The organism is Limnohabitans sp. (assembly GCF_040400975.1).
In the GTDB taxonomy this organism is placed as follows: Bacteria; Pseudomonadota; Gammaproteobacteria; order Burkholderiales; family Burkholderiaceae_C; genus Limnohabitans_A.
In genome coordinates this window covers 1-57,671 of the sequence record NZ_JBBAPF010000004.1, presented here as the reverse complement: position 1 = coordinate 57,671, position 57,671 = coordinate 1, and the positions used below count along the sequence as shown (strand labels likewise).

Here is a 57,671-nt window from a genome sequence, read left to right as displayed (position 1 = left end):
GTCGCAGCCACGTCTTGACCTACACAAGCGGCCAACTCGGCCAAATTTGCAAATGTTCTCATGTCGATCACTTTATGGGGCTTTCAGCCGCAAGGGTGTCGATGACGTGACAGGCCAAATTTGTCCCATTTCACAAGCTGTCCTCGGCCTTCACGCGCTGCTTTTGCATTGCTTTCAATTCAGTCCTCAAACGAGACAGCTCAGAACGGTAGTTTTCCGCATCGCCGTAATCGACAAAGCCTTGGTAATGCGGATGGGCCTGCAGGATCCGGTTCGCATGCTTGATGGGACACCAATATTGCTCGGTCAAACCGAAGACTTCTCGACAGTAGGCGATCAAACCATTGCCGTAAGCGCAATAAGCACAATTGATTTTTTCAAGCCCATTCAGATAAGCAAGGTGTGAGCGATCAAACGCCCAAAAGTCTGACCTTTGAACTCTGGGAATTCCGCACAGGGGAAAACACACCCACTGATAAACTGAAACGAATGCATCCAACAGAAGCATCGGCACCAGCACGGGATAAATGAAGGGCACGCACAAGACATGCCGCCACTCTGCCGTCAACACGTACGCCAATAAACCCGCCTTGAAGCGCCTTTGTTGGGCCAACACCTCTTTATCGAAGCGCAGCTTGTGCTCATCAAAATGGGCTTGCCATTGCTGGCTGCGAATCTTGGCTTCTTGCTCAATGCCCCGTTCAATCAGCTCAATACGGTCTAGAAACTCTTGTATCTGTGGTGTCATGGCGACTCCCTGAACGGCCAAAAAGCACCTTCAGCTTAACAGGCGCGTAAAATTAAATCTCAAAAAATTGCCCACCCTTGTCCATCCCTACACCACCTTCTTTGCCCCGGCACATTGCCATCATCATGGATGGCAACCGTCGCTGGGCAAAAAACCGTTTCATGCCAGCGGGGCTTGGCCATGCAGCAGGCGCTCAAAGGGTTCGCGATATCGTCAAGGCATGCGCCGAAATGGGCATCCCGCACTTGAGTCTTTTTGCTTTCAGCACAGAAAACTGGAAGCGCCCCCCCGAAGAGATCACTGGGCTGATGGGCTTGTTCAGGACTTATCTTCAAAGAGAGATTCGGGACATGAACGCCAATGGTGTTCGCCTCAAAGTACTGGGCGATAAGCAGCGATTCTCAGAATCTTTACAAAAATTGATCGCAGATGCAGAGCAGCAAACAGCCCACAACCTGGGCATCACGCTCTATATTTGTGCCAACTATGGCGGTCGCTGGGACATGCTGCAAGCTGTACAAGCTTGGCAAAAAAATAATTCCAATTTGAGTTTGGACTCATTGACTGAGGCCTCGTTGGCCCCTTATCTGTCCACTGCCGATGCACCCGAAGTCGATTTATTGATTCGAACGGGCGGCGAATCTCGGGTCAGTAATTTCCTGTTGTGGCAAGCTGCCTATGCTGAACTATTTTTTTGCGAAGAGCTGTGGCCTGACTTTACCGGCGAAACATTGAATCAGGCGCTGGTTTGGTTTGCAGGCAGAGACCGTCGTTTTGGCTCATCAGCGCCCATCTGATCCAAGCGAGAACATCTTTTGGGGTTTTCATGCATTCAAAGACCTCAAAAAGAAACCCCGTCATCACGGGGTTTCAATTCAGGTTTCAATAAGCAACTGGACAAACCAGTGGGTATATTAAAGTACCATTGTTTGAGTTTAGGCAATAACGAAAGGGGCGCGGTCACGGCCTTCGATCCACTTAGGCGCTTTGCCACGACCAGTCCAGGTTTGTCCGGTTGCGGGATCGCGGTATTTGGCAGCAACCTTGCTGACAGCTTTGCTTGCACCGCCTTTGCTGGCACGACCAGGGAAAATGTCTTGCACCGTGAGTCCAAATTCAGCCACCAATTCACGCACTTTGGCTACGGCCGCAGAAATTTCATTTTGGCGCGCCTGCGAAATAGCCAATTCGAGTGCTTCGCGCTGTTGCAAAAGTTCTTTGTAAGACTGTGTCATGCTGATTTCCCTAAGTAAATAAAAAAACATAATGTAACTCAAAATCGATGGTCATGCAGTACGCGATCATCGATTCATTGATTGCATGTATTTTTATATCCAAAAACAGTCCACTCGATTTCATCCGGAATCAAAACCTCTCCATACTTCTAATACAAGATACAAATGGCCTGTTATTGGATCGGTGATATTCAAGGCTGCGACCAGCCATTCGGACACTTGCTGGAGAAAATTGATTTTTCTCCCAGTCGAGATCAATTGGTCATCTTGGGCGATTTGATCAACCGCGGCCCAGATTCAGTGGCCGTTCTCAGACGTCTGATGGCTTTGGATGGCAGCGTGCACTGCGTGCTGGGCAACCATGATTTGCATGGTTTGGCTGTGGCCAATGGCTTGCGTCAGGCCGGACGTACGGACACCTTGAACGCCTTGCTGCAAGCCCCAGACAAATCCGAATTGATTCAATGGCTTCGGCAGCAAGCCCTGGCCCTGTGGTCTCACGGCGTGCTGTCGGTCCATGCTGGCGTATTGCCCACCTGGACAGTGACGCAAACCCTGTCCTTGGCTGCCGAACTCGAATCGGTTTTGCGAGGGCCGGATTGGCTTGATTTTTTGCGCCTGATGTACGGCAACACCCCTTCGGCCTGGCAAGACAACTTGCAAGGAATTGACCGATGGCGCGTGGTGGTGAACGCCTTGACCCGTTTGCGGTTTTGCACGCCCTCTGGCGAGATGGAGTTCGACACCAAAGAGTCTGCAGGACAGGCACCTGCCGGTCATGTGCCTTGGTTTGAGGTTCCTGGTCGCCGTACAGCGGGCACGACCGTGGCTTTCGGGCATTGGTCGACCCTCTCGCAGCCCCCACGCACCGATGTTTGGGCACTGGACTCAGGCTGTGTGTGGGGAGGCTGCCTCAGTGCCATGCGTCTGAACACCGATGGCAGCCATGAAAGACTGAAAGTACCTTGCCCGCAAGCACAAAAGCCCGGGTAAATCACTGGCGGCGCAAATCCACCACCCGCTTGGCTTTGCCCTGACTGCGCTCAATGCCACCTTCGGATTTGAGCTCTATCCCCACGCTGGTGCCAATGAAAACCTTGATGTCATGTTGCAGCTGCTTGGCGGCGGCTCGCGCCTCTGTGCTGTCGGGTGACACGCCGGGCTTGGTCTCCACCCGCACACTCAAATCGTCCATCGGACCTGAACGGGTGAGCACGCATTGGTAATGCGGGGCCAGTTCGGCGCGCTTCAAGATCAACTCTTCGATCTGGCTGGGGAACACATTCACGCCCCGAATGATCATCATATCGTCGCTGCGCCCTGTGATCTTTTCCATGCGGCGCATGCTCCGCGCCGTGCCCGGCAACAATCGGGTCAGATCGCGGGTGCGGTAGCGGATGATGGGCAAGGCTTCCTTGGTGAGGCTCGTGAACACCAGCTCGCCCATTTCGCCGTCAGCCACCGGCTCACCGGTGTCAGGGTGAATGATCTCAGGGTAGAAATGGTCTTCCCAGATGGTCGGGCCGTCTTTGGTTTCGATGCACTCGCTGGCCACGCCCGGGCCCATCACTTCAGACAGGCCGTAAATGTCGACCGCGTCGATGGCCATGCGTTTTTCGATGGCAGCGCGCATGTCGTTGGTCCAAGGCTCAGCGCCAAAGATGCCGATGCGCAGAGAGCTGCTTTGAGGGTCGATGCCTTGGCGCTCAAACTCATCGGCAATCGCCAGCATGTAGCTGGGCGTGACCATGATGATGTTGGATTGGAAATCCTGAATGAGCTGTACTTGGCGCTCGGTCTGGCCGCCGCCAAAAGGCACCACAGTCAGACCCAATTTTTCTGCCCCATAGTGCGCACCCATGCCGCCGGTGAAGAGGCCGTAACCATAGCTCACGTGCACCATGTCACCCGGTTTGGCACCACCTGCCCGGATGCTGCGGGCCACCACGGTAGACCAGGTATCGATGTCTTTGAGCGTGTAGCCGACCACCGTGGGCTTACCGGTGGTGCCACTCGATGCGTGAATGCGAGCGCATTGTTCACGCGGAACAGCGAACATGCCAAAGGGGTAGCTGTCACGCAGATCTGACTTGGTGGTGAAGGGAAATTTGGCGATGTCAGCCAGTGTTTTGCAATCGTCCGGGTGCACGCCTGCGGCATCGAACTTGGCGCGGTAGACCGGCGAGTTGGCATAAGCGTGCTGCAGCGTTTGCTGCAAGCGTTTGAGCTGCAGACTGCGCAGTTCGTCGATGCTGGCCTTTTCGATGGGTTCGAGGGAGAAGGCTTTTTGGCTCATGAAAACTCCATTGGATCGGCTGGGGGTCAAGGCTCAAATCTGCCCCGATGTTGTTGACTCTGGCACCACGGTGCCCGCAATTTGTGCGCTTTTGCCACGGAACATGGCAACCACTTCGCCATGTTGGTTGGTGACCTTCATGTCGTAGATGCCGTGGCGTCCGCTCAGGGTCTGCTCAATGCCTTCGCAGGTCAGCACATCGCCCAACTTGCCTGGTTTCAAAAATTCAATGCTGCAACCCGCTGCCACAGCATTCTTGTTGTAGCTGTTGCAGGCAAAGGCAAATGTCGAATCGGCCAAAGTGAAGATGAAGCCGCCATGGCAAATTTGATGACCATTCAGGTGCAAGGCTTTGACCGTCATGCGCATCAGGGCTCGGCCCGGCTCGCAAACCAGCAGTTCCATGCCCATGGTGTCTTTGGACGCCACATCGACTGCAAACATGGTGTCGCCCACTTGGCGTGCAATGGTTGTCGGATCGCTCATCATTCGCCTTTGAATTGCGGTACGCGCTTTTGCAGGAAGGCGTTCACCCCTTCCATGTAGTCGTGCGTTTTGCCCAGGGCCGATTGCGTGTCACGCTCCACATTCAGGTGCGCATCCAGCGAGCGGGTGCCCGCGTCGCGCAGCAGGTGGCGTGTAGCGACCAAGGCCTTGGTCGGCATCACAGCCAGCTTGTCGGCCAAAGCCAAGGCGGCGGCCACGCAGTCGTCGGCCACCTCCCAAATCAAGCCCCACTCCTTGGCCTTGTCTGCCATGAGTTTGTCGCCGGTCATGGCCAGTGCCATGGCGCGCGGCAGGCCCAGGCGCTCCACCAGCAGCCAGCTGCCACCCGCATCCGGGATCAAGCCGATTTTGCTGAAGGCCTGCACAAAGCTGGCGGTTGGCGTGGCAATCGCGATGTCGCAAGCCATGGCCACCGAAGCACCTGCGCCAGCAGCCACGCCATTGACCGCACAGATGACGGGCATGCGCAGCGTCTGCAAGCGGCGCGTGGTGGGATTGAAGGCATCCTGGATCACTGGACCGGGGTCTGCCCTCTCCGACAATCCGGGGCCGGGCGTGAAATCGAGTTCTGACAAATCGAGACCGGCACAAAAGCCTCGACCCGCACCGGTCAAAACCAAGGCACGAACAGCAGGGTTGGCCTCGGCCTGATCGAAGGCGCGCCACAAGGATTGATGCATTTCACGGGTAAAACTGTTGAGGGCCTGCGGGCGGTTGAGCGTGACGAGGGCTACAGCGCCTCGCACTTCATAAAGCACCGATGCGGTGATGTCGGTCATGTTGGGTCTCCTGAGTGGTGGAATGTACCATTAACCGACCGCACGGTTGGTGAATGTTTTCCCTATCAAATCATCCACCCAATATGCCACCTGACGGACGCCATGGGATCACCCACGCATGGGCAAGAAAGGCGACAGCCAAGCCTGAACGGGCATGGTTATAGTTGAACCATCACCCACACCCCTTGTTGGAGAATCCCTTGAGCTACGAAAACATCGAAGTCCGCGTCGAAGGCGGCCAAGTTGGCATCATCACCCTGAACCGCCCCAAGGCCCTGAATGCACTGAATGGCGCCTTGATGGACGAGCTGGGACTGGCCCTCAAAGCCTTCGACGCCGATGAGGCCATTGGCTGCATGGTCATCACCGGCAGCGAAAAAGCCTTTGCCGCAGGCGCTGACATCTCGGCCATGGCCAAGTTCAACTTCCATGAGGTCTACAAAAACGACTTCATCACCCGCAACTGGGAAACCATACGCAGCATCCGCAAGCCCGTGATCGCGGCCGTCAGCGGCTTTGCCTTGGGGGGCGGCTGTGAGTTGGCGATGATGTGCGACTTCATCATCGCTGCCGACAACGCCAAGTTCGGCCAACCCGAGATCAAAATCGGCATCATCCCTGGCGCTGGCGGCACGCAGCGGCTGCCGCGCGCCATGGGCAAGTCCAAAGCCATGGACTTGGTCCTCACAGGGCGCATGATGGACGCCGCCGAGGCCGAACGCGGTGGCTTGGTCAGCCGCGTGGTGCCACTGGACAAACTGATGGACGAAACCCTGGGCGCGGCCTTGATGATTTGCGGCTACGGCCAACTGGCGACCATGGCGGCCAAGGAGAGCGTGAACCGCGCCTTTGAAAGTGGCCTCACAGATGGCGTGATGTTCGAGCGCCGGATCTTCCACGGCTTGTTTGCCACCGCCGACCAAAAAGAAGGCATGGACGCGTTTTTGAACAAGCGCGCCCCCAAGTTCATCAACGGTTGATCGGCCCTGTGCTGACCGGCAAACAGCCGCTTGCGGTCAGCCGGGTGTTGTCAACAACTCGGGTTGCCAGACGAGACGCTCGGGCGCGCTGAAGCACAAGAAGCGCTTGTTGGTGGCGCGGCCGATGGCGCACAGGCCCAGGCGCTGGGCCACGTCCAGGCCCATTTGCGTGATGCCGCTGCGCGAGACAACCACGGGCACGCCCATCTGGGCCGACTTGATGACCATCTCGCTGGTCAAGCGACCGGTGGTGTAGAAGACCTTGTCCTGGGCATTCACGTCATGCATCCACATCCAGCCGGCAATGGTGTCCACCGCGTTGTGTCGACCCACGTCTTCGACGAACATGAGCATCTGCTCACCCTGAAACAAGGCGCAGCCATGCACCGAGCCGGATGATTTGTAGGTGGTTTCCTGCAAGCGGATGGCGTTGACCAAACCATAGAGCTGGCTTTGGGTGATTTGCGCGGGGGGCAATTCGATCTCGTCAATGTGGGTCATTAAATCGCCAAACACGCTGCCTTGGCCGCAGCCCGTGGTCACCACGCGCTCGGCACTGCGCTCGATCACCACCTGGGCATTGGCGCGGGTTTTGACAGCGGCCACGCCTGGCTCTCCCACTTCGCCTTCACCAATTGTCCAGTCCACGGTGATCGATTCGATCTGGTCCACCGAGTCGATCAGGCGCTGATTGCGCAAAAAACCCAGCACCAGCCACTCGGGCTCGGCCCCCAGGGTCATCAAAGTCACCAGCTCTTTTTTATCCAGGTAAATCGTCAGCGCTCGCTCAGCTGGGATTTGCGTCTCGGAGATTTCACCGAATTCGTTGGTCACGGGCACGCTGCGGGTCAGGGGTGCACGCGCGCGGGTGATGTGGGGCTTGAGCGGGGCCGATGCGGCCACGGGGGCGTTCAGAACAACAGACATGGCTTGAGCCTAACGTAAAAATCCCCCGCCGTTGCCGACGGGGGATTTTGCAGTGGGGTGCAAAAAGGATCAGCCTTTTTTGGCAGGTGCAGCCGCGGGCTTGGCAGCTGCTGGCGCGGCTGCGGGGGGTGCAGCGGCAGGGGCTGCAGCCGTGGTTTCTGCGGGCTTGTAGGCACCTGGGTCCACACAAGCGGGCGTGGCCGTTGGAGCAGCCTTGCCTTTGCCATTGGTTTTGTAATAGTGCGCTGCCACTTTTTCACGTGATTTGCACAACTGGAAGTCGGCCACTTTGTTGCCGTGTGCGGTCTTGGCCGCAGCTTCGGCCGCTTTGGCCTTGGCTTCATCACTCAGGGGAGGCAATTTGGCTGCAGCGCCGAAGCTGATGGCCAATGCAGACATGACAAGCAGGTATTTTTTCATGAGAGTTCTCCAGACTCAAGCCGAAGCTGTGGAAGTGTTCGAGGCAGCGGAGGTGTTCGAGGTCGCAGAGCGGTGGACAGGAATCTTGCCTGCCTTGACATCGTCGTACCACAACTCATGGTGCTCTTTGGCCCACGTTTCATCCACATAACCCGTGCGCATGGCTTTGTAAGCCCCGCGCATGCCCAATGTGCCCATGTAGATATGCCCAATGAACATCGCCATCATGAACAAGCTGGCCACACCGTGGATCATGTTGGCGATCTGCATGGTGGCCCGCTCATAGATCAGGCCTGGGATGAGCATGTTCAACACCAAGCCAGAGGCCACGACGATGGCACCCAAGAACAAAACACCGGCCCAGAACAGCACTTTTTCACCGGCATTGAACCGGTGTGAAGGCACCTCGGTGCCAGAAAACAAACCGCCGCCTTTGAGGATCCACGCCATGTCGTCTTTGCTGGGCATGTTGTCTTTGACGAAGGTGATGAACACAATCACCAAAGACACCGCGAACAAGGGTCCTGCAAAGTTGTGAACGTTTTTCAAGGCAAAGGAGAGCCAACCGAACAGGGTGTCGCCTATGATCGGCAGCAAGAAATATTTGCCGTAAGCGATGACGATGCCCGAAATGGCCAAAGCACAAAAGGCGATCGCGTTGGCCCAATGCGCGGATCGCTCAAAAGGGGTGAAGCGCTCGATTTTTCGGCCCGTTTCTTGGCCGTGCAATTCGATCGTGCCTTTGCTGAAATAAAACAAAGCCATCGCACCGACCGCGATCAACAACAAGGCAGCCCCATAAGGGATGATGATGTTGTTGCGCACCTGACGCCAGGACTCGCCGGCCGAAGACAAACGGGAACCTGGGTACTGCACGAAGGGCTGGATCAAATTGCCGGCCTCAGGCGCTTGGCTTTTGGGCAAGCTGGTGAAACCCGTCACGCCCTGACCCACTGCACGCCAAACAGGCGCGTTGTTGCCGGGCTGAACCTCCGCCCTTTGGGCATTGGTTTGGTCTTTGTACTTGGGATCGGCATCCGCGCTGGGAGCGATCTGAAAGATATTGGCACTCTTGACACCCAGGCTGTTGGGGGCCGGAGCGGCAGGGCTTGCAGGCGCAGCGGCAGGGACCGGCGTTTGGGCGGAAACACCCCACGCGGCCAAGGCCAGCCCGACAGTCAATAAGAAGCGACGCATGAACTTCTCCTTGTCACTCACTTGGAGGTACGGGAATGGTCGTTTTGGCCGTAATGTGCACGGGCTTTGAGGTGATTGGACCAACCAGCCTGGTCACCGGCTTTCCAACCCGGATCGGTGTAAACCGCCACCCCAGTGCCGGCCACCGCGGGTTTGTCAGAACCAACCCCAGCTTTGTCTTGGCGCGTTTCGCCACAAGCCGCCAGGAAAAACAAGCTGCTCAAAATGATGGCTGCTTTCATGCTCATGCTCCCTTGGCTTGGTTACCGTAAGCCGTTCCCCAGCCCCAGACTTCTGCGCCTTTGCCGCGTTGAACCACACGGCCACGCAAAATGTCGGCCACCACATCACCGTCACCCGCAAGCAGCGCCTTGGTGGAACACATTTCCGCGCAGGCCGGCAATTTGCCTTCAGCCAGACGGTTGCGACCGTATTTGTCGAACTCGGCTTGGCTGCCATGCGCTTCAGGACCACCCGCACAGAATGTGCACTTGTCCATCTTGCCGCGCAGACCAAAGGTGCCACTGGATGGGAACTGGGGCGCACCAAACGGACAAGCATAAGAGCAGTAGCCGCAGCCAATGCAAATGTCCTTGTCATGCAACACAACGCCTTCGTCGGTTTTGTAGAAGCAGTTGACAGGGCACACCGCCATGCAGGGCGCATCTGAGCAGTGCATGCACGCCACCGAGATGGATTTTTCGCCGGGTACACCGTCGTTCAAGGTCACCACACGTCGGCGGTTCACACCCCATGGGACTTCGTGTTCGTTTTTGCAAGCGGTCACGCAACCGTTGCACTCGATGCAACGCTCTGCGTCGCAAATAAATTTCATTCGTGCCATCGTGTTCTCCTGGAGCGCTTAGGCTTTTTCGATGTTGCAGATGGTGGTCTTGGACTCTTGCATCATGGTGACGCTGTCATAACCATAGGTCGTGGCCGTATTGACCGCCTCACCGCGCACAATCGGCGCTGCCCCTTTGGGGTAGTGCGGCAGCATGTCAACACCTTGCCAACGGCCAGAGAAGTGGAAGGGCAAAAACACGGTATCGGGCGCGACACGCTCGGTCACCATGGCTTGCACATTGATGCGCGCACCCGTGGGTGAGGTCACCCATGCACGCTCGCCGTTGCGGATGCCGCGGTCTGCGGCAGATTTGGGGTGGATCTCCACAAACATCTCTTGTTGCAATTCCGCCAACCAAGGGTTGGAGCGGGTTTCTTCGCCACCGCCCTCGTACTCGACCAATCGACCCGAAGTCATGATGAGTGGGAACTTCTCATGCAACTTGTCGGCGATGTTTTTGTCTTGCACCGTCTTGTACAAGGTGGGCAAACGCCAGAAAGCTTTGCGGTCGTCGTGCGTAGGGTACTTGGCCATCAGGTCTGGACGCGTGCCGTACAAAGGCTCGCGGTGCTGCGGAATCGGGTCTGGGAAATTCCAAACCACCGCACGCGCCTTGGCATTGCCGAAAGGATGGCAACCATGGCCTTTCATGAACACGCGGATCATGCCGCCCGATGAATCGGTCTTCCAGTTCTTGCCTTCGGCCTTGGCTTTTTCAGCCTCGGTCAGCTCATCCCACCAACCCAATTTCTTGAGCAAGATGTGGTCGAGTTCAGGGTAACCGGTGGTGATGTCGGCGCCCAAGGAATGGGAGCCGTCTTCGGCCAAAAGGCTCTTGCCGTCGCGCTCAACGCCGAAGTTGGCGCGGAAGTTACCGCCACCGTCCATGACGTGCTTGGAGGTGTCGTACAGATTAGGAGAGCCAGGGTGCTTGAGTTCAGGCGTGCCGTAGCAAGGCCAAGGCAAACCGAAATAGTCGCCGGTGAAGTCGTACCCGGTTTCTTTGTCTTTGCCGCCTTTGGCCTTGAGGGTCTTCACATCGAACACATTCATGTTCTTCATGTGGGCCTTCAAACGCTCGGGGCTTTGACCGGTGTAGCCAATGGTCCACACGCACTTGTTGATTTCGCGCAGGATGTCCTCAGGCACGGGCTCGTCCATGCCGCCGACTTTTTGCATCTTGTAGTTCTTGACCAACTCGGCACCAAAGCCCAGTTTTTGCGCCAATTGGTACATGATCATGTGGTCAGAACGGCTCTCCCACAAAGGCTCAATAACTTTTTCACGCCACTGGATGGAGCGGTTGGACGCGGTGCAAGAACCCGAGGTTTCAAACTGCGTGCAAGCAGGCAGCAGATACACCGCACGGTTGGGGTTCAGGTCTTCGGCCTTGCCGGGCATGGCCGCCATCGACGCAGTGGCCGAGGGGTAGGGGTCCACCACCACCAACAGATCGAGCTTGTCCATGGCACGCTTCATGTCCAAACCGCGGGTTTGCGAGTTGGGGGCATGGCCCCAATAGAACACACCGCGCAGGTTGCTGTCTTGGTCGATCAGCTCGTTGTTCTCCAGCACACCGTCGATCCAGCGCGACACCGTGATGCCGTTTTTGCCCATCATGCCAGGCGCATACTGCTTCTTGATCCACTCGAAATCCACGCCCCAGGCGTTGGCAAAGTGCTTCCAAGAGCCTTCTGACAAACCGTAGTAACCGGGCAAGGAATCGGGGTTGGGGCCCACGTCGGTCGCGCCTTGCACGTTGTCGTGGCCGCGGAAGATGTTGGTGCCGCCGCCGGTCTTGCCCACATTGCCCAAGGCCAGTTGCAAGAGGCAAGAGGCGCGGACGATGGCGTTGCCGATCGTGTGTTGGGTCTGGCCCATACACCAGACAATGGTGCCAGGGTTGTTCTCGTGCAGCATTTTGGCAATCTTGAAGACTTGGTCTTCTTTGACGCCACAAGCTTCTTCGACTTTGTCAGGTGTCCATTTGGCCATGACTTCGGTCTTGATCGCATCCATGCCAAAGACACGGTCGTTGATGTATTTTTTGTCTTCCCAGCCGTTCTTGAAGATGTGGTACATCAATCCGAACAGGAAAGGAATGTCGGTGCCCGAGCGGATGCGCACGTACTCATCGGCCTTGGCTGCTGTGCGTGTGAAACGGGGGTCGACCACAATCATCTTGCAGCCGTTTTCCTTGGCATGCAGCATGTGCAACATGGACACCGGGTGGGCTTCAGCAGCATTCGAGCCAATGTACATGGCGACCTTGCTGTTTTGCATGTCGTTGTACGAATTGGTCATCGCCCCGTAGCCCCAAGTATTGGCCACACCCGCCACCGTGGTCGAATGGCAAATACGCGCTTGGTGGTCACAGTTGTTGGTGCCCCAGAAGCTGACAAACTTGCGCAGCAAATAGGCTTGTTCGTTGTTGCTCTTGGACGAGCCGACCACATAAATGCTGTCCGGGCCACTGGCCTTGCGCAACTCCAGCATCTTGGCGCTGATCTCGGTCAGGGCTGTGTCCCAGCTGATGCGTTCGTACTTGCCCTTCACCAGTTTCATGGGGTAGCGCAAGCGGTACTCACCATGGCCATGCTCGCGCAAAGCGGCACCTTTGGCGCAATGGGCACCCAGATTGATGGGGGAATCAAACACCGGCTCTTGGCGAACCCAAACCCCGTTTTCAACCACTGCATCGACAGCGCAGCCTACGGAGCAGTGGGTGCAAATGGTGCGTTTGACTTCGACCTTGCCGGCACCCACGATGGATGTTCCCTTGCCGGCATGGGCCTTTTGCACCAGCGTGAGCTGCGATGCAGCCAAACCGACACCCACACCCAAGCCCGAGCGGCGCAGAAAACTGCGGCGATCCAGGGTAGGCAAGGCCTGCGACAAACCACGGCGCAGGCTGTGGATGAACGGAGAAGAAACAGCACCCGAGGTGCCAGATTGTTTTTTGGTCAGCAACATGGAGGGCTCCAGTTGGGGATGAACAGGAAAGAGAGACGAAGAATCAGACGCGGGTGGTCTTGTAGTACTGCTGAACGTGCTCGCTCAGGGTGTAACCACCGCCACGGGTGGGCTTGGGGGTGGCAGGCGCCGAAGGCGCCACATGGCTGACCACACCGGGCAAAACGGCGGTGGCTGCGGCCACAGCACCCACGGTGGCTGCGCCCGAGAACAGGGATCGACGTGAAAGGTTTGAAGTTTTGGAAGACATCGAGCACTCCGGAAAATGGAAAAGTCAGGGCAAGCTCAAAAAAGCAATCTCATGCAAATATTTGCATAGGTGAGAATGGTATGGCTCGATGTTCAGGTAATCAAGGTGAAAACCCTTGGGTGCCAGAAAGACATGTCAAGTTGGTGACGCGAATCTCCAGCAAAGCCAGAGTTGCTGTGTGCTGGCACACACAGGAAGCTCAGGCCCTGTAGCGCGATCACTCGGTTTTATCGTCTTTGCCCGAAGACAAATAATCAAACACAGCCAAACCCAAGCCTCCCAACAAGATGAGGGTGATGTCCAACTGGGGCAACTTGTAAATGTAGGGCAGCAGGAATGCTGCAACCAAAGCCAGACCTACGAGGCCGGTGAAGCGTTCAAGCGATTTCATGCCAGATTCCTTTTGACAAATTCAGACACCAGCCAACGCGCAGAGCGCATCAGACGTGCATCGTTTTGGTGAGCACCAACGGCCTGTACACCCAATGGCAAGCCATTGGACAGGTTCATCAGCGGCAAGTTGAGGGTGGGCAGACCGGCAAAACTCCAGGTGGTTTGCATGATCGGGTTGCCCGTCGATTCCAGCCCCACAGGGGCAGTACCCAGCGCGGCCGGGCACAAAATGGCGTCATAAGTGGCGAAGTACTCGTCGAAAGCACTCATGACATGGAACTGGCGGTCTTTGGCCACCAGGTAATCGGTGACCGGGATGGCCATGGCTTTGTCGATGCGCGCTTGCAGGGGCTCGCTCAACTGCGCGCGGCTGTGGAGCCATTCCTTTTGCAGACAAAACGCCAACTCGGACTCATTGATCGTAGCCAGCCAAGGCGCCACATTGCGCACGATGTCGGGCAAGGCCGCGTGTGTCACGCAGTCACCCAAGTGGTCCACAAAAGCTTCATAAGCTTCGCGGGCTTCGGGGTCGACCTGGTCCCACCAAGGTGTTTTGACAAAGCAAAACTTGGGCGGCAGCGGTGGCTCAGAGACCGCCATATCGTACAAACGGCGCGGGGCCTGTCGTGCGGTGGCGGCGTCATGGCCGTCGTCGCCCGTCAGGATCTCGGCCACACAGGCGATGTCGTCGAGGTTGCGGGCGAACACGCCCACTTCGTCGAGCGAGGGCGACTGGTCCAGCACCCCGGTGCGCGGCACCAGCCCGCGTGAGGGCTTGTACGCATAGACCCCGCAATACGAGGCAGGACGGATCACCGAGCCATTGGTTTGGGTACCCAGCGCCACGGGCACCATGCCCGCGGCCACGGCAGCGGCCGAACCACTGGACGAGCCGCCCGGCGTGTGCGCCGTGTTGTGCGGGTTGCAGGTAGGCCCCGCTTGGGTGGTGGCAAATTCCGTGGTCACGGTTTTGCCGAAGATCACGGCCCCCGCGGCGCGCAGGCGCGACACCACCGTGGCATCGCCCACCGAGTAACGGCCCTGGTGGATCGGGCTGCCGTATTCGGTGGGAAAGTCCATGGTGTCGATGATGTCCTTGACCGCCACCGGCACGCCATACAAAGGACCAGGCAAATGGCCGGCCGTGCGGTCGCGAAACAGGTTGTCTGCCTGCAGCGCCACCACCCGGTCATCGCGGTGCGCGAAGGCGTGGATATTGGCATCGGCGGCATCCACAAACTGACCCAATTTGACGGTGAATTCCTCCACCGTCTCCTGGCCGCTGAGCAAATGCTCGCGGATTTGCAGGGCCGTCAGTTCCGATATGTTAAGGGGACTGCCACTCATCACTGCTGCTTGAAGAAATCAGGGTTGACCACCGACTCGTCGTTGGGGTCACGCTCCATCTCCACCGACTGGTCGAAGAACACTTCAGGCAAATAGGTCACCATGGCTGGGAAGACATAGGTCATGGCCAGTGTGAACAAAATGATGTAAACAAAAGGCATGCACCCTTTGAAGATGGTGTTCAATTGCAGCGTCTTGGGTGCAACCCCTTTCAGGTAATAGGCCGACATCGCCATCGGCGGGGTCAAGAAAGCGGTCTGCAGGTTCACGGCGATCAAGATGCCGAACAAGATCGGGTCAATACCATACAAGGGCAGCAATGGCAGGAAGATGGGCACAAAGATGATGATGATCTCGCTCCACTCCAAAGGCCAGCCCAAGATGAAAATCAAAAACTGGGACAGCAGCAAGAACTGCAAAGGCGACAGGTTCAATGCCAGCATGAAGTCCTTGACCAGATTCTCACCGCCCAAGTAACCAAACACTGAGGCGAAAGTGGCCGAACCGACAAACAGGAAACAGACCATGGCCGAGGTGCGGGCCGTGAGGTAAACCGACTCGCGCAACCGCTGCCAAGTGAAGGCGCGGTAGACGATCGCCAAGATGATGCCGCCCAAAACACCCATGGCGGCCGCTTCGCTGGGTGTCGCCAAACCAAACAAAATAGAGCCCAACACCGACATGATCAAGACGGCCAAAGGCACAAAGGCCTTCAACACCATGACAATGCTTTCCCAGACGGAGTAATCGTACACATCTTTGGGCTTGGGACACAAAGAGGGATTCAGCGTGGCACGCACGATGATGTAGATCAGGTACAGAAAAGCCAAAGTGAAGCCAGGGATGATGGCCGCAGCGTACATCTTGACCACCGACACACTGGCTGTGGCCGCATACACAATGAGCAAGATGGAGGGTGGAATCAAGATTCCCAAAGTGCCACCTGCCGTGATCACACCACTGGCCAATTTTTCGTCATAACCGGCTTTGAGCATCGCCGGCAAGGCGATCAGGCCCATCAGGGCCACCACCGCGCCCACAATGCCGGTGGCTGTCGCAAACAGCGTACAAGTGACCAGTGCAGCCACGGCCATAGAGCCAGGAAGTGCACGCAAGCCGACCTGCAAACTCAAAAACAACTTGTCCAGGATGTTGGCGCGCTCAATGATATAACCCATGAACAAAAACAAGGGGATCGATATGAGCACATCATTGTTCATCACACTGAAAGTATTTTGTGTGAACAAGTACAAGATGCGGTTGTCCCAAATCAACTGGTCGGGCGTGAAATAGGCGTAAAAGCCAAAACCCATGCCCATGGCCATCATCGTGAAGGCGATAGGAAAACCGAAAAAGATAAAAACAATGAAGAGCCCCAGCATTAAAAGGGCGACAAACGGATCACTCATGATGATTCTTTCTCAGCGTGTTGTTGGATCAACACTTGTTCAAGTTCTTCGACATCGCTGCCGCGCGACAACCACTCGCCCGTGCGGATGCACACCAGGCAACGCATGACTTCTGCGGCACCCGCAATCAACAGCGTGACACCGGCTACAAAAATGATCGACTTCAGGGGCCAAACCGGCACGCCTGCTGGGCTGTTCACGCTGGACTCCAGGATGCGGGCGCTTTCGTAGGCGTATTGGCCACCCGTGAACACCATGGCAAAAATGCCGGGAAAGAAAAACACGAAATACAAAGCCAAATCCACTTTGGCTTGTGTGCGGTTGGGCCAGTTACGGTAAAAGAAGTCTCCGCGCACATGCGAGTTGCGCGAGAGGGCATAAGCACCTGACATCATGAACATGGCACCGTAGAGCATGTAGCTCATGTCAAACGCCCACACCGTGGGGCTGTTGAGCACATAACGCATGAACACCTCAAAACAGGTGGATGCGGTCAGGATCAGTACACACCAAGAAAAGGCGTGACCTATTGACTTGTTGAGGATGTCAATCCTTCGAATCCAAACTTCCATACGACTTACCTCTAGACAGACAAAAACAAAGGCTGCCGGAAACGATTCCGACAGCCTTCGGGGGGACTCTGTGATCAGACTGGCAGTTTGGTTTTCTGCACGTGTTCGTAAGCCATGCGGTAGTTGGCTTCGTTGGTGAAGTGGTAGAAGCCCACGCGGCGTGACCAGGCCTTGAACGAATCGTTCACTTCCTTGAACATGTCGACTTCTTTCTCCAACTTGGCCGTGACCACGTCCCAAGCCGCCAGCTGGCCCTTGTAGACATCGGCGCTGGTGCGAGAGACCTGAACCTTGTGCTTGACGATCAACTCCTGCAAGTCTTTGGAATAGTTATCGTGCGCCAAAGCGGTCGATGCGGTCGATGCGGCTTCGGCGGCGTACTTCAGCACAGCCTTCAAGTCAGCGGGCAAAGCGTTGTACTTGTCCTTGTTGAAGATGATCTCAAAGAATTCCTGAGCCTGGTGGAAGGAACCCATGGAATAGAACTTGGCCACGTCTTGCGCACCAAAGCGCATGTCGGCGGTGGGGTTGTTGAATTCGAAGGCATCGATCACGCCGCGCTGCATGGCGGGGACGATTTCACCGCCAGGCAACTGAGCCACAGCCATGCCCATTTCTTGAAGCATGTCGGCAGCCAAACCGATGGTACGGTACTTGAAACCTTTCAGGTCAGAAGCTTTCTTGGGTGGGGACTTCTTGAACCAACCCAGTGGCTGCGAAGGCATGGGGAAGGAGAAGAAGCCGACCACGTTCAGGTTCATCTTGGCAACCAGTTTGTCCCACAGCTGCTGACCACCACCGGCCTGAATCCAGCTCAAGCCAATATCGGGGGTGGCGCCGCTCACGGGGCCAGTGCCGAACAAAGAAGCCGATTTGTTTTTGCCGTACCAGTAGCCCGACACGTGGTGGCCACCGTCCAAAACACCTTTGCTCACGGCGTCGATGATTTCGAAAGGCTTGACCACAGCACCTGCGGGCAAATAATCGATTCTCAGGCGGCCGCCAGACATTTCGTTGACGCGGGTGACGTACTGCTGGGCCATCTCGCTGAAAATCTCATTGGTACCCCAAGAGCCTTGCATCTTGAAGACGATGGGGGCTTGGGCCACGGCGATCATGGGCGCGCCTGCCAGAGGCACAGCGGCAGCTGCGGTCGCTGCTTTGGCAAAGAAACGGCGACGGCTGGTTTCGGGCGCGTCGGCAGATTTTGTTGAAATATCTTGTTGAGCTGGGGTCATGGGTGTCTCCTGTTGAACGTGGAAGCGTAAAAAATTACTGCTCAGTAGCGAATTATGGAGGGTGGTCAAAAGTTAAAGCTAAGTGATAACCCTAACAGCCTTGTCATTTTTTTCAGCTGATTTAAGAAAAAAACTCAATCAGGCCACCAAATCAAAACCTTGGGCCTCAACACTCAAAAATCCCTCGGTGAAGTGAGCCAAGCGGGCATAAAACACCGCTTTGGGGTGCGCGATCACCGCTTGGCACATGAGCGATAACCAAGGCTTCACGTGTTGACTGAAGAACGCCATCTGATGGGTGAGATTGGACACCGCCACATCGTCCCCTGCGATCAGGTAGCGCATGACCTCAAAAACATAGGCCGCATGGTCTTCGGTTTCGGACATGTCCTGGCTTCGGCCCAAGCCCAGGGCGGCCAAATCGTCACGCAACCTGACCAGGGGTTTTTCGTTCAAAAAGCCACTCAAATAGTGCGACCCAAACAGGTAGATCTCGGGTTTGCCCACGCCGCCAAACAGTTGGCTGTACTCGGAGGTGATTTGATCCTGGGTCATTGCTCGCGCACTGGCCACCAATTCGCGCCAAGGCTCTTCCAGAAAAGCACCCGCATCGGGGGCTTCGGTCACGGCCACTTGCAGTTGACCCAGCAACTCCTCGCTGGGTGCGGCGTAAAAAAGCTGCGATAACAAGCCGTAGATTTCAGCACGGGCGGTTTCTTCGTCCAGCGCATGGCTGCTGGTAGACAGGTTCAGGTCTTGGCTCATGGCAACAACTTATCGGTTTTTGGGGGGCGATGAGCCATCGGTGATGCGCACCTGGTTCTCGTCGGTGAACATGTCGATGACGCGGCAATCACCGCACATCTTCAGGCGCTCCAGGGCTGGCCCTTGGAACATGCTGTGACCCGTCAGGCGACCCAACATGGTCTCAATCGCCTTGAGTGTGCCAAAAGGTTTGGCACAGCGGATGCAGGCGTAAGGCGGGCTGCTGTGCACCACCCGCGGCTGGGCGCGCTCAGGCATCAAGGACAAGCGCGGCTGCAGCGTGATGGCGGCTTCAGGGCAGGTCTTGGCACACAAGCCACACTGCACACAGTTTTTCTCCACAAAACGCAGCTCGGGCTGCATAGGGTTATCTTGCAAAGCCGAGGAGGGGCAAGCGCCCACGCAGCTCATGCACAGCGTGCACTTGCTGCCATCCACGGTGATGCTGCCCAGGGGCGAACCTGCAGCGGGCAAATCGAGCGCCTTGGGGCGGCTGTTATCGTCCATGGCCATCACAGGCGACTGCGCCATCAGGTGGTCAACGACCAGCTCCAGGTTGCTGCGCTTTTCAGCCTGCACCGCATGGCGAGCGGCCGTGGCCGGACCTGTGGGCAGGCTTGTGGCCTTGAGGCTGCGGGCGCACAGTCGCTGTAAATCGGCGTCCAAAGACGTGGCGGCTTTGGCTTCGATCAACTGGAAATGCACCCCGGTGTAACCCAGACCATGGAGCAGGCTTTGGGCCACGGCCATTTGTTCCATGAGCGCGGCGCGGTATTGCGGCGCTTCTTCGGCGGTGATCAGCACCATGACTTGGCGCGCACCATAGGCCACAGCCGAGAGCCACAGCTCCATGCCCACACTGGCGGTGTGCCACAGCGCCACAGGCATCACGCGGGCTGGCACGCCCTGCATGACGCCGAGCTGAGCACCCCGGCCCAGTTCGTCGATCAAGGCCTGGCCTTTTTCTTGGCTGTGCAGCAGCAGCGCCGCATCGCGCCCACCAGCAGCCTGGTAGGCCGTGAGCAATGCGCGGATCTTGGCACCCTGCTCCGCCGGACGCGGGTAGGCATAGGTGAGTGCCCCTGTGGGGCAAGCGGTGGTGCAGGCGCCGCAGCCCACGCACAGGTTGGGGTTGACCACGATTTGCTGGCGGCTTTTGTCGGAGCGCACGGCTTCGGCAGAGCAAATGTCAATACAGGCGCTGCAGCCGACTTGCTCGTTGCGGCTGTGGGCGCAGAGCTTTTGTTTGTAGGCAAAAAAGCGGGGCTTTTCAAACTCGCCCACCAGTTCGCGCACCTTGAGCAGGGTTTGCAGATCTTGACCGTCCCAGCGGAAGTAACCTTGCGGCAAGGCGTGCGAGGTGAAAGTGGGCGAAGCTTTGTCGCCGCGCAGGTCCAGCACCACATCAAAGCGCTCGGTTTGCGGACGGGCGTCGCGGCTGAAGTCGATGGCGCCAGCGGCCTCGCAGACCTTGACGCAGTCGCGGTGCGACGTGCAGCGCGACAGGTCCACCTGGTAATCGAGGCCAATGGCTTGCTCGGGGCAAGCGGCCACGCAGGCGTTGCAGCGGGTGCACAGGTCCAGGTCAATCGGGTTGCTGGCGTCCCACGACACCTCAAACGCGCCCAGCCAGCCCTTCAGTTCTTGCAAGCGACCAGCCACCACCGGAAAGCGCCGCTCTTGGCTGCCCCCGGCATGGCCCGGGCCGTGGGCAAAAATCGTGACCTGCATGGCATCGGCCAAAAAGCTGGCGGCGCGCTCAGCGGCATCGATCGCGCCGATGATGAGCACTCGGCCCTCGGATTTGTAGGTGACCGTGGGCACAGGCTCGGGTTCGGGCAGCCGGGCTGCGGCCAGCAGTGCGGCCATTTTGGGGGTGGCGTGTTCGGCCTCGCGTCCCCAGCCACCGGTTTCTCGGATGTTGACGAAACGGATCGGCGAAATAGCGCCTTCGGTTTGTTGGCCCAAGTCACTGAACAAACGTTTTTCTTGGGTGCAAGCCACCACCACGGTCTCGCCGGTTTTCACGGCTTTCTGGAATTGCCCAGCCTCGCGGCGGCACAAGCTGGTGTGCAGGCTTAATTCTTCACCCAGTGCTTTGCCCAGGGCTTGGGCTTGCAGGGGCATGGTTTGGTTGCAGTTGCAAATCAGGGTGGTCATGTTCTGGGACTGATCGTGGTGTTTGTGCTGCGCTATCCGGCAGCTCAGGCGAGTCGAAAGATTGCGGCGACTGTGCCACATTGGCTGAGCCTTCCGGCAAGGCGGGACTTTCATCAGGGTTTTCACGGATTGGGGCCGCATCACCCGTCACGCCCACAGCGTTGACAGGTCCCGAAGTGGCATCCTGGCTGGGCGGAAACAGATTCAAAAATTGCGCACCGACCATTTTTTGCAACATGCCTAGGGGCAAAGGGTCTGGCGTGTTGTAGTCACCGATGTAAATGTCCAGCCCGTCCATCACATTGAAATGGGGATCGGTGAAGAGTTTTTTAACCGCTGTGTTGCGCACATCGGCGGACACACCTGGCTGCATGAAGGGCTGAAAATCGGACGATGGAGTCAAAGCGCGCGCATCGTCCATGGACGGCAAAGGCGGACATTCCACTGCGGGATCGTTCGCCTTGGTGTTCGGATCGTTTGCAGCGGGGGGGACGTTGGAATGGGAAGGCAAATTGGCCTGACCGCCGACAACCGGCTCAGCCGGGCTGTTGACCGTCTTGGGCTGCACAGGTTCCGTGGTTTCAAGGCCCTGCTTGCGGCGCGACCAGCGGCTGAAGAAATGATCGCTCATGCTTTGCCCCCAGAACCTTTTCGTTGGCTGTCCGTGCTGACCGATGCCGGCTGACCAAACCGATCGGTCAAGCGCATGAAACTTTGGGGGCGCTGGCGCTTTTTCTCCTCGGGCACAAAGTGCTGGCTGGAAAAGTCTTGCAAGCACCTCACCACTTCGGGGGGTACAGGCACGGTCTCCACCGTCTCTTGGGCATCCATCCACCGACCCGCATCGTGGTAACTCAGGCTCACCGCTTGTGGCTCAGCCACAGGCTCTGAGCCATCTTCTTTGTCCACCATTCGCCACATCACAAAGTAACACGGTGTGGGCGAGGTCGCATTGAGCCAATAGCCCTCGGCATCGTCAGTGAACAATTCCAATCGCCAACCGGGGTAAAGCCACAAAGACTCTTCGTCGGTATGGCGCAAACGGCGGGGTTCTAGACCGAAACTTTCTTCATTGGGGACTACATCCGCCAACAACCAGCGGTGCGATTGCCAGCGTGACATGGCACCTCGCACAGCCTCGCGACGCATCAGCACTGCCATTTCAGACAAAACTTGAACTGACATATGTAAATTTTTACCCCACAAGAGATCGTCCTGTTCACCATGATGGTGAAAGGCAAGGTACCGACCTGGCCGTTCAGAAGGGTCTGATTATGCGGTGACCCCTGCCAGGGCTTCGACTCGGACCGCACAAAACTTGAACTCCGGTATTTTGCCGAACGGGTCCAAGGCAGCATTGGTCAACTCATTGGCCGCCGCTTCAACATAGGCAAAAGGAATGAATACCGCACCAGACGGTGTTCCGTCGTCTTGGCGCAGCAGCATTTCCACCGCACCACGGCGCGACGCTACGCGGATCCGCTGACCGGGTTTGAGGTCCAGGCGGACCATGTCTGCGGCGCACATCGAGGCCGTGGCCGCAGGCTCCAGCGCGTCGAGCACGCTAGCACGGCGCGTCATGCTGCCGGTGTGCCAGTGTTCCAGTTGCCGCCCAGTGATCAGCACCATCGGGTACTCGGCATCGGGCTGCTCGTTGGCCGGGATCAGGTTGGCCGTCATGAGCCGCACCCGACCATCGGCAGTGGGAAAGTGGTCATGAAAAACGATGGGCTGGCCCGGGTCCTCGGCGCTCACACAGGGGTAAGTGACCGAGCCTGCATTCAGGCGAGCCCAGTCGATGCCACCCAGGGTCGGGACCATGGCCTGGCGCATTTCTTCATAGACCTCGGCCACGCCTTCGTGCTCGCCTGCATAGTGCCAGTTCAGGCCCATGCGCTCGGCGATCTGCTGGATGATCCACAAATCGGGTTTCGCATCGCCCGGTGGCAGCACCGCCTGGCGGCCCATTTGTACCGTGCGGTCGGTGTTGCTGACGGTGCCGGTTTTTTCGGGCCAAGCACTGGCGGGCAGCACCACATCGGCCAACCAAGCGGTTTCGGTTAAGAAGATATCCTGCACCACCAGGTGCTGCAAACTGGTCAGCGCTTGCCGAGCGTGGTTCAGGTCCGGGTCGCTCATGGCCGGGTTCTCGCCCATGATGTACATGCCCCTGACCTTGTGCGGATCGCTGTCGTCGGCCAGCGCCTTGTGCATGATCTCGACCACGGTGTAACCAGGTTGGTCGTCCAGTTTCGTGCCCCAAAATTTCTCGAACCAGTCGTGCGCCGACTTGTCACTCACCCTCTGGTAATTGGGGTACATCATCGGGATCAGGCCCGCATCGCTCGCCCCTTGCACGTTGTTCTGGCCTCGCAGCGGGTGCAAGCCAGTGCCGGGGCGGCCAATCTGACCGGTGATGCTGGCCAGCGCGATCAGGCAGCGCACGTTGTCGGTGCCATGCACGTGCTGGCTCACGCCCATGCCCCACAAGATCATGGCGGCTTTGGCTGTGGCATAGGCACGCGCCACTTCGCGGAGGGTATCAGCCGGAATACCGCACACCGCGCTCATGGCTTCGGGTGTGAAGTCCTGCACATGGGCCTTGAGTTCGGCCACGTTGTCGGCACGCTCGCGCAAGAAGGTCTCGTCGCACAGGTTCTCAGTGACGATGACGTGCAGCATCGCATTGAGCAAGGCCACATCGGTGTCGGCTTTGAATTGCAGATTGCGCCAAGCATGGCGACCGATGTCGGTGATGCGCGGATCGGCCAACACGATGCGGGTGCCGCGCTGGGCGGCGTTCTTCATCCAGGTAGCCGCCACGGGGTGGTTGCTGGTGGGGTTGGAGCCGATCACGAGGATCAAGTCGGAATGCTCGACATCGCGCACCGGGTTGCTGACGGCGCCCGAGCCCACGCCTTCCAGCAAAGCCGCCACGCTGGACGCATGGCACAAGCGGGTGCAGTGGTCCACGTTGTTGCTGCCAAAGCCGGTGCGCACCAGCTTCTGGAACAAATACGCTTCTTCGTTGCTGCCTTTGGCCGAGCCAAAACCGGCGAGCGACTTGGGGCCGTGTTGTTGTCGCAACGCGTAGAGAGGCTTCGTCGCCAGATCGAGCGCCTCTTCCCAGGTCGCTTCGCGGAAAACTTCCTGCCAGTGGGTGTGGCCATCGATCAGGCTCAGGTCTTTGGCCACACCCGGCTTGCGGATCAGGGGCTTTGTGATGCGGTCCGGACTGTGGATGTAGTCCATACCGAAACGGCCCTTGACGCACAAGCGGCCTTCGTTGGCCGGACCTTCGCGGCCTTGGACGCTGACGATTTTTTCGTCTCGTACTTGATAAGTCACGAGACAACCCACGCCACAAAATGGACAAACGGAAGCGACTTCGCGGTCCACCTTCTGCGGTCCCATGTGGCTCTTGGGCATGAGCGCCCCCGTCGGGCAGGCCTGTACGCATTCGCCGCAGCCCACACAGCTGCTGCCGCCCATCGGGTCGGCCAGGTCAAACACCACTTGGGTGTGTGCACCGCGAAATGCGAGTCCAATCACGTCGTTGACCTGCAGATCGCGGCAAGCGCGTTGGCAGCGGTTGCACTGGATGCAGGCGTCCAAATTCACGGCCATGGCCGGGTGCGACAAATCGGCAGGCACGGCTTCGCGCTGGAGCGCGGCCAATGACGGGCGCACCTGCACACCGTGGTGCTCGGCCCATTGGCTCAACTCGCCGTGCGGGGCCTGTGCCCGATCGTCCAGCCATTTGTGACCCTGCTCGGGCAGGTCGGCCAGCAGCATCTCGAGCACCATCTTCTGGCTTTTGACGGCGCGCTCGCTGTTCGTCTGCACCTGCATGCCGGGCGTGGCGCTGCGGCAGCAACTCGGGGCCAGGGTGCGCTCGCCTTCCACCTCGACCACGCAGGCGCGGCAGTTGCCGTCGGGTGCCAAGCCTTCCTTGTGGCACAGGTGCGGGATGGCGATGCCCAAGTCTTTGGCGATGTTGAAAAGGCTTTGACCAGCAGGCGCTTCGACCGATTGGCCATTGAGGGTGAATTGAACCGTGCTCATGCTTTCACCTCTGCGCCCACTTCGTGTGGAAAGTAGTCCAACACACAACGGATCGGATTGGGCGCGGCCTGGCCCAGACCACAAATGGATGCGTCACCCATGACCTGCGCCAAATCTTGCAAGGTGTCGGCATCCCACACAGGACTGTCCATCAACAGCGCAGCCTTCTCAGTGCCCACTCGGCAAGGCGTGCACTGGCCGCAGCTTTCGTGCGCAAAAAAGCGCATCACATTCAGGGCCGCTTCGCGGGCGCTGTCGTGTTGGCTGAGCACCATCACGGCAGCCGAGCCGATGAAGCAGCCGTGCGGCTGCAGGGTATCAAAGTCCAAAGGCACATCGGCCAATCGCTCAGGCAAGATGCCGCCGCTGGCACCGCCGGGCAGGTAGGCATAGAGCGTGTGGCCTTCGGCCATGCCGCCGCAGTATTCATCGACCAACTCGCGCAAGGTGATCCCCGCAGGCGCGAGCTTGACGCCGGGGCGCTTGACACGCCCGCTGACACTGAAGCGGCGCAGGCCTTTGCGGCCGTGACGTCCTTGAGATGCGAAACTTTCTGCGCCTTGCTCGATCAGTTCGCGCACCCAAAACAGGGTTTCGAAGTTGTGCTCCAGCGTGGGGCGACCAAACAGGCCCACCTCGGCGATGTAGGGTGGGCGCATCCGCGGCTCGCCCCGTTTGCCTTCGATGCTTTCGATCATGGCCGACTCTTCGCCGCAGATGTAGGCCCCCGCGCCACGGCGCAGTTCGATGCGCGGCAGCGCGCAAGGCGGGTTCAATTTCAGCGCTGCCAATTCCTCCGTCAGCAAAACACGCGCCTCGTGGTATTCGTCTCGCAAATAAAGGTAAACCGCCTCGCAACCCACCACGCTGGCGGCGATCAGTACACCTTCCAGAAAACGATGCGGGTCGGCTTCCAGACAAGTGCGGTCTTTGAAGGTGCCGGGTTCGCCTTCGTCGATGTTCACCGCCATCAGGCGTGGGCCGGGCTGGCTGCGCACAATGCGCCATTTGCGGCCCGCCGGAAAACCCGCACCGCCCAAGCCACGCAGGCCAGAAGACTCCAAACACTGGATGACCGATTCGTGGTCTTTCAGACCGGCGGCCACTTGTAGGGCCAGCTGATAGCCCCCGGCATTCTTGTAATCATCGAAACGCAGTGCCTGGGGCAAGGCCAAGGGCTGCGTGCTGTTTTGTGCTACCAAACGGCTCACATCCTGGGCCGTGGCAAACGCCACAGCCTGCTGGCCCACTTGCGCCGCAGGGGCTTGCTCGCAGCGGCCCAAACAAGGCACAGGCACGACATTCACGTCCAGCAAATCGTTTTGCAATTGGCGCAGCAAACTGTCACTGCCGGCCAGGCTGCAGCTCAGGCTGTCGCAAACGCGCACAGTGATGCGCGGCGCAACTTCGTCGTCTTTCAGGATCTCGAAGTGGTGGTAAAAGGAAGCGACCTCGAACACCTCGACCACGGACAGCCGCATCTCGGCGGCCAGCGCCACGATGTGGCGCTCGAACAACCCGTGGAAATGGTCGTTCAGTTTGTGCAGGTGTTCGATCAGCAGATCACGGCGATGACCATTAGCGGGTGGCATGCCGATCAGGGCCTGCACCTCAGAACGGGCCTCTGGCAAGACCTGCCGGCCTTTGAGCTGGGTTCGGGGCTGGCGCAGTTGCTGGCGAACTTGGTCCAGGCCGATGTGGGTGGTATTCGCCATGCGTGGTCAGTAGGTTTCGAGGTGCAAACGGCCTTCTTTTTTCAGCGCCGCACCCACGGTATCCCAATCGAGTCCAGCGTTCTGTGCGATGTCGCGCAGGGCCATGACCACGCCCTCTTCCATGCTTTTCAAGCCGCACACATAAAAACAGGTGTTCGGGTCTTTGAGTTGGGCTGCGATGTCGGCAGCGCGGTCGCGCATGGCGTCTTGCACGTAACGCTTGGGCTTGCCCACTTCGCGCGAGAACGCGAACTCGGTGTCAATGAAATCTTTGGGCAGGTTGTTCAGCGGGCCAAAGTAAGGCAATTCGGCAGGCGTGCGGGCGCCAAAGAACAGCATGAGTTTTCCGCCCTCGAATTTGCCACTGGCCCGCAGGCGGCGGCGCCATTCGGTCATGGCCCGCATGGGGGCAGAGCCCGTACCCGTGCAGATCATGACGATGTTGCTCTTGGGGTGGTTGGGCATCAGGAAACTCGCGCCAAACGGCCCGATGACCTGCACCTTGTCACCCACATTCAGATCGCACATGAAGTTGGAGCCCACACCGCGCACCGGCTTTCCATCGTGGTCTTCGAGCACGCGCTTGATGGTCAGCGACAGGTTGTTGTGTCCGGGCCGCTCCCCGTTTCGGGGGCTGGCGATCGAGTATTGGCGCGCATGGTGCGGCTTGCCTTTGGCATCCACACCGGGCGGGATGATGCCAATCGACTGGCCTTCGAGCACCGGGAAGGGCAAGTGGCCAAAGTCGAGCACGATGTGGTGCGTGTCGTAGTCTTGTTGGCCGTCTTGCTTGCCGACCTCGGTCACACGCAGATTGCCTGTCACGGTGGCGGTGATGGTCTTGTCTGCCGCCTTGGGGCCATAAAGGTTGATGTAGGCGTGGGCTGCCGACCAAGGGGGAATGGTGGCGCCGAAATGGGCGGAGTTGAAACCCGAGGCGGTGGCAGTTGTGGCCGCCGATGCTGAAGAAGCGGCAGCTTGCACAGCCGCTTGCATTTCTTCTTGGGCTGCACCCGCATCACCGCCCGTACCACCTGTTGCTTCGGCGATTTCTTCTGCACTGAGTTCAGCAGGCAGTTCGTCCCATTTGAGTTGTTCTTCGATGCTGTAGGCCTTGGCCTTGGGCATCATGCGCCAGTTGTCGATCGAGCCGGTGGGGCATGGCGAGATGCAGTCCATGCAACCGTTGCAGATGTCGGCCTTGACCACGTAGTTGAGCGAGTCGTGCGTGATCGCTCCTACCGGGCAGATCGCTTCGCAGGTGTTGCAGCGGATGCAAATTTCCGGGTCAATCAGGTGTTGTTTGATCAGCGTCGCTTCGGTGCTCATGTCTTTGGCTCTCTTGTGTCTTCTTGGTCAGCAGTGTGTCTTTGTGGTCTGCGTGGTCCGCAACGGTATGGCTTGGGTATGCGTGATCCGCAACAGCATGGCTGTGGGCCGGGCGCCTCATACTGGGGTACCAGAAATCGGCGCCCGGCCCACAGCCATACCATCGCTCAGTGCCAGTCTGAACCGTGGCAGTCTACCGGTGTTCAATGCGGTTTGTGCGCACATGTCATTGAACGGGCAAGGGGCGGGTGACGATTTTCGGTACTCCGTCATGAGGAACCCGCCCCTTGCCCTTTCAATGACCGCCTCCACTCAAGGCAGAACATAGAAACAATCAGCCACACAGCCACCAACAGACGCTAAACAAACCCATGCAGTTGACAGGGAAAGGGGCGGGTGACGATTTCTGGTACCCCAGCATGAGAAACCCGCCCCTTTCCCTGTCAACTGCCGCCCCCATCATGAAACAGAGGCAGCAGTCAGATCAGAGATTCAATCAGTTGAACCGGACGTAATCAAAGTCCACCGGCTGACGGTTGATGCCCATGACGGGTGGCGCGATCCAGTTGGCGAACTTGCCTGGCTCGACACATCGACCCATCAGGCTGGCCACGTAAGCGCGGTCTTCGTTGGTCGGCAACCACTCGCCCACTTTGGCCATCCACTCAGCGTCGGTCACCACACGGCCATCGGGCGTGATTTTGGAGCCGGACAAAGAACCGATGTTGCGGTGGAACGCCTTGTGAGGCGCAGTCAAGGTGAAAGGAATACCGGCCTTGGTGATGACGCGGTTCCAACGGTCAATGCCGCCTTTGGAGTCGGTGATGTAGTCGTCGCGCAGCACTTCGTTCAAAGCGTTGAGCATCGGCACTTCTTTTTCAATGAGCTTGCCGTTTTCAACCGACAAGATCTTGTAGCTGTTGCCCTTCAAGACGTGGTCATCACCACGCTTGCCTTCTTCGTAACGGCCCTTGAGGCCAGAGCTGTAGAAGGTGGCGGCGTTGGACGACTCATCGGCACCGAACAGGTCGATGGTCACCGAGAAATGGAAGTTGATGTAGCGCTGGATGGTCGGCAGGTCAATCACACCGGCAGCACGGAGTTTGCCCACGTCGTCGGTTTTGAGCTGGTTCATCACGTCCACCGTGCGCTGGATGGTGCGGCTCACGCCGGACTCGCCCACGAACATGTGGTGCGCTTCTTCGGTCAGCATGAACTTGGTGGTGCGGGCCAGCGGGTCGAACGCCGACTCGGCCAAAGCGCACAACTGGAACTTGCCGTCACGGTCGGTGAAGTAAGTGAACATGAAGAAAGACAGCCAATCAGGGGTCTTCTCGTTGAAGGCTTGCAAGATGCGGGGGTTGTCTTCGTTGCCGCTGTTGCGCTGCAACAAGGCATCGGCTTCTTCGCGGCCGTCTTTGCCGAAGTATTTGTGCAGCAAATACACCATGGCCCACAGGTGGCGACCTTCTTCGACGTTGATTTGGAACAGGTTGCGCAGATCGTACATGCTGGGCGCGGTCAGGCCCAGGTGGCGCTGTTGCTCCACCGATGCAGGCTCGGTGTCCCCTTGTGTCACGATGATGCGGCGCAGGTTGGCGCGGTGTTCGCCAGGCACGTCTTGCCAGGCTTTTTCGCCGATGTGATCGCCGAAGTGGATCTTGCGGTCTTGCTCTCCGGGGTTCATGAAAACGCCCCAACGGTAGTCACGCATCTTGACGTGACCAAACTGGGCCCAGCCTTGTGGGTCCACGCTCACGGCCGTGCGCAAGTACACGTCCATGTCGGTCGAGCCTTCGGGACCCATGTCGTCCCACCAGTTGATGAAGTTGGGCTGCCACTGCTCGAGTGCGCGTTGCAGCGTGCGGTCTTCCGACAAGTTGACGTTGTTGGGAATTTTTTCGCTGTAGTTGATACCGGACATGAGAGTCTCCAGAAATGAAAAAGCAACGGTGGGGTCAAATTTCGGTTGCAGAGCGGACCACCGGGCACCGCACTGCACAACGCAAAAACATCAAACGCGGTTCAGGTCGAAGCTGACTTTTTCGCCTTTGCCGTAAACCTTCAGGGCACCCTTTTCGCCGACGGCGTTGGGACGTTGGAAGATCCAGTTCTGCCAGGCGGTCAGTCGGCCAAAAATGCGGGTGGCCATGTTTTCTTTCTGGGCAAAGCGCAGGTTGGCTTCCAGACCGGTCAGCGCATCAGGCGACATGGACGAGCGCTCTTCCAAGGCAAGGCGAATTTCGTCAGCCCAGTCGATATCGTCAGGTGCAGCCGTGACCAAGCCCAGTGCCAGAGCCGCGTCGGCGTCGAGCGCTTGGCCGATGGCGCCGCGTGCGGCTTCCATGGCGGGCACTTCTTCGTAAAAGCGGCGCTGCAGGCGGGTCTGGTCGTTGACCATGGGGAAGAAGCCGAAGTTCATTTCGCTCAGTTGCAGCTTGGGGGCTTTGTCTGCGTCGTCAGGCAAAGCCAGCATGTAAGCGCGGTCAGCGCAGAACGCCAGTTCGGCCAAGGTGCCTGCAAAGCAGGTGCCTTCTTCGATCAAGGCAAACAGGCTGCGCGAAGACACGTCCAGGCGGGCCAGCGTGCGGCGCAGGTGGCCGATGGTTTCGCGCACCAGCCAGTGGTCTTTTTGGGCCAACAAGGTCGCGTCAGACGCCAGCACGGCAGCTGCGTCGCCCGCTGTTTTGAGCACCCAAGTGCCGATGTCGAGTTCGTTGGTGCGCATGTGCAGGATGGCATCGTCCAGTTCGCGCACCATTTGCAATGGCCACCAGTTCACACCTGCGGCTTCGATGCCGGCGATGTCGGTGGGCTGTGCCGTGGCAGGGGCCTTGACGGTGAAAGTGGCGATGCGCTTGGCGCGGTCGATGTCCACGGTGATGTTGGTGTAAGTCAGGGCATCGGCTGCGATGGTGCGGTTCAAGGGTGTCAGGGTCACGCCTTTGGCACCCACGGGGCGGATGCTGCCAGCGGCCAGTTGTTGGGCACGGGTTTGCACGGCTTGCTTGAACACCGCAGGCTTGGCGATGGCATCGACCAGACGCCAGTCCACAGCTTTTTGACCGCGCACACCTTCGACGCTGGTGCAGAAGATGTCGGCCAGGTCGTGGCGCACATGGCGTTTGTCGGTCACGCGGGTCAGGCCACCGGTGCCGGGCAACACGCCGAGCAAGGGCACTTCGGGCAGCGACACGGCGCTGGAGCGGTCGTCCACCAGCACGATGTCGTCGCAAGCCAAGGCCAGCTCGTAGCCGCCGCCAGCGCAAGCGCCGTTCAGGGCAGCCACAAATTTCAGGCCATCGTGCTTGCTGGAGTCTTCGATGCCATTGCGGGTTTCGTTGGTGAACTTGCAAAAGTTCACTTTCCAGCCGTGGGTCGACACGCCCAGCATGAAGATGTTGGCGCCGGAGCAAAACACACGGTCCTTCAAGCTGGTCACCACCACCGAACGCACTTCGGGGTGCTCAAAACGGATGCGCTGCAGGGCGTCGTGCAATTCGATGTCCACGCCCAGGTCGTAACTGTTGAGCTTGAGCTTGTAGCCGGGGCGGATGCCGGCGTCTTCATTGATGTTGATCGACAAGGTCGCAATCTCGCCATCAAAAGCCAGGTGGATGTGTTTGTATTGCGAGGGGTTGGTTTGGTAGTCAACCTGGAAAGCTTGTGTCATGTGGTGTCTCCGTTGAAAAAGGTGGAACTTGATTTCGGTCAAAAATGCATTTCACTGCATGTTACACGAATTTTATTGCCACTTTATCCTAGGCGCAATATGCATTTTAATGCATTCACCAAGTGTTTACCCTATGAATCATGACGTGCTCGACAAATGCTGGCGAACAGAAGACCTCAAGGCCGCAAAGGCCTGGTCTTCACTGCGCCCACTGGTGTTGATGGCCATGTCCGCCTTGGAATAGAAGGCCGACCGGCCTTCCAGAATGCGCTTGAGGTCTTCCATGGCTTCGCGGCTGCCCGCCATGGGGCGCATGTCACCTTGCGCGGCCACGCGGCCCATGTGGTCAGCGGCATCGGCCTGCAACCACACGGTGGTGCAGTGCGAGAGCAGCACATTGAAGTTGGCCGAATCCGACACCAGTCCGCCCGGCGTGGCAATCACCACTTCGGGGTAAATTTGGATCGCTTCTTCGAGCGCCCGACGCTCGTATCGGCGGTAAGCATTGGCGCCATACAGGTTATGGATCTCGCTGATCTGGCAACCTGCAAACTGCTCGATCTCACGGCTCAGCTCGATGAACGGGTAGCCCAGATCGTCGGCCAGGCGCTGTCCCAGCGCGGTTTTGCCAGCGCCGCGCAATCCGATCAGGGCAATGCGGCCCTTGCGTTCTTGCGCATTTCCGCCTTCGCCAAACATCTCGCTCAGCTGAACGCGGGCACGGCGCAAATCGGCTTCGCTGCGCTTGCCCAGCAACTCGCGGATCAGCAGCCACTCGGGCGAGGTGGTGGTGACGTCGCCCAGCAACTCGGCCAGCGAACACTGCAGCGCCTGCGCCACCTGCAAGAGCACCAGCACCGACACATTGCCCGTGCCGTATTCCAAGTTGGCCAGATGCCGCTCGGACACGTCTGCGGCCAGCGCCACAGCGCGGCGTGTCATGCCCTTGCGTGAGCGCAGCGTGCGCACCCGCTCGCCCAGCGATTCCAAAAACGGGCTGCGCTTGCTGTCTGCCTCTGACTCGTTTGTCTCCACCTGCATGGATTCTTGTTCTGATGTCATGCTCAACTTTCATCCAAAACCTAGGGAAAACCCTTTATTTTCAACAAACCCAAAACATGCATTTTATTGCATACTCACCAACACGCAAAATAATGCATCAACCCGTGTTTATACCGCCAACTGAACCCTTGGAACAGTTTTTTGTTGCCTATCAGGGCATGTCACTGCCTACACAACGTCTCAATGCGCACCCAGAAAGAACTTTCACATGAGCACCTCCCTACTCCCCAACTTCTTCGCAGGCCGCTGGCAAACCGGCACCGGCGCAGGCACTCCCCTGTTTGACCCGGTCTTGGGCAACGAGCTGGCACGCGTGTCGAGCAGCGGCATCGACCTGGCCGAAGGCTTTGACTTTGCCCGCGAGCAAGGCGGCGCGGCCCTGCGCGCGCTGAGCTATGCCAAACGCGCAGCCCTTTTGACAAAAATCACCGAAGTGCTGCAAGCCAACCGCGATGCCTACTATGAGATCGCCACCGCCAACAGCGGCACCGTGGCCAAGGACTCGGGCGTGGACATTGATGGCGCCATCTTCACGCTGGGCTACTACGCCAAGCAGGGCGCGGCCTTGGGCGATGCCCAACTGCTGCTGGACGGCCAACGCATTCGCATGGCCAAGGACCCGGCCTTTCAGACCCAGCACATCCAGGTGCCCACTCGCGGCCTGGCGCTGTTCATCAATGCCTTCAACTTCCCAAGCTGGGGCCTGTGGGAAAAAGCCGCCCCAGCCTTGCTGTCGGGTGTGCCGGTCATCATCAAGCCAGCGACAGCCACCGCCTGGCTGACCCAGTGCATGGTCAAAGACGTGGTCGACGCGGGCGTGCTGCCTGTGGGAGCTTTGTCAGTCATCTGCGGCTCGTCCGCAGGCCTGATGGACCAGCTGCAGGCCTTTGACGTGGTCAGCTTCACCGGCTCGGCCGAAACGGGCCAAATCATCCGCAGCCACCACGCCGTGACCGAGCTGTCGGTGCGCTGCAACATCGAAGCCGACAGCCTCAATTCCGCCCTGCTCTCGCCCGCTGCCACCGCGGACAGCGAAGCCTTCAAGCTGCTGGTGGCCGAAGTCGCCCGCGAGATGACCGTCAAATCGGGTCAAAAGTGCACCGCCATTCGCCGCGTTTTTGTGCCGCGCGCGCTTTACCAAGCTGCGGCCGAAGCCATTGGCGCGCGGCTGGCCAAAACCACCGTGGGCAACCCGAGAAGCGAATCCGTGCGCATGGGCGCGCTGGTGAGCCAAGAGCAAAAGGCCAGTGTGCTGGCGGGCCTAGCCCAGCTCAAAACCGAAGCCACTGTGCTGTTTGACGGCAGCGCCGCTGGTCTGGTGGACGCCGATGCATCGAGCGCTTGCGTAGCCCCGGTATTGCTGGGCACAGAGACCCCCATGACGGCCCAAGTGCTGCATGCGGTCGAGGTGTTCGGCCCCGTGTCCACCCTGATGCCTTACGACAGCATCGACGAGGCCTACGCCATGATCCGCCGAGGCGAAGGCTCACTGGTGTGCTCGGTTTACAGCGAAGACCCCGTCTTCACGGCACAAGCCTCGGTCGAGCTGGCCAGCAGCCATGGCCGGGTGCACGCCATTTCGCCCGACGTGGCCGCCCTGCACAGCGGCCACGGCAACGTGATGCCCATGAGCCTGCACGGCGGGCCGGGCCGCGCCGGTGGCGGCGAAGAACTGGGCGGCCTGCGGGCGCTCAACTTCTACCACCGCCGCACTGCAGTGCAAGGCAGCTCGCTGGCACTGGACCAGCTGGCCGCGCAAGGCACCGCCTTGTCCTTGTAAACCCCCTTCCCAAGCCACCCACATTCCAACAACATCAGAGACATCCGAGGAGACCCACATGACACGCCCCGTGACCGCCCCCAGCACCGATTTCAACTTTGCCCAACACCTGATTGCGACCAATGCTGGGCGCGCCGCCAAAACCGCGTTGATCGACGATGTGGGCACTCTGAGCTACGGCGAGCTGACCGAGCAGATCCGACGCTTTGCAGGCGGTCTGCAGGCCATGGGCCTCAAACGCGAAGAGCGTGTGCTCTTGCTCATGCAAGACAGCAGCGACTGGGTGGTGGCCTTTTTGGGCGCGCTGTATGCGGGCGTGGTGCCGGTGGCTGTGAACACCTTGCTCACGGCCGAAGACTATGCCTTCATGCTGCACAACAGCCGCGCCCAAGCGGCACTGGTATCGGGTACTTTGTTGCCCACCTTGCAAGCGGCCATGGGCTTGGTCAAAACCGAAGTGCATCAGGTGGTGGTCTCTCGCCCTCACGCAGTCCTCGCCCAAGGCCAGTTCAACATGGCAGATTTGCTGACTCACAACCAGCCGGTTCTGCCTGCGCAGACGCTGGCCGATGAACCAGCTTTTTGGCTTTATTCATCCGGCTCCACCGGCAAACCCAAGGGCACCGTGCACAGTCAAGGTAACCTTTACTGGACGGCTGAGCTGTACGGCAAGGGTGTGCTGAACCTGCAAGAAAGCGACACCGTGTTTTCAGCCGCCAAACTCTTCTTTGCCTACGGACTGGGCAACGCGCTCACCTTCCCATTGAGCGTGGGTGCCAGCGTCGTGCTGATGGCCGAGCGCCCCACGCCACAAGCCACCTTCAAACGGCTGGTTCAACATCAGCCCACTGTGTTTTACGGCGCACCCACCGGCTATGGCGGCATGCTGGCCAACCCCGATCTGCCCGCCAAAAGCCAAGTCGCACTGCGCCTGTGCTCTTCGGCGGGTGAGGCCTTGCCGCGAGACATCGCCGAACGCTGGTCAGCGCACTTTGGCTGCGACATCATTGACGGCATTGGCTCCACCGAAATGTTGCACGTGTTTTTGTCCAACCGCCCTGGCGACGTGCGCTATGGCACAACCGGCAAAGCCGTGCCCGGCTACGAAGTGCAGTTGCGCCATGAAGACGGCAGCGTGGTCACCGGCCACGACGAAATTGGAGACCTGTACATCCAAGGGCCCAGCAGCGCCCTCATGTACTGGAACAACCGCGAGAAAACCCGTGACACCTTCCAGGGCATGTGGACCAAGAGCGGCGACAAGTACACACGCGACCCCGATGGCTACTACACCTATGCGGGCCGCAACGACGACATGCTCAAGGTCAGCGGCATCTATGTCTCGCCTTTTGAGGTCGAGTCCACCCTGGTGCAACACCCCGCTATTCTTGAAGCGGCCGTGATCGGCAAAGAAGACACCGACGGTCTGACCAAGACCAAGGCCTTCATCGTCCTCAAACCGGGGCTAAGCCTGACGCAGGATGAAGTCAAAGCCTTCGTGAAGGAACGCCTGGCACCTTACAAGTACCCACGATTCATCGACTTTGTGAGCGAGCTGCCTAAAACTGCCACCGGCAAAATTCAACGGTTTCGGCTGCGAGACCTGGAAAACACCTTGAGCTCAAACAAGACTTGAGCCCTCCCTTTGCGGCCGCATCAAAAGTCTTCGGCCTGTCGCCGCATCACGCGCTCAATTTCTTTTTGCAAAGCCTGCTGCGACATCGGTTTGGACACATAGCCGTCTGCGCCTTCAGCCATGAACCGTTCTTTGTCACCGGTCATGGCATGCGCGGTCACCATGAGCACTGGGGTGCGCGCTCGACCAGAAGCTTCAAGCGCTCTCAAGCGGCGCAAAGCGGTGATGCCATCCATCACGGGCATCATCACATCCATCAGGACGACGTCAAAACGCTCTTCTGCCAGCCGGTCCAAGGCCTGTTGACCGTCATTGGCCAGAACATAGGTACAACCCATCCGCTGCAGCATGATTTCCGCCAGCTTGCGGTTGATTTCATGGTCTTCGACCAGCAAAACAGACCATGCTTGTGGTCCTGAATCACCCACCACGCCATGGCCTGACCGTTGGGGCGCTGCCGACATCCCGGCTGTGGTCACCGACAACGGTGCTTTGCGCACAGGCAAGGTCACGACAAAGCTGGCACCCACACCAGGTCGTCCCTCGGCCGTGACAGTGCCTCCCATCAGCTGGACCAAGCTGCGTGTGATGGCCAAGCCCAAGCCGGTGCCACCAAAGGAGCGTGTGACCGAACCATCGGCTTGGGTGAAGGGGCTGAATAGGGCCTCTTGGCGGGCAGGATCAAAGCCTATGCCCGTGTCCACAATGCCGATGCGCAAAAGTCCTTGCTGGCTGTCCTGGCCTGGCAACCATTGGGTGGTGACCGTGACAGAGCCTTTGGAGGTGAATTTGATGGCGTTGCCGATCAAATTCGTCAAAACCTGTCTCATGCGCACGGGATCCAACCACAACACGTCGGGCAAATCGGCCGCAGACTGAACGATCAAGTCCAGCCCTTTGCCCCGTGCCAATTGCTCCAATGACCGGGCCGTATGGCGAACCAACTGCCCGGGGCAGACCTCCAACAACTCCAGCTCCAAGGCTTTCGCTTCTATCTTTGAAAAATCCAAAATCTCATTGATGATTTGCAACAAGTGATTGGCCGAATCACGGGCAAGTACCAAGTACTCCTTTTGCCGATCCGGGTCCGTGGTGTCCAGCGCCAGCTCGGTCATACCGACAATGCCGTTCATGGGTGTCCTAATTTCATGGCTCATGTTGGCCAAAAACTCACCCCGCATGCGGTTGGCTTGCTCGGCCTTTTCCTTGGCCTCGACCAGCAAATCCTGTGCGCTTTGGATGGCGGTGAAATCCTGCATCACGCCAATGAAAAAATGTTCTTGGTCTAAACGGGTTTCACTGATCGTGACGCGAACAGGAAACAAGCTCCCATCACGCCTGCGCCCGTCCAGCACACGCGGCTGGTTCATCAGCTTTTTCTCGCCGGTCTCCAGGTAGTTCAGCATGGTGCGGTCGTGGTGTTGGCGGTCTGTGTCCGCCATCAGCAAGTTGACGCGCTGCCCCACCAACTCTTCCATCGGATAAGAAAAAATGAGCGCCATGGCCTCGTTGCACTGCACCATTTTTCCATCGGCATCGGTCACCACAATGCCCTCCGGCACCGATCGAAAAATACTCTGCAGTTTGCTCTCGCTCAAACGCAAGTTTTTTTCGACCAGTTCTCGCTCCAAGATTTCCTCGCTCAATTGACGAATGGCAGCTTGTCTCTCTTCGGAAAGCAATCGGGATGTCAGCAGCGCAGAGCGGATACGGCGCAAGGACAACCAAACAAGAGAAAAGCCCAGAAACAGCAAGACCAAAAGAACGGCAAAAGTGCGGTTCAACACCCCGGTGCTGGCCAGTTGCCATTCCGATACGGGCAGCACCACTTCCAAAGCACCCCGGACATCTCCTTCTCGCCATTGGGTACTGGGTGATCCGGGGTAACTGTTGTGGCAAGCCACACAACTGGCCAACATCCTGTCGGCCTGTGCATAGCGCAGCACCCGGGTGCCATGCATGATTTCTTCGCGAACAAAGGGCTGATCGGGGTGCGTTTTCAGGTGCTGCAAAGCTTGGGTCTGAAAATCATCCAATTCACGCTCGGCCACACGCCATGGAAAAGGCTGATCGCTGAACAAGTGCACCTGTGTTCCGCCATCCACTTTGGACAGGTAATGCCCCAGGTCGATGGTCAAACTGGCGGGCAATGGCAAAGCGTTGTCACGCAGTTTGTAGTCGTGGGTAATTTCGACCCCAGCCTTGACCGCCCTGGGCACCAATTCCTGGGTGTAAAAGTTGCGAAACTGTGTGACCGACACCGCATGCGTTTGAGCACTTTCAGCGGCATATTGTTTGACCATGGCCTCGCTGGACTGGTAGGTATAAAACACCACCCAGAGCCCCACGACGATCAACAAACCACCCAAGCACTCCATGGGCCAGCGCCACAATACCCGCCGGACTGCGATGACAAGCCAATGGAAAGCATTCACTTTGTACTCCGTTATACAAAGCAAATGATAACAATGAATACCTACTTTCTAGGCCAAAAGAATGTCTTTAAAAAGACATTCGCCCCGGAGCCAAGCGGTCAGCCTGTTGTTCAAGTGTCCTTGCTCACCTTGATGGTGGGGAACTTGCTCGAAAAGTCCTTGGCCTTGGCCGCGATCTTCACCGCAACCTGACGGGCCACGGCCTTGTAGATCTGGGCCACTTCGCCATCTGGGTCGTACACCACAGTGGGTTTGCCGCTGTCGGCTTGCAAACGAATCTGCATGTCCAATGGCAGCGCGCCCAGGTAGTCCATGCCGTACTCGGTGGCCATCTTCTTGCCGCCGTCGGCGCCAAAGATGTGCTCGACGTGACCACAGTTGGTGCACACGTGCACCGCCATGTTCTCGACCAGACCCAAAATCGGCACGCCGACTTTTTCGAACATCTTCACGCCTTTTTTGGCATCCAACAGGGCGATGTCCTGCGGCGTGGTCACAATCACCGCCCCCGTCATGGGCACGCGCTGGCTCAAAGTGAGCTGAATGTCGCCCGTGCCGGGTGGCATGTCGACGATCAAATAATCCAACTCTTTCCAGTTGGTCTGGCGCAGCAGTTGCTCCAGCGCTTGGGTGGCCATGGGGCCGCGCCAAATCATGGCCTCGTCAGGATTCACCAAGAAACCGATCGACATGACCTGCACGCCGTAGTTCTCCATGGGCTCCATGGTCTGGCCGTCTTCGCTCTCAGGGCGGCCTTCGATGCCCATCATCATGGGTTGGCTGGGGCCGTAAATATCGGCGTCCAGCAAGCCCACTTTGGCGCCTTCGGCGGCCAGGGCCAGCGCCAGGTTGACGGCGGTGGTGCTCTTGCCCACACCGCCCTTGCCCGAAGCCACTGCCACAATGTTTTTGACCTGCGGCAGCAAGGCCACACCGCGCTGGGCCGCGTGCGCCATGATTTTGCTGGTCACGTTGGCCGACACATTGGACACGCCCGCCACACCCTTGGCCGCAGCAATCAGCGCCTGGCGAATGCCAGGGATCTGGCTTTTGGCGGGGTAACCCAGTTCCACGTCAAAAGACACATCGGCGCCTTCGACTTGCAGGTTCTTCAGGGTTTTGGTGGAAACGAAATCTTTGCCCGTGTTCGGGTCAATGACGGTTTGCAGTGCTTGCAGAAGTTGTTCGGTGGTCGCCATGGTCACTTTCTAGAATGGGCCGGAGTTTACCGACAAGCTGAGCCATACACCCTAAAATCGCCGATTCCCCTACAAGTAGCCCCACCATGTCTGCCCCCACCGCGCCCCGTCAGCTTTTCGTCACCACGGCTCTGCCCTACGCCAACGGCAACTTCCACATCGGCCACATCATGGAGTACATCCAGGCCGACATCTGGGTGCGGTACCAAAGAATGCAGGGCCACCAGGTCAACTTTGTGGGTGCCGATGACACCCACGGCGCGCCCATCATGATCGCCGCCGAAAAAGCCGGCAAAACGCCCCAGCAGTTCGTGGCCGACATCGCGGCGGGCCGCAAGCCCTATTTGGACGGCTTTCATATTCAGTTTGACAACTGGCACAGCACCGACGCCCCCGAGAACCACGAGCTGGCCCGGCAGATTTACCGTGACCTGCGCGACATATCGGCTGCCGAAGGCGGCTCGCTGATCGAGGTGCGCTCGGTCGAGCAGTTCTTCGACCCGCAAAAGAACATGTTCTTGCCCGACCGCTTCATCAAAGGCGAGTGCCCCAAGTGCCACGCCAAAGACCAGTACGGCGACAACTGTGAAAGCTGCGGCGCGGTGTACGCCCCCACCGACCTGATCAACCCGTTCTCGGCCCTGTCGGGTGCCAAGCCCGAGCTCAAGACTTCGGAGCACTTCTTTTTCAAGCTGTCTGACCCGCGCTGCGTCGAGTTTTTGAGCCAGTGGACACAAGACGGCAAGCTGCAACCCGAGGTGGCCAACAAGGTCAAAGAGTGGTTCAGCGTGCGCACCAACCCCGACGGCACGACCAGCGAAGGCCTGGGCGACTGGGACATCTCGCGCGACGCACCCTACTTCGGCATCGAAATTCCGGATGCACCAGGCAAGTACTTTTATGTGTGGCTGGACGCGCCCGTGGGCTACCTGGCGTCGCTCAAAAACCTGCTGGACAAGCGCGGTGAGGATTACAACGCCTACATGGCCAACCCGGCGCTGGAGCAGTACCACTTCATCGGCAAGGACATCGTCACCTTCCACACCCTGTTTTGGCCTGCCATGTTGCATTTTTCGGGTCACAACACACCCAACAGTGTGTTCGTTCACGGCTTCCTCACCGTGAACAACGGTGAAAAGATGAGCAAAAGCCGCGGCACGGGTCTGGACCCGCTCAAGTACCTGAGCCTGGGCATGAACCCCGAGTGGCTGCGCTACTACCTGGCAGCCAAACTCTCGGCCCGCAACGAAGACATCGACTTCAATGCCGAGGATTTCATGGCGCGGGTCAACTCCGACCTGATCGGCAAATTTGTGAACATCGCCTCACGCTCGGCAGGCTTCATCGCCAAGCGGTTTGGCGGCCAACTCGGCCCCGTGAGCGCCGACGGCCAAGCCTTGCTCTCGGCCTTGCAAGCCGCTGCACCCTTGGTAGCGAGCTGCTATGAGCAGCGCGAATACGCCAAAGCCCTGCGCGAAGTCATGCTGCTGACCGACAAGGTCAACAGCTATGTGGACCAAAACAAGCCCTGGGACTTGGCCAAACAAGAAGGCCAAGACACCCGCTTGCACGACGTCTGCACCACCTGCATCGAAGCCTTCCGCTTGCTCAGCCTGCAGCTCAAACCCGTGTTGCCTGCCTTGGCCGCTCAGGTTGAGGCCTTTTTGAACGTCGTGCCCTTCACCTTTACCCAAGCGCAACAGCTGCTGGGCGCGGGCCACAGCATCAACGCCTACCAACACCTGATGCAGCGCGTCACGCCCGAGCAGCTCGATGCCTTGTTCGAGCCACCGCCTGTGGTGGAAGAAAAAGTCATCCCCGGCGGCGAAGAAATCGCCCCCACCATCTCCATCGACGACTTCGCCAAAGTGGACTTGCGTATCGCGGAAATCGTGAACTGCGAAGCGGTCGAAGGCTCGGTCAAGCTGCTGCGCCTGACGCTGGATGTGGGCGAGGGCCCGGACTCACAAGGACGTCCCATCCTGCGCAACGTATTCAGTGGCATTGCCAGCATGTACAAGCCCGAAGACCTGATCGGCAAATTGACCGTCATGGTCGCCAACCTGGCTCCGCGCAAGATGAAATTTGGCATCAGTGAAGGCATGGTGCTGGCCGCCAGCCACGCCGACGACAAGACAGACGCGGGCATTTACGTGCTACACCCCTGGCCCGGTGCCAAGCCCGGCATGCGCATCCACTGAGACACAAGCACGACAAAAACCTGAACAGCCGGGGAGTAACATCTCCGACATGTTTCCCGGTTTACCGCCACTGGCGCCCTTTCGCCCCCGCCTCCTGCAAGACCTGCGGGGCTACACCCGGCAAAAGTTTGCCCTCGACGCGGGGGCAGGCGTCACGGTGGGCATTGTGGCCTTGCCCTTGGCCATGGCCTTTGCGATCGCCAGCGGGCTCAAGCCCGAGGCCGGTTTGTGGACGGCCATCATCGCGGGCTTTTTGATCTCAGCCTTGGGCGGCACCTCGGTGCAAATCGGTGGCCCGGCAGGTGCCTTCATCGTCATCGTTTACGGCATCGTCGAGCGCTACGGCTTGGCCAACCTGTTGATCTCGACCGTGAGCGCGGGTGTGCTGCTCTTTCTGCTCGGCTGGTTGCGCTTGGGCAGTTGGGTGCGCTTTGTCCCGGTGAGCGTGGTGATTGGTTTTACCAACGGCATTGCGGTGCTCATTGGTTTATCGCAACTGCGCGATGCCATGGGCCTGCAGGTGGAGAAAATGCCAGCCGACTTCTTCAGCCAAATCGGCACCTTATCCGGCGCCATCGGCAGCTTCAACCCCTACGCTTTTGGCTTGGCCATGCTGAGTGTGCTGGGCTTATTTTTTTGGCCGCGCTTGTGGGCCGTTGACTCGCAGTTTCGCCGCCAGATCGACGGCATCCAAGGCATCAGTGCACTCCAAGCCACCTCGCGGGTGCCCGCGCCCGTCATCGCTTTGGTGAGTTTGACACTTTTGGCTTGGGCATTGAGCCTTCCGGTCGACACCATCGGCTCCCGTTTTGGCGGGATCCCCCAAGGCTTGCCGGTGTTGGTGTGGCCCGCCTTTTCTTGGGAAACCGCCAAGCTCTTGGTGGTCCCTACCTTGACCATTGCGCTGCTGGGTGCGATCGAATCGCTTTTATGCGCGCGCGTGGCCGATCAGTTGAGTGACACACCCAAACACGACCCCAACCAAGAGCTCATGGCCCAAGGCATTGCCAACACCGTGGTGCCGTTTTTTGGTGGCATGCCCGCTACCGGCACCATCGCCCGCACGGTGACCAACATCCGATCTGGCGCGGTATCGCCCATCGCGGGCATCGTCCACGCCGCAACCCTGGCCGCCGTGGTCTTGCTGGCCGCGCCCTTGGCCATGCACATCCCATTGGCGGTGTTGGCGGGTGTTTTGCTGTTCGTGGCTTGGAACATGGGGGAATGGCGAGAGTTTGCCCGCCTCAAGCAGTTCAGCAACCACTACCGCCTGATGATGGTTTCGACCTTTGTCATGACCATTGTGTTTGACCTGACGGTGGCCCTGGAGTTGGGTTTGGCGATGGCTTTTGTGCTGTTTGTGCGCCGCCAAAGCCAATTGTTCAGCGCGGACATCGACTCGCACACCGAAACAAGCGTGGAGGCGCGTCTGTTCGGCGCCCTGTTTTTTGGCGCGGTGGCCAAACTCGACCCGTTGCAACGCTTGGCCGACACCGCTGCAACGGGCTTGGTGATGCGCTTGGATGTGCGCCAGATGATTTCATTGGACACCACGGGCTTGGATGCGCTCGAACAACTCCAGCGCAGCCTGAGCAAACGCCAAGGTCGCTTGGTGCTGCTCGGACTCAACGCCCAGCCACGCTCTTTGCTCGAGCGCTCAGGCTTTTCCCAGCACATCAACTTGGAAGATCCGAGACCTGACTGAGCTCGTAAAATAGGCGTTTTCTCCAACAGGCCAGACATGTTTCCCTTTGCCCGCCCCCACTACACCTCTGACACCACCCAGTTTCTGGCCCAACTCAAAGTCGAGCACCCAGAACTGGAAGCCCAGCAACGCCAAGGCCGCGCTTTGTTGTGGGACACCGGCATGGACGCTCAGTTCCAAGCACAAGCCCAAGCGGCACGCGTCGCCCAACAGCCTTACGTTTACCAAACCAAGGCTTGATCCAGCCCCACTCCGGCATGAGCACGGCATTACCCGATCTCGAATCAGCCCCTGAGGGCGTGGACTCGGCCTTGCCCTTGGTGGTAGACAACGTGGCGGTGGCCCGTCTGTATGGAGAGCCCTTGTTCTCCATGCCGCGGGATTTGTACATCCCGCCGGACGCATTGGAAGTTTTTCTAGAGGCCTTTGAAGGGCCACTGGATTTATTGCTCTATTTGATTCGCAAGCAAAACTTCAACATCCTGGACATTCCCATGGCGGGTGTGACGCGCCAGTACCTGAGTTATGTGGACGAGATCCGCCAACGCAACCTCGAGCTGGCTGCCGAGTACCTGTTGATGGCGGCGATGCTGATCGAGATCAAATCCCGCATGCTCTTGCCGCCCAAGCGTGCAGCAGAGGGCGAAGAAGCCGAAGACCCCCGCGCAGAATTGGTCCGTCGCCTGCTCGAATACGAGCAAATGAAACTGGCTTCCATGCAGCTGAATGCGATCCCGCAATATGGCCGTGATTTTTTAAACACCCAGGTTCACATCGAACAAAGCCTGCAACCTCGCTTTCCCGATGTGAGCATGGACGAGCTGCAATCGGCTTGGCGCGACATTCTGAAACGTGCCAACCTGGTGCAACACCACAAAATCAGCCGCGAAGAACTCAGCGTCCGCGAACACATGAGCATCGTGCTCAGGCACCTGCAGGGCCGCAAGTTTGTCGAATTTGAAAATCTGTTTGACCCCAGCTTGGGAACCCCTGTTTTGGTGGTCACCTTCATTGCCCTGTTGGAATTGGCCAAAGAGACCTTGATCGAGATCACCCAAGCCGAAGCTTTTGCCCCCATTTACGTCCGCCTGGCCTACACGCCCCAGTGAACGTGTCACACCCGTGGCTCCGAAAGCACCCTTCATGACTTCCTCCACCGCCACCCCCTACGGCACACTCCCCCCCGCCTCGCCTGTGGCCACGCGCAAACCTGTCAGTCTGCCGCGCCTGAACGAGATGCGCGAACGCGTTGAAAAAATCACCATGCTCACCGCCTACGACGCCACCTTTGCAGCGGTCGCTGACGCTGCAGGTGTGGACTGTATTTTGGTGGGAGACTCCTTGGGCATGGCTGCTTATGTGCGCGCCGTCAAAGACGGCAGCTTTCCTGACAACGCATTGCACGCCTGGTAAGGTCTATTTCTCTCATGCTCATCGCCCGATCGATTGCCGAACTGCGCCAACACCTGGTCACCAGCCAATGCCCCGCCTTTGTGCCCACCATGGGCAACTTGCATGCCGGCCACATCAAGCTCATCGAGCGGGCACGTCCGCAAGGCGACCTGACTGTCGCCAGCATCTTTGTCAACCGTCTACAATTTTTGCCGCACGAAGACTTTGACAGTTACCCCCGCACCTGGGAGGCCGACTGCGCCAAGCTCGAAGCGGCGGGCTGCGACCTGGTGTTCGCGCCGCGAGAAACGGACTTGTACCCGCAACCACAGACGGTCAAGGTGCAGGCCGATCCAGCCTTGGGTGACATCTTGGAAGGCGAATTCAGACCCGGATTTTTCACCGGTGTGTCCACCGTCGTCATGAAACTGTTCTCCAGCGTGTTTGCGGGCAAAGCCCAAGGCGTGGCAGTTTTTGGCAAGAAGGATTACCAACAACTCATGGTGATCCGCCAAATGGTGGCCCAATTCGCCCTGCCCATCGAGGTGATCGGGGTGGACACTTGCCGTGCCGAGGACGGTTTGGCCTTGAGTTCACGCAATGGCTACTTGAGTGAGAGCGAACGCGCCGAAGCGCTGCAACTGTCACTGGCCCTGCGCGCACTGGGCCGCGACGCCCTGGCCGCTGCCGATGCACTGGTCCAGCATTTGCCCGCGCTGGAGGACAGGGCCATGCAAGGTCTGCGTCAACGCGGCTGGCAACCTGACTACCTGACGGTGCGCCGCCGACACGACCTGCAAGCGCCGCAAGCAGGTGATCCCTTGGTGGTCTTAGGTGCTGCCAAATTGGGCAACACCCGGCTGATCGACAACTTCGAGATCTGATCCCTCTCGCCAATGGCTTCAGTGGCTGCGGCCGCTTCTGAACATGCCGTGGGTTTTGCGGCTGAGCACGCCCTGCGCAGCCAACTTGTTCATGGACGGGCTGGCGTGGGCATGGGTGATGGCCATGCCCAAGGCATCTGCCGCGTCTTGCCGTGGCACCACGGGCAACTGCAACAAGCGCTTCACCATCTCCTGGATTTGTGATTTGGCAGCACGGCCGTGACCGGTGACGGACTGCTTCATTTGCAAGGCGGTGTACTCGGCCACAGGCAGGCCACAGGACACCAGTGCCGTGACACAACAACCACGGGCCTGCCCCAGCAGCAAAGTCGCTTGCGGGTTGATGTTGACGAACACGATCTCGACCGAGGCTACATCGGGTTGGTAGCGTTCGCTGATTTCTCGGATGCCGTCATAAATGACCTTGAGTCGCGCGGGCAGGTTCCCCATTTCCTCGCGGGTGGTCTCTATCACGCCACTGGCCACATAGCTCAAGCGCGAGCCGGTGATGTCGATCACGCCAAAGCCCGTGGTTTGCAAGCCAGGATCGATGCCCAAAATGCGCAGGGTTGGGGGCGCTGTGGTGGTCAAACTCATGGCAAGACCACGCTGTTCATGCGGGCCACAATGGTCTCGGCGCGTTGCGCCAAATAAGGCGACTGCGGCAACTTTTCAAAGTAGCGCGGACGCGGCAACATGACCGCCAAACGCGCGGACTCCCAAGCGCTCAATTGAGCCGCGCTTTTGCGAAAGTAATGTTGGGCGGCGGCTTCGATGCCAAAGACGCCCTCGCCCCATTCCACTTGGTTCAAGTAAATTTCCAGAATGCGGCTTTTGCTTAAAAAGGCCTCAAGTGTCAGCGTAATGAGGGCCTCCTGTGCCTTGCGTACCAAGGTGCGCTCGCCAGATAAAAAAAGGTTTTTGGCCAATTGTTGGGTGATGGTCGATCCGCCAACGATCTTCACGGTGACGGGCTTTTCGGGTTGCCGCTGGGCGCGTTTTTCGGCTTGGGCTTTGGCCTTGGCATTTTTCTCCCACGCGCTTTCCAGAGATTGCCACCAAATGCCTTGGTGTTGGGTGAATGCGGCATCTTCTGAGGCCAGCACAGCCCGCTGCATTTTGGTGCTCACAGCACTCAGACTCACCAGCTCTTGACGCCAGGGAAGTTGACCGTCTCGCATGAAGATTTGCCACGCTTGGGAACGTTGAAAAGCCGTGGATTCGGGCATGACCCATGGCATGCTCAACACGCGCAGCACAAAAAAGAGCTGAAGGCCCACAAAGGCCAAGAGCAAGAGCAACAACCACCGTCCGAATGCGCGCATGGCTCAGGCTCTTTCGCTGGGCTTAGGCAGGCAAATCCTGCGGACTGTCGCTCAAATCCACCGCGATGGTCACAGGGCCTGCGGGCAAATTATCTTCGTCGTCTGCTTCATCGCTCTCGGCTGCAAGCCCGTCCAGGGCAACATCTGCGTCCAAATGAGCCAACACCGTGCCTCGCACATCCAAGGCCATGAGATCGACCTCGGCCAGCTTGACCCGCACCCGCGCGCCTCTGGGCAAAGATTGAGCGCCCATGACGCTGAACATCAACGGCAAGGTGTCGGCGCGCACCAGCCAAGAGCCGCCACCCATTTCCTTGACCAGGCTGGCGTCCAGCTCTTCGATGCCGTGCTGCTGCACATGGCGCAGCGTCCAGTAACGCTCCATGCTGGACTGCACGCTGTTGTAGGCGCTGTAGGCGGCATCGAAGCCGCTGATGATGGAAAACAACTCGGCATCTTTGGGCTTGAAGGGCGCGGCCAGTGCAGCGGTGGCGCCATGCTTGGCGCAAGCGATGATTTGCCACTGGTTGACCAAGTCGGTGTAGCGGCGCAGCGGTGAGGTGCTCCAGGCGTAGCTGGGCACGCCAATGCCGGCGTGCGGCAGCGCCTTGGTGCCCATGCGCACCTTGACGCCTGGCGCCAGACTGGCCTGGCTGCGGTAAATGCCGGGCACACCCAGCTGGGCCATCCACTGACCCCAGGTGCTGTTGGCCAAAATCATGGCCTCTGCCACCATCAAGTCGAGCGGCGCACCGCGTTTGCGGGTGCCGATCAGGACCGTCTCGTTGCCCGTCGGCGGCAAGTCATTGCTCTCACGCTCGAGCTTGAAGCTGTAGTCCGGGCGGTTGAAGTTTTCAGGCTTGCCGCGCACCACTTCGCGCCGCGCTTTCAGGGTTTGCGCCAGACGCCAGTAAAACGCCAGGGTGTCGCGGCTCACCGGCACATCGGCGTGGTCGCTCTGGTCTTCGCCCTCCAGCCATTCGCGGGTGATGCGGTCATCCAGCTGGTCATGGCGCAGGTTGACCAAGATCGGCACGCGCTCTAGACGTGTCTGGGCGCTTTGCACCTCCAGCGTGTCTTCGCTGAAGGTGACGTACAGCGACACCGCTGGGCAGTCGCGCCCCTCGATCAGGGTGTAGGCCTGCACCACGCTGTCGGGGAGCATGGTGATTTTGTAGCCGGGCATGTAGACGGTGGACAGGCGGGCGCGGCCCAGCTGATCGATGGCGCTGCCGGGGCTCAAGGCCAGGCCGGGTGCGGCGATATGGATGCCCACGGTGACCGTGCCCGTGCCCAGACCTTGCAGCGACAGGGCATCGTCGATCTCGGTGGTGTGCGAGTCGTCAATCGAAAACGCCTGCACAGGGGCCAGCGGCAAATCGTCGGTGATGGCCGGTGCTTGCAAGGGGGGAAAGCCCGTGCCCTTGGGGAACAGGTCAAACAAGAAACGCTGCCAATGGAAATCCCAAGGCGAGGCGATGGCCCCCGCGTTTTGCAGCAAGTCCAAAGGCGCGGTCTGGCTGCCTTTGCTGGCCTCGACCACGGCCTTGTATTCGGGCGTGTTCTTGTCGGGGCGAAACAGAATTTTGTAAAGCTGCTCGCGGATGGGCTGAGGGCAAGTGCCGGCCACCAGATCGGCCGACCAGGCCTCGATCTGGGCTTGGACCTGCTTTTTCTTTTCGATGGCCAGCAAGGCCTGCTGCACGATTTCGGCCGGGGCTTTGCGAAAGCGCCCCTTGGCACCGCCCCGGCGGAAGTAATGCGGGGCTTCGTGCAAGCGCAGCAAGGCCGCCACCTGCTCGGTGGTGCTGGCGTTGGCGCTGAAATAGTCTTTGGCCAAGTCGCCAAAGCCGAACTCTTCGTCCGGAGCACACTCGTAGGCCAGCTCCAACTCGATGGTTTGGCCCAAGGCGGCGGCATCACTCAGCAAAGCGGCGGGGGCCGGTTTGTCGAACTTCAGCATCATGTGGGCCGTTTTGACCTTGACCCGTTTGCCGGAGTCGAGTTCGACCTGCGCAGAGGCCTCGGCTTCGGACATGATCCGACCGGCCATGAATTTGCCGGCATCTTCAAATAATACGTACATGGCGGGATTTTCCCATGCCACCTGTCCAATCCTGGGCAAGGACTCAGGCCAAGCGCAAAAATTCAAGGATTTGCGGCAAGTGGTCTTCAAAATCACTCAGGGCGTGATCGCCGCCCTCGATCAGGCGCACCTGCCCGGCCTGGTGGCGGGCCAGCATTTCGCGCCAGTCCAGCACCTCGTCGCCCTTGGCGATCAAGGCCAACGTAGCGGGCCGGGTTGGTGAGGGCTGACTTTCGAGTACTTTGAGCTCTTGCACATAAGCCGGCTCGAAGAAGATGGTTTGCGAAGGGTCTTGCCAGACCGGGTGCTCGCCAATGTAACGCGCCAGATCGCGAGAGGGGTGCACGGCCGGATTGATCAGCACCGCGGGGATAGCCAGGTGCACCGAGAGCCAAGCCGCGTAAAAGCCGCCGAGCGAAGATCCCATGACCGCCATCTGCCCACGCGGCCAGGTGGCAATGCCCTCCAGCAACAGGTCCATGGCTTGGGCGGGCGAAGCGGGCAACTGCGGGCACCACCAGGTCACACCGGGGTGCAGGGTCTGCACCCGCTTGGCCATGATTTGGGCCTTGGCCGACTGCGGCGAAGACCTGAAGCCGTGCAAGTAGAGCAAATGGGTGGTGCGCAAGGGGCTTCAGATTTCGATTTTGGAGCCCAGCTCGACCACCGCATTGGTGGGCAGGTTCAAAAACGCGGCCGCGCCGCTGGCGTTGTGGTGCATTTGGGCAAACAGCTTTTCACGCCAAGTGGACATACCGCCACCGATGGTCGGAATCACAATGTCGCGCGACAAGAAATAACTGGTCATCATCGGGTCCAAGCGGTCACCGCTGTCACCGATGTTGGCCAATGCCGACGGCAGATCCGGGTTGTCCTTGAAGCCATAGTTGACGATGACTTGCCAACAGTCACTGCCAAGGTCGGTGACTTCCAGACGTTGAGCCACGGGCATACGGGGAATTTCAAGGTTTTGCACCGTCACAAACAGGTTGCGCTGGTGCAAGACTTTGTTGTGCTTGAGGTTGTGGAGCAAGGCATTGGGCACCGTGCCCACTTCTGCGGTCAAGAACACAGCAGTGCCCGTTACACGGGTTGGAGGTGCCACGAAAACAGCCTCCAGAAAGTCTGTCAACTTCAGGGCATCGGAGCGCAAAGAGGCGTTGAGCAATCGGCGTCCATCGTGCCAAGTCAACATGAAAGTGAAAATCACGGCCCCCAGCATCAAGGGGAACCAGCCGCCATCCAACAACTTGAACATGTTCGAGGCCCAAAAGGCCAGATCAACCAGCAAGAAAAAACCGGTGGCTCCAATGCACAGGACCAAGGGCAGCTTCCAGGCGTGGCGAATCACAAAGAAAGTGAGCACAGTGGTGATCAGCATGTCGGTGCACACGGCAATGCCGTAGGCCGCGGCCAGGTTGCTCGACGACTTGAACATCAAGACCGCCAACACAATCGCCGCAAACAAGCTCCAGTTGACAAAGGGCATGTAAATTTGGCCCGTGTCGGTCTCGCTGGTGTGCAAGACCTGCAGGCGTGGCAAGTAACCCAGCTGAATCACCTGCTTGGTGACGCTGAAAGCCCCCGAGATCAAGGCCTGAGAAGCGATCACTGTCGCCATCGTCGCCAAGCCCACCATGGGCAACAAGGCCCAGTCAGGGGTCATCATGTAAAAGGGGTTTTTGACCGCTTCAGGTTCTGCCAACAGCAGCGCACCTTGGCCGAAATAATTGAGCGTCAAACAGGGCATGACCACCGAAAACCAGGCCAAGCGGATCGGTTTTTTGCCAAAGTGGCCCATGTCGGCATACAGGGCTTCCGCGCCGGTCACGCACAAAACCACCGCACCCAAGATGATGAAGGTGGTGCCCGGGTTGTGCCAGATGAAGCTCAGCGCGTAGTGCGGGCTGATCGCCAACAAAATTTCGGGGCGTTGAACAATGTGCAGCAGGCCCAAAGCGGCAATGGCCAAAAACCACACCAAGGTGATCGGCCCAAAAAAACGACCAATGCCCGCCGTACCGCGTTTTTGAACCCAAAACAGCACGAACAAAATGATCAGGGTCAGGGGAATGACCGATTTTTTGAAGGTCGGCGAGATGATCTCCAAACCTTCAACCGCGGACAACACCGAAATGGCCGGTGTGATCACGCCATCGCCATAAAACAGACAAGTGCCAAAGATGCCCACCATCAAGAGCACTTTGCGCAACTGCGGCTGGTCTTTGACCGACTGCGAGGCCAAAGCCAACATGGCCACCAAGCCGCCTTCACCGTGGTTGTCGGCTCGGAGCACCAGAACCACATACTTCAAGGACACGATGGTGGTCAGTGTCCAGAAAAAAATGGAGAGGATGCCGTAGACGTTGTCTGGCGTGAAGGGCACATGGCCAGAACCGAAAACCTCTTTCATGGCGTACAGCACGCTGGTGCCGATGTCGCCATAAACCACACCAATGGCCCCCAGTGTCAGGGCGGTGAGGGAGGACTTTGTAGAAGACATAAATAAGCCCGATAAATCGGGCTGAGACTCAGGTGGGCGCTATTTTGCTCTCAATCACTGGGGGCTGTCTCGGGCAGAATAAAAAATGTTGCAGTGCAGCAACTCTTCAGCTTCAGCCGAGACGCTGACCACCCCAAACTTCAGTCGTAAACCTCGGCCTCGGGGTCTGTGGCTTCCAGCTCGTAGCTGGCCGCCAGCATGGCCAAACGGCCGATCACGCCATACATGTAAAAACGGTTGGGCACACTGGCCCCGGGTTTCACGCCCGGTTGGGGCAAGTGTGGGGTGTCTGCAAATGCCAAGGGCACGAAGCTCGCACCCGGGGCGTTGAGGTTCTCGTCCACACCGCGTTCGGCATGCACCCGGTAAAAACCGCCCACCACGTAGCGGTCCATCATGTAGACCACCGGCTCGGCCACGGCGTCATTGATGCGCTCATTGGTCAAAACGCCTTCTTGAATGATGACGTCGTTCACCGTCTGCCCGTCCTTGATGACGTTCATCTTGTTGCGGGTCTTGCGGTTCAAGGCGTCCAAATCGGCCACATCGCGCACCGTCATGATGCCCATGCCATACGTGCCGTTGTCGGCCTTGACGACCACAAACGGCTTTTCGTTGATGCCGTATTCCTTGTATTTGCGTTTGATTTTGGTCAAGAGCGCATCGACATTGCTGCGCAGACAGTCCATGCCGGTGCCTTCGGCAAAGTTCACATCGCCGCACTGGCTGAACATCGGGTTGATGAGCCAAGGGTCAATGCCCAGCAGCTTGCCAAATCGCTTGGCCACTTCTTCGTAGCTTTGGAAGTGCTTGGTCTTGCGCCGTACGCTCCAGCCCGCGTGCAAAGGTGGCAGCAAGAACTGCTCGTGCAGCTCTTCCAAAATGCCCGGTGCACCCGCCGACAAGTCGTTGTTGAGCAAGATGGTGCAGGGGTCAAAGTCTTTCAGACCCAAGCGGTGTTGGCTGCGCACCACCGGCTCCAGGGTCACGCTCTCGCCGTTGGGCAGCTCGATGGTGGTGCTTTCCTTGATCTCGGGGTTGATCGAGCCCAGGCGCACATTCAGGCCTGCCATGTGGAAGATGCGCTGCAGCTGGACCACGTTGGCCAAGTAAAAGGTGTTGCGGGTGTGGTTTTCGGGAATGATCAAGAGGTTTTTGGCCTCGGGGCAGATCTTCTCGATGGCCGCTTGCGCCGCCTGCACCGCCAACGGGAGCATTTCGGGCGTCAGGTTGTTCCAGCCGCCGGGGTAGAGGTTGGTGTCCACCGGGGCCAGCTTGAAGCCCGCGTTGCGGATATCGACCGAGGTGTAAAACGGGGGCGTGTGCTCCATCCACTCCAGGCGAAACCAGCGCTCGATGGCAGGCATCGAGTCGAGGATGCGCTGTTCCAGCTCATTGATGGGGCCAGTCAAGGCGGTGACGAGGTGGGGGACCATGGGCGACCTTTAAGGGGCTTGGTTAACAAAAACAAAATTCATATGAGGCCAAAGCCTGGCTTTGCAAGCATCAGGCACGCACTTCACCTTCGCCCAGCACCACGTACTTGAGCGAGGTCAGGCCTTCGATGCCCACCGGGCCTCGGGCGTGGAACTTGTCAGTGCTGATGCCGATCTCAGCGCCCAGTCCATATTCGAAACCATCGGCAAAACGGGTGCTGGCATTGACCATGACGCTGGCGGAGTCGACCTCACGCAAAAAGCGCTGAGCGTGCATGTGGTCGCGGGTCAGGATGGCGTCGGTGTGGTGGCTGCTGTAGTGGTTGATGTGGGCAATGGCTTCGTCCAAGCCTGCGACCACCTTGACGCTGATGATGGGGGCGAGGTATTCCTCGAACCAATCTTGCTCGGTGGCATCTTTCAAATGGGCCCCGATCACCTGGCTCAAAATGGCCTTGGATTCAGGGCAGCAACGCATCTCCACGCCTTTGGCAGCGTACACCGCGCCGATTTTGGGCAAGAAATCGGCTGCCACACCCCGAGCCACCAACAAGCTCTCACTGGCGTTGCAGGGGCTGTACTTGTGGGTTTTGGCGTTGTCAGCCACCCTCACAGCCATGTCACTGTCGCACGGATCGTCCACATAGGTGTGGCAATTGCCATCCAGATGCTTGATGACGGGCACCTTGGCCTCGGCGCTGATGCGCTCGATCAGCCCCTTGCCACCGCGCGGAATGACCACATCCACAAATTGCGGCATGGTGATGAGCCGCCCTACAGCGGCGCGGTCGGTGGTTTGCACCAATTGAACCGCTTCGACAGGCAAGCCGCTGTCGGTCAGGGCTTGCTGCACCAGCTCGGCCAGGGCTTTGTTCGACTCAATGGCCTCGGAGCCGCCACGCAAAATACAGGCGTTACCGCTCTTGATGGACAGGCTGGCCGCTTCGATGGTCACGTTGGGGCGGCTTTCATAAATCATCCCAAATACGCCAATTGGCACCCGCATCTGGCCCACGCGGATGCCGCTGGGCACCTGCTTCATGCCGATGATCTCGCCAATCACGTCGGGCATGGCCGCCAATTGCTCGCAGCCTTGGGCACAGGTCTCCAAGACCTTGGGAGTGAGTTTCAGGCGGTCCACCATGGGCTCAGCCAGCCCGGCAGCGCGGGCGCGCTCCAGGTCTTTGGCGTTGTCCATTTGCAGGACATCGGTGTTCTCGCGCAACAAAGCAGCCAAACGGCGCAAAGCCGCATTCTTGGTGGCTGCGGAGGCCTTGGCCATCAGAGCCGACGCTTTTTTGGCTTGCTGGCCCAAGGCCTGCATGTGTGAAGCGGTGTTCAATTCGGTCATGGGCACATTTTCGCAGATGCAGATACGGATGGAGGTGGGTCTCAACGCACCATGCAAAAACGCGAAAAACGCAGGGCCAAGCGCTGCAATGCTTGCCAAGGATCGGTAGGCCAATCGGGCACTTTCAATCCTTTGACGATGCCATCGACCTGGTGGGCTGCCAATAGCAAGCCCGTCAAACGCGCCTCGGTCATGCGGGGCAACACGCGCTCGAACAGACGTTCCCGTCCCCCCCAAACACGCTGTTCGCGCAGCGCCATGGGCAGGGGCTTGCCCGCCACCATGGCGTCCTTCACACGTTTCAAAGCGCGAATGTCCTCGGCGATGGTGTAGTGCACCAACACGGCCGCCTCACCCTCTGCCTGCAAACCATCGAGCATGCGCTGCACCCGGGCGACTTGGCCGGACAGCACCGACTCGGACAACTTGAAGACATCGTAACGGGCCACATTGACCACCGCCGCCTCAACTTGAGATTGGCTGATGTCGCCCCGTGGGTAAAGCAGCCCCAATTTTTGAATTTCCTGAAAGGCGGCCAACAAATTGCCTTCGACCCGATCTGCAAAAAACTGCAGGGTCCGTTGCCCCTCTTCACCCGCTGCCACGTTTTGACCCTGCATTTGCAGGCGCTGTGCGATCCATTGGGGCAAGGCGCTGCGCTCAATCGGATCGATCTGAACAGAAACACCAAAATTCTCAAGGGCGCCAAACCAAGCCCCTTTGCGGGTAGCGGCATCGAGGCGAGGCAGGCTGATCAAGGTGAGCGTGCTGTCATTGCCTTGTGTGGATGCGGCCAACTGCTGCAAAGCGGCACTGCCATCCTTGCCCGGTTTGCCGGAAGGGATGCGCACTTCCACGATTTGTTTGTCGGCAAACAAGCTGAGCGACCCCCCTGCAGCCAAGACCTCACTCCAATCAAAATGCGCACCGGAGACGGTGTGCACGCTGCGCTCGGTATAGCCCTGAAGCCGGGCCGCCGCCCGGATGGTATCGGCGGCTTCTTGCTGCAGCAAAGGTTCATCGCCGTGCAGCACATACAGGCTGCGCAAAGCTTTTTGCACCTGTGCCGACAGCTGGGAGGATGCCAGTTGCATAAGGGTCAGGGCTTGTGCGCAGACTCAGCGACCGGCTTGGACGGCAGCTTGACCATCGCCAAACGCCGCATGATCTGCTGCACGATGTCGGTTTGCATGTCACGGTACATCAAGCCTTGCTCGATTTCTTTGGACAAAGCGGCCGTTTCCGTGAAGCTCAAATCTCGCTGCTGCGCCAATTCCACCACATCGATCAAATTCACACCATCGGGGGTGCGCAAGCCAAACCTGACACGCAAACGCAGTTGCAATTCACGCACCTGGCCCAGGGCATTGATGCCCACCACCACCTGCTGACGCTCTTCACCCAAGATGTCCAAAATGGCATCGGCTTTGAGCATTTGCGCGGGCTCGCTCCACACCTCGATGCGGCCAGTGCCCAGCAAATTGCGGCGCAACTCCACACCCAAAGGTGAACTGATGGAAAAATTGGCGAACAAGGTCTTGAACGGGTAATTCCCCACACTGCGCAGCTGAAAACCACATGCCGACAGTCCTGCGGTCAGAGGCACGGCCCATAAGCCTTGCAAAAAATAGCGGCGCGGGGTGATCATGGACAAACCGATTCAAACCACCATATTGACCAAGCGACCAGGCACCACGATGACCTTCTTGGGCGCTGCACCTGCAGCTTGTTTGACGAAAGCTTCATGGCCCAAGGCAGCGGCCTCGATCTGTGCTTTGTCTGCCGATGCAGGCACCAGAATGGACCCGCGCAGCTTGCCGTTGATCTGCAGCATCAGCTCGATCTGGTCTCGCTCCAAGGCCGACTCGTCCACGGTGGGCCAGGGTGCATCGAGCAACTCGCCGACAGCCTTGGCGTAGCCCAGTTGCTGCCAGATTTCGTCGGTGATGTGCGGGCAAGCGGGGTAGAGCATGCGCATCAAGAGGGAGACGCCTTCGCACAGGGCGGCGGTGTCGCCCTCTTTGAAAGGCCCACTGCCTTCGGGCTTGAAATCTTCCAGCGCGTTGAGCAGCTTCATGCAACCGGACACCACCGTGTTGTATTGCATGCGCTCATAGTCGTACCCCACTTGCTTGAGCACCAGGTGCATCTCGCGGCGCAAGGCCTTGGCCGAATCGCCCAAAGCGGCCCGGCTCAGGTCCTGGCCCGTGGCCAAGCGCAGCAGTGCGTGGTGCTTGAATGCGAAATTCCAGACCCGGCGCAAAAAGCGGTAGCTGCCTTCCACGGCCGAGTCGTTCCACTCCAGCGTCACTTCAGGTGGCGCAGTGAACATGGTGTACAGACGGGCCGTGTCAGCACCGTATTTTTCAATCAGGTCTTGCGGGTCCACGCCGTTGTTCTTGGACTTGGACATGGTGCCCACGCCTTCGTAATCGATGTGGGTGCCCACAGGCAGGCGACCATCACCGCTTTCGGCTTCGTTTTTCAGCTTGGCACCAATGACCTTGCCCGATTCGTCGAGCACGTGCTCAACATCGTGCGGCCAGAAATAGTCCTTGCCGCCCTTGGCGGTGCGGCGCGAATAAATCTGGTTGAGCACCATGCCTTGAGTGAGCAATTTGGTGAAAGGCTCATCGACCTTGACCAAACCCAGATCGCGCATGACCTTGGTCCAAAAGCGGGCGTACAAGAGGTGCAGGATGGCATGTTCGATGCCGCCGATGTATTGGTCCATGCCGCTGCCGCCCGTGGCTTTGTTCTGATCCCGCATCCAGTAATCGGTGCCATCCGCCACCATCTTCTCGGTGTTGGTCGGGTCGCAATAGCGCATGAAATACCAGGACGAATCCAC

At 58.7% G+C, this 57,671-nt stretch carries 50 protein-coding genes and 1 pseudogene (1 of these 51 running past the window's edge); 11 read left to right on the top strand and 40 right to left on the bottom strand.

The window, feature by feature from the left end:
* A protein-coding gene (locus ABWQ00_RS04475) for a MaoC family dehydratase (RefSeq protein WP_353237476.1) crosses the window boundary here: on the bottom strand, positions 1-62 show its start. 394 nt of this gene lie to the left of the window's left edge; the window shows 62 of its 456 coding nt (coding positions 1-62); the start codon lies at positions 60-62; its stop codon lies off the left edge, out of view.
* Between the two features lie 68 nt (positions 63-130).
* Positions 131-769, bottom strand: a complete 639-nt coding sequence (locus ABWQ00_RS04470; RefSeq protein ID WP_353237475.1) for a hypothetical protein — start codon at positions 767-769, stop codon at positions 131-133.
* Positions 770-825: 56 nt separating this feature from the next.
* Here ABWQ00_RS04470 and uppS point away from each other — a divergent pair, with 56 nt between their 5' ends.
* Positions 826-1,545, top strand: coding sequence for a polyprenyl diphosphate synthase (uppS, locus tag ABWQ00_RS04465; RefSeq protein ID WP_353237474.1), 720 nt, complete (start codon positions 826-828; stop codon positions 1,543-1,545).
* 138 nt (positions 1,546-1,683) lie between these two features.
* Here uppS and ABWQ00_RS04460 read toward each other — a convergent pair whose 3' ends face one another.
* Positions 1,684-1,983, bottom strand: coding sequence for an H-NS histone family protein (locus ABWQ00_RS04460; protein WP_353237545.1), 300 nt, complete (start codon positions 1,981-1,983; stop codon positions 1,684-1,686).
* A 165-nt stretch (positions 1,984-2,148) separates the two neighbouring features.
* Here ABWQ00_RS04460 and ABWQ00_RS04455 point away from each other — a divergent pair, with 165 nt between their 5' ends.
* Positions 2,149-2,976 (top strand): symmetrical bis(5'-nucleosyl)-tetraphosphatase, encoded by an 828-nt coding sequence (locus tag ABWQ00_RS04455; protein WP_353237473.1) that lies wholly within the window; start codon positions 2,149-2,151, stop codon positions 2,974-2,976.
* A 1-nt stretch (position 2,977) separates the two neighbouring features.
* On the opposite strand, the gene paaK is transcribed toward ABWQ00_RS04455, so the two are convergent.
* The 3 genes from paaK to ABWQ00_RS04440 are packed head-to-tail and all read right to left on the bottom strand — an operon-like array spanning position 2,978 to position 5,565.
* Positions 2,978-4,279: a phenylacetate--CoA ligase PaaK gene (paaK, locus tag ABWQ00_RS04450; protein WP_353237472.1), complete on the bottom strand. Its 1,302-nt coding sequence runs from the start codon at positions 4,277-4,279 to the stop codon at positions 2,978-2,980.
* A gap of 33 nt (positions 4,280-4,312) precedes the next feature.
* Entirely contained in the window at positions 4,313-4,765 is a 453-nt protein-coding gene (paaI, locus tag ABWQ00_RS04445) for a hydroxyphenylacetyl-CoA thioesterase PaaI (protein ID WP_502908069.1), read from the bottom strand.
* Positions 4,765-5,565: an enoyl-CoA hydratase-related protein gene (locus tag ABWQ00_RS04440; RefSeq protein WP_353237470.1), complete on the bottom strand. Its 801-nt coding sequence runs from the start codon at positions 5,563-5,565 to the stop codon at positions 4,765-4,767. The genes paaI and ABWQ00_RS04440 overlap by 1 nt, the downstream gene beginning before the upstream one ends.
* Before the next feature lie 200 nt (positions 5,566-5,765).
* On the opposite strand from ABWQ00_RS04440, the gene ABWQ00_RS04435 reads away from it, so the two are divergent.
* Positions 5,766-6,545, top strand: coding sequence for an enoyl-CoA hydratase (locus tag ABWQ00_RS04435; RefSeq protein ID WP_353237469.1), 780 nt, complete (start codon positions 5,766-5,768; stop codon positions 6,543-6,545).
* Between the two features lie 36 nt (positions 6,546-6,581).
* Here the strand turns inward: ABWQ00_RS04435 and ABWQ00_RS04430 are convergent, their stop codons facing one another.
* From ABWQ00_RS04430 to ABWQ00_RS04325, 22 genes are all read right to left on the bottom strand, one after another.
* Complete coding sequence (locus tag ABWQ00_RS04430; protein ID WP_353237468.1) at positions 6,582-7,472, bottom strand: formate dehydrogenase accessory sulfurtransferase FdhD; 891 nt, start codon at positions 7,470-7,472, stop codon at positions 6,582-6,584.
* A 69-nt stretch (positions 7,473-7,541) separates the two neighbouring features.
* Positions 7,542-7,892 carry a hypothetical protein gene (locus ABWQ00_RS04425; RefSeq protein ID WP_353237467.1) on the bottom strand — a complete coding sequence of 117 codons (351 nt, stop codon included), beginning with the start codon at positions 7,890-7,892 and terminating at the stop codon, positions 7,542-7,544.
* A gap of 15 nt (positions 7,893-7,907) precedes the next feature.
* Positions 7,908-9,089: a formate dehydrogenase subunit gamma gene (locus ABWQ00_RS04420; RefSeq protein WP_353237466.1), complete on the bottom strand. Its 1,182-nt coding sequence runs from the start codon at positions 9,087-9,089 to the stop codon at positions 7,908-7,910.
* Between the two features lie 17 nt (positions 9,090-9,106).
* Positions 9,107-9,331, bottom strand: coding sequence for a hypothetical protein (locus ABWQ00_RS04415; protein WP_353237465.1), 225 nt, complete (start codon positions 9,329-9,331; stop codon positions 9,107-9,109).
* Between the two features lie 2 nt (positions 9,332-9,333).
* A complete protein-coding gene (fdh3B, locus tag ABWQ00_RS04410; protein ID WP_353237464.1) occupies positions 9,334-9,933 on the bottom strand; it encodes a formate dehydrogenase FDH3 subunit beta in 600 nt (199 codons plus the stop codon).
* A gap of 18 nt (positions 9,934-9,951) precedes the next feature.
* On the bottom strand, positions 9,952-12,909 hold the full coding sequence (locus tag ABWQ00_RS04405; RefSeq protein WP_353237463.1) for a formate dehydrogenase subunit alpha: 2,958 nt from the start codon (positions 12,907-12,909) through the stop codon (positions 9,952-9,954).
* 43 nt (positions 12,910-12,952) lie between these two features.
* Positions 12,953-13,159 (bottom strand): formate dehydrogenase, encoded by a 207-nt coding sequence (locus tag ABWQ00_RS04400; RefSeq protein ID WP_353237462.1) that lies wholly within the window; start codon positions 13,157-13,159, stop codon positions 12,953-12,955.
* A 217-nt stretch (positions 13,160-13,376) separates the two neighbouring features.
* Positions 13,377-13,550 carry a hypothetical protein gene (locus ABWQ00_RS04395; protein WP_353237461.1) on the bottom strand — a complete coding sequence of 58 codons (174 nt, stop codon included), beginning with the start codon at positions 13,548-13,550 and terminating at the stop codon, positions 13,377-13,379.
* Positions 13,547-14,899, bottom strand: coding sequence for an amidase (locus ABWQ00_RS04390; protein ID WP_353237460.1), 1,353 nt, complete (start codon positions 14,897-14,899; stop codon positions 13,547-13,549). Before ABWQ00_RS04390 ends, ABWQ00_RS04395 begins: the two co-directional genes overlap by 4 nt.
* The gene (locus ABWQ00_RS04385) at positions 14,899-16,308 is read right to left on the bottom strand and encodes a TRAP transporter large permease (protein ID WP_353237459.1); all 1,410 of its coding nucleotides are present in this window, start codon (positions 16,306-16,308) and stop codon (positions 14,899-14,901) included. The genes ABWQ00_RS04390 and ABWQ00_RS04385 overlap by 1 nt, the downstream gene beginning before the upstream one ends.
* Positions 16,305-16,880, bottom strand: coding sequence for a TRAP transporter small permease subunit (locus ABWQ00_RS04380; protein WP_353237458.1), 576 nt, complete (start codon positions 16,878-16,880; stop codon positions 16,305-16,307). Before ABWQ00_RS04380 ends, ABWQ00_RS04385 begins: the two co-directional genes overlap by 4 nt.
* 74 nt (positions 16,881-16,954) lie before the next feature.
* Positions 16,955-18,118 carry a TRAP transporter substrate-binding protein gene (locus ABWQ00_RS04375; RefSeq protein WP_353237457.1) on the bottom strand — a complete coding sequence of 388 codons (1,164 nt, stop codon included), beginning with the start codon at positions 18,116-18,118 and terminating at the stop codon, positions 16,955-16,957.
* 138 nt (positions 18,119-18,256) lie between these two features.
* Positions 18,257-18,883 carry a TorD/DmsD family molecular chaperone gene (locus tag ABWQ00_RS04370; protein ID WP_353237456.1) on the bottom strand — a complete coding sequence of 209 codons (627 nt, stop codon included), beginning with the start codon at positions 18,881-18,883 and terminating at the stop codon, positions 18,257-18,259.
* A gap of 9 nt (positions 18,884-18,892) precedes the next feature.
* Complete coding sequence (locus ABWQ00_RS04365; protein WP_353237544.1) at positions 18,893-21,010, bottom strand: 4Fe-4S binding protein; 2,118 nt, start codon at positions 21,008-21,010, stop codon at positions 18,893-18,895.
* Positions 20,970-21,674 (bottom strand): DUF3306 domain-containing protein, encoded by a 705-nt coding sequence (locus ABWQ00_RS04360; RefSeq protein WP_353237455.1) that lies wholly within the window; start codon positions 21,672-21,674, stop codon positions 20,970-20,972. Before ABWQ00_RS04360 ends, ABWQ00_RS04365 begins: the two co-directional genes overlap by 41 nt.
* Entirely contained in the window at positions 21,671-22,228 is a 558-nt protein-coding gene (locus tag ABWQ00_RS04355) for a DUF3305 domain-containing protein (protein ID WP_353237454.1), read from the bottom strand. The genes ABWQ00_RS04360 and ABWQ00_RS04355 overlap by 4 nt, the downstream gene beginning before the upstream one ends.
* Positions 22,229-22,315: 87 nt before the next feature.
* The gene (gene fdhF, locus ABWQ00_RS04350) at positions 22,316-25,108 is read right to left on the bottom strand and encodes a formate dehydrogenase subunit alpha (protein WP_353237453.1); all 2,793 of its coding nucleotides are present in this window, start codon (positions 25,106-25,108) and stop codon (positions 22,316-22,318) included.
* On the bottom strand, positions 25,105-26,823 hold the full coding sequence (locus ABWQ00_RS04345) for an NADH-ubiquinone oxidoreductase-F iron-sulfur binding region domain-containing protein (RefSeq protein ID WP_353237452.1): 1,719 nt from the start codon (positions 26,821-26,823) through the stop codon (positions 25,105-25,107). The genes fdhF and ABWQ00_RS04345 overlap by 4 nt, the downstream gene beginning before the upstream one ends.
* Before the next feature lie 6 nt (positions 26,824-26,829).
* On the bottom strand, positions 26,830-28,152 hold the full coding sequence (gene boxA / locus ABWQ00_RS04340; RefSeq protein ID WP_353237451.1) for a benzoyl-CoA 2,3-epoxidase subunit BoxA: 1,323 nt from the start codon (positions 28,150-28,152) through the stop codon (positions 26,830-26,832).
* Positions 28,153-28,648: 496 nt separating this feature from the next.
* Positions 28,649-30,076, bottom strand: a complete 1,428-nt coding sequence (gene boxB / locus ABWQ00_RS04335; protein WP_353237450.1) for a benzoyl-CoA 2,3-epoxidase subunit BoxB — start codon at positions 30,074-30,076, stop codon at positions 28,649-28,651.
* Positions 30,077-30,166: 90 nt separating this feature from the next.
* Complete coding sequence (gene boxC, locus ABWQ00_RS04330; RefSeq protein WP_353237449.1) at positions 30,167-31,825, bottom strand: 2,3-epoxybenzoyl-CoA dihydrolase; 1,659 nt, start codon at positions 31,823-31,825, stop codon at positions 30,167-30,169.
* A gap of 138 nt (positions 31,826-31,963) precedes the next feature.
* Positions 31,964-32,887: a helix-turn-helix transcriptional regulator gene (locus ABWQ00_RS04325; RefSeq protein ID WP_353237448.1), complete on the bottom strand. Its 924-nt coding sequence runs from the start codon at positions 32,885-32,887 to the stop codon at positions 31,964-31,966.
* A 208-nt stretch (positions 32,888-33,095) separates the two neighbouring features.
* Here ABWQ00_RS04325 and ABWQ00_RS04320 point away from each other — a divergent pair, with 208 nt between their 5' ends.
* Positions 33,096-34,667 carry a 3,4-dehydroadipyl-CoA semialdehyde dehydrogenase gene (locus tag ABWQ00_RS04320; protein ID WP_353237447.1) on the top strand — a complete coding sequence of 524 codons (1,572 nt, stop codon included), beginning with the start codon at positions 33,096-33,098 and terminating at the stop codon, positions 34,665-34,667.
* A 58-nt stretch (positions 34,668-34,725) separates the two neighbouring features.
* Entirely contained in the window at positions 34,726-36,303 is a 1,578-nt protein-coding gene (locus tag ABWQ00_RS04315) for a benzoate-CoA ligase family protein (RefSeq protein WP_353237446.1), read from the top strand.
* Between the two features lie 20 nt (positions 36,304-36,323).
* Here ABWQ00_RS04315 and ABWQ00_RS04310 read toward each other — a convergent pair whose 3' ends face one another.
* Both ABWQ00_RS04310 and apbC read right to left on the bottom strand, forming a co-directional pair.
* The gene (locus tag ABWQ00_RS04310) at positions 36,324-38,738 is read right to left on the bottom strand and encodes a response regulator (RefSeq protein ID WP_353237445.1); all 2,415 of its coding nucleotides are present in this window, start codon (positions 38,736-38,738) and stop codon (positions 36,324-36,326) included.
* 110 nt (positions 38,739-38,848) lie between these two features.
* On the bottom strand, positions 38,849-39,937 hold the full coding sequence (gene apbC / locus ABWQ00_RS04305) for an iron-sulfur cluster carrier protein ApbC (protein ID WP_353237444.1): 1,089 nt from the start codon (positions 39,935-39,937) through the stop codon (positions 38,849-38,851).
* Positions 39,938-40,023: 86 nt separating this feature from the next.
* Between apbC and metG the strand changes: the two genes are divergently transcribed.
* The 6 genes and pseudogenes from metG to panC all read left to right on the top strand — a co-directional run bounded on the left by metG (position 40,024) and on the right by panC (position 46,119).
* Entirely contained in the window at positions 40,024-42,138 is a 2,115-nt protein-coding gene (metG, locus tag ABWQ00_RS04300) for a methionine--tRNA ligase (protein WP_353237443.1), read from the top strand.
* A gap of 49 nt (positions 42,139-42,187) precedes the next feature.
* Positions 42,188-43,843: a SulP family inorganic anion transporter gene (locus ABWQ00_RS04295; protein WP_353237442.1), complete on the top strand. Its 1,656-nt coding sequence runs from the start codon at positions 42,188-42,190 to the stop codon at positions 43,841-43,843.
* Between the two features lie 36 nt (positions 43,844-43,879).
* Positions 43,880-44,083 carry a DUF3460 family protein gene (locus ABWQ00_RS04290; protein ID WP_353237441.1) on the top strand — a complete coding sequence of 68 codons (204 nt, stop codon included), beginning with the start codon at positions 43,880-43,882 and terminating at the stop codon, positions 44,081-44,083.
* Between the two features lie 17 nt (positions 44,084-44,100).
* Positions 44,101-44,952 carry a segregation and condensation protein A gene (locus tag ABWQ00_RS04285; RefSeq protein WP_353237440.1) on the top strand — a complete coding sequence of 284 codons (852 nt, stop codon included), beginning with the start codon at positions 44,101-44,103 and terminating at the stop codon, positions 44,950-44,952.
* 34 nt (positions 44,953-44,986) lie between these two features.
* Positions 44,987-45,193 (top strand): annotated as a pseudogene (locus tag ABWQ00_RS04280) (3-methyl-2-oxobutanoate hydroxymethyltransferase); the annotation flags it as partial.
* Positions 45,194-45,270: 77 nt separating this feature from the next.
* Positions 45,271-46,119 (top strand): pantoate--beta-alanine ligase, encoded by an 849-nt coding sequence (panC, locus tag ABWQ00_RS04275; protein ID WP_353237439.1) that lies wholly within the window; start codon positions 45,271-45,273, stop codon positions 46,117-46,119.
* Between the two features lie 18 nt (positions 46,120-46,137).
* Here the strand turns inward: panC and ruvC are convergent, their stop codons facing one another.
* The 10 genes from ruvC to ABWQ00_RS04225 all read right to left on the bottom strand — a co-directional run.
* Positions 46,138-46,686 (bottom strand): crossover junction endodeoxyribonuclease RuvC, encoded by a 549-nt coding sequence (gene ruvC, locus ABWQ00_RS04270; protein WP_353237543.1) that lies wholly within the window; start codon positions 46,684-46,686, stop codon positions 46,138-46,140.
* Positions 46,687-46,712: 26 nt separating this feature from the next.
* Positions 46,713-47,444: a monofunctional biosynthetic peptidoglycan transglycosylase gene (gene mtgA / locus ABWQ00_RS04265; RefSeq protein WP_353237438.1), complete on the bottom strand. Its 732-nt coding sequence runs from the start codon at positions 47,442-47,444 to the stop codon at positions 46,713-46,715.
* A 22-nt stretch (positions 47,445-47,466) separates the two neighbouring features.
* Positions 47,467-49,530: an RNB domain-containing ribonuclease gene (locus tag ABWQ00_RS04260; protein WP_353237437.1), complete on the bottom strand. Its 2,064-nt coding sequence runs from the start codon at positions 49,528-49,530 to the stop codon at positions 47,467-47,469.
* Positions 49,531-49,573: 43 nt separating this feature from the next.
* Positions 49,574-50,158 carry a YqiA/YcfP family alpha/beta fold hydrolase gene (locus ABWQ00_RS04255; RefSeq protein WP_353237436.1) on the bottom strand — a complete coding sequence of 195 codons (585 nt, stop codon included), beginning with the start codon at positions 50,156-50,158 and terminating at the stop codon, positions 49,574-49,576.
* Between the two features lie 6 nt (positions 50,159-50,164).
* Positions 50,165-52,033 carry a potassium transporter Kup gene (locus ABWQ00_RS04250; RefSeq protein WP_353237435.1) on the bottom strand — a complete coding sequence of 623 codons (1,869 nt, stop codon included), beginning with the start codon at positions 52,031-52,033 and terminating at the stop codon, positions 50,165-50,167.
* Positions 52,034-52,173: 140 nt separating this feature from the next.
* A complete protein-coding gene (gene gshA / locus ABWQ00_RS04245) occupies positions 52,174-53,469 on the bottom strand; it encodes a glutamate--cysteine ligase (RefSeq protein ID WP_353237434.1) in 1,296 nt (431 codons plus the stop codon).
* A 70-nt stretch (positions 53,470-53,539) separates the two neighbouring features.
* Positions 53,540-54,820: a glutamate-5-semialdehyde dehydrogenase gene (locus tag ABWQ00_RS04240; RefSeq protein WP_353237433.1), complete on the bottom strand. Its 1,281-nt coding sequence runs from the start codon at positions 54,818-54,820 to the stop codon at positions 53,540-53,542.
* Positions 54,821-54,861: 41 nt separating this feature from the next.
* The gene (gene holA, locus ABWQ00_RS04235; protein WP_353237432.1) at positions 54,862-55,914 is read right to left on the bottom strand and encodes a DNA polymerase III subunit delta; all 1,053 of its coding nucleotides are present in this window, start codon (positions 55,912-55,914) and stop codon (positions 54,862-54,864) included.
* Between the two features lie 5 nt (positions 55,915-55,919).
* Entirely contained in the window at positions 55,920-56,468 is a 549-nt protein-coding gene (locus tag ABWQ00_RS04230; protein WP_353237431.1) for an LPS-assembly lipoprotein LptE, read from the bottom strand.
* 12 nt (positions 56,469-56,480) lie between these two features.
* On the bottom strand, positions 56,481-57,671 hold a 1,191-nt coding region (locus ABWQ00_RS04225), incomplete at its 5' end, for a class I tRNA ligase family protein (protein WP_353237430.1).

Bases quoted from the DNA above. Each gene is read 5' to 3' on its own strand.
- boxB (WP_353237450.1), bottom strand. From the start codon at position 30,076: ATGTCCGGTATCAACTACAGCGAAAAAATTCCCAACAACGTCAACTTG.
- ABWQ00_RS04405 (WP_353237463.1), bottom strand. From the start codon at position 12,909: ATGTTGCTGACCAAAAAACAATCTGGCACCTCGGGTGCTGTTTCTTCT.
- ABWQ00_RS04455 (WP_353237473.1), top strand. From the start codon at position 2,149: ATGGCCTGTTATTGGATCGGTGATATTCAAGGCTGCGACCAGCCATTC.
- fdh3B (WP_353237464.1), bottom strand. From the start codon at position 9,933: ATGGCACGAATGAAATTTATTTGCGACGCAGAGCGTTGCATCGAGTGC.
- ABWQ00_RS04380 (WP_353237458.1), bottom strand. From the start codon at position 16,880: ATGGAAGTTTGGATTCGAAGGATTGACATCCTCAACAAGTCAATAGGT.
- mtgA (WP_353237438.1), bottom strand. From the start codon at position 47,444: ATGCGCGCATTCGGACGGTGGTTGTTGCTCTTGCTCTTGGCCTTTGTG.
- apbC (WP_353237444.1), bottom strand. From the start codon at position 39,937: ATGGCGACCACCGAACAACTTCTGCAAGCACTGCAAACCGTCATTGAC.
- gshA (WP_353237434.1), bottom strand. From the start codon at position 53,469: ATGGTCCCCCACCTCGTCACCGCCTTGACTGGCCCCATCAATGAGCTG.
- ABWQ00_RS04250 (WP_353237435.1), bottom strand. From the start codon at position 52,033: ATGTCTTCTACAAAGTCCTCCCTCACCGCCCTGACACTGGGGGCCATT.
- ABWQ00_RS04390 (WP_353237460.1), bottom strand. From the start codon at position 14,899: ATGAGTGGCAGTCCCCTTAACATATCGGAACTGACGGCCCTGCAAATC.
- paaI (WP_502908069.1), bottom strand. From the start codon at position 4,765: ATGAGCGATCCGACAACCATTGCACGCCAAGTGGGCGACACCATGTTT.
- boxA (WP_353237451.1), bottom strand. From the start codon at position 28,152: ATGAGCACCGAAGCGACGCTGATCAAACAACACCTGATTGACCCGGAA.
- ABWQ00_RS04420 (WP_353237466.1), bottom strand. From the start codon at position 9,089: ATGCGTCGCTTCTTATTGACTGTCGGGCTGGCCTTGGCCGCGTGGGGT.
- ABWQ00_RS04320 (WP_353237447.1), top strand. From the start codon at position 33,096: ATGAGCACCTCCCTACTCCCCAACTTCTTCGCAGGCCGCTGGCAAACC.
- ABWQ00_RS04365 (WP_353237544.1), bottom strand. From the start codon at position 21,010: ATGCCCCTGCAAGCCCAAGCCCTGGGCAAAGCACTGGGTGAAGAATTA.
- ABWQ00_RS04430 (WP_353237468.1), bottom strand. From the start codon at position 7,472: ATGTCTGTTGTTCTGAACGCCCCCGTGGCCGCATCGGCCCCGCTCAAG.
- holA (WP_353237432.1), bottom strand. From the start codon at position 55,914: ATGCAACTGGCATCCTCCCAGCTGTCGGCACAGGTGCAAAAAGCTTTG.
- metG (WP_353237443.1), top strand. From the start codon at position 40,024: ATGTCTGCCCCCACCGCGCCCCGTCAGCTTTTCGTCACCACGGCTCTG.
- ABWQ00_RS04230 (WP_353237431.1), bottom strand. From the start codon at position 56,468: ATGATCACCCCGCGCCGCTATTTTTTGCAAGGCTTATGGGCCGTGCCT.
- ABWQ00_RS04355 (WP_353237454.1), bottom strand. From the start codon at position 22,228: ATGTCAGTTCAAGTTTTGTCTGAAATGGCAGTGCTGATGCGTCGCGAG.
- ABWQ00_RS04415 (WP_353237465.1), bottom strand. From the start codon at position 9,331: ATGAAAGCAGCCATCATTTTGAGCAGCTTGTTTTTCCTGGCGGCTTGT.
- ABWQ00_RS04400 (WP_353237462.1), bottom strand. From the start codon at position 13,159: ATGTCTTCCAAAACTTCAAACCTTTCACGTCGATCCCTGTTCTCGGGC.
- ABWQ00_RS04345 (WP_353237452.1), bottom strand. From the start codon at position 26,823: ATGGCGAATACCACCCACATCGGCCTGGACCAAGTTCGCCAGCAACTG.
- ABWQ00_RS04395 (WP_353237461.1), bottom strand. From the start codon at position 13,550: ATGAAATCGCTTGAACGCTTCACCGGCCTCGTAGGTCTGGCTTTGGTT.
- ABWQ00_RS04325 (WP_353237448.1), bottom strand. From the start codon at position 32,887: ATGACATCAGAACAAGAATCCATGCAGGTGGAGACAAACGAGTCAGAG.
- ABWQ00_RS04460 (WP_353237545.1), bottom strand. From the start codon at position 1,983: ATGACACAGTCTTACAAAGAACTTTTGCAACAGCGCGAAGCACTCGAA.
- ABWQ00_RS04360 (WP_353237455.1), bottom strand. From the start codon at position 21,674: ATGAGCGATCATTTCTTCAGCCGCTGGTCGCGCCGCAAGCAGGGCCTT.
- paaK (WP_353237472.1), bottom strand. From the start codon at position 4,279: ATGAGCCAAAAAGCCTTCTCCCTCGAACCCATCGAAAAGGCCAGCATC.
- ABWQ00_RS04240 (WP_353237433.1), bottom strand. From the start codon at position 54,820: ATGACCGAATTGAACACCGCTTCACACATGCAGGCCTTGGGCCAGCAA.
- ABWQ00_RS04375 (WP_353237457.1), bottom strand. From the start codon at position 18,118: ATGACCCCAGCTCAACAAGATATTTCAACAAAATCTGCCGACGCGCCC.
- fdhF (WP_353237453.1), bottom strand. From the start codon at position 25,108: ATGAGCACGGTTCAATTCACCCTCAATGGCCAATCGGTCGAAGCGCCT.
- ABWQ00_RS04315 (WP_353237446.1), top strand. From the start codon at position 34,726: ATGACACGCCCCGTGACCGCCCCCAGCACCGATTTCAACTTTGCCCAA.
- boxC (WP_353237449.1), bottom strand. From the start codon at position 31,825: ATGACACAAGCTTTCCAGGTTGACTACCAAACCAACCCCTCGCAATAC.
- ABWQ00_RS04290 (WP_353237441.1), top strand. From the start codon at position 43,880: ATGTTTCCCTTTGCCCGCCCCCACTACACCTCTGACACCACCCAGTTT.
- ABWQ00_RS04425 (WP_353237467.1), bottom strand. From the start codon at position 7,892: ATGAAAAAATACCTGCTTGTCATGTCTGCATTGGCCATCAGCTTCGGC.
- ABWQ00_RS04385 (WP_353237459.1), bottom strand. From the start codon at position 16,308: ATGAGTGATCCGTTTGTCGCCCTTTTAATGCTGGGGCTCTTCATTGTT.
- ABWQ00_RS04295 (WP_353237442.1), top strand. From the start codon at position 42,188: ATGTTTCCCGGTTTACCGCCACTGGCGCCCTTTCGCCCCCGCCTCCTG.
- ABWQ00_RS04440 (WP_353237470.1), bottom strand. From the start codon at position 5,565: ATGACCGACATCACCGCATCGGTGCTTTATGAAGTGCGAGGCGCTGTA.
- panC (WP_353237439.1), top strand. From the start codon at position 45,271: ATGCTCATCGCCCGATCGATTGCCGAACTGCGCCAACACCTGGTCACC.
- ABWQ00_RS04285 (WP_353237440.1), top strand. From the start codon at position 44,101: ATGAGCACGGCATTACCCGATCTCGAATCAGCCCCTGAGGGCGTGGAC.
- ABWQ00_RS04370 (WP_353237456.1), bottom strand. From the start codon at position 18,883: ATGAGCCAAGACCTGAACCTGTCTACCAGCAGCCATGCGCTGGACGAA.
- ABWQ00_RS04260 (WP_353237437.1), bottom strand. From the start codon at position 49,530: ATGTACGTATTATTTGAAGATGCCGGCAAATTCATGGCCGGTCGGATC.